The 57,671-nt window shown below is 31.5% G+C and carries 58 protein-coding genes (2 of these 58 only partly in view); 28 read left to right on the top strand and 30 right to left on the bottom strand.

Features of this window, described 5'->3' with window-relative positions; all coding sequences use genetic code 11:
• Both B5L73_RS02425 and B5L73_RS02420 read left to right on the top strand, forming a co-directional pair.
• Positions 1-544 carry the end of a glycine cleavage system protein T gene (locus B5L73_RS02425; RefSeq protein WP_085149580.1) on the top strand. It extends 815 nt beyond the left edge of the window, so only the last 544 of its 1,359 coding nucleotides appear in the window; its start codon lies beyond the left edge, outside the window; it ends in the stop codon at positions 542-544.
• 144 nt (positions 545-688) lie between these two features.
• Positions 689-1,231, top strand: coding sequence for a hypothetical protein (locus tag B5L73_RS02420; protein WP_085147451.1), 543 nt, complete (start codon positions 689-691; stop codon positions 1,229-1,231).
• Here the strand turns inward: B5L73_RS02420 and B5L73_RS06465 are convergent.
• The 4 genes from B5L73_RS06465 to B5L73_RS02405 are packed head-to-tail and all read right to left on the bottom strand — an operon-like array spanning position 1,228 to position 4,633.
• On the bottom strand, positions 1,228-1,398 hold the full coding sequence (locus B5L73_RS06465) for a hypothetical protein (protein WP_198150125.1): 171 nt from the start codon (positions 1,396-1,398) through the stop codon (positions 1,228-1,230). The two genes, B5L73_RS02420 and B5L73_RS06465, sit on opposite strands and share 4 nt — an antisense overlap.
• Entirely contained in the window at positions 1,391-2,002 is a 612-nt protein-coding gene (locus tag B5L73_RS02415; protein ID WP_085147448.1) for a DUF3726 domain-containing protein, read from the bottom strand. The genes B5L73_RS06465 and B5L73_RS02415 overlap by 8 nt, the downstream gene beginning before the upstream one ends.
• A 9-nt stretch (positions 2,003-2,011) precedes the next feature.
• Positions 2,012-3,664 carry a hypothetical protein gene (locus tag B5L73_RS02410; RefSeq protein ID WP_085147446.1) on the bottom strand — a complete coding sequence of 551 codons (1,653 nt, stop codon included), beginning with the start codon at positions 3,662-3,664 and terminating at the stop codon, positions 2,012-2,014.
• Between the two features lie 3 nt (positions 3,665-3,667).
• Positions 3,668-4,633, bottom strand: coding sequence for a membrane dipeptidase (locus tag B5L73_RS02405; RefSeq protein ID WP_085147444.1), 966 nt, complete (start codon positions 4,631-4,633; stop codon positions 3,668-3,670).
• Between the two features lie 99 nt (positions 4,634-4,732).
• Between B5L73_RS02405 and purE the strand changes: the two genes are divergently transcribed.
• The 6 genes from purE (at position 4,733) to B5L73_RS02375 (ending at position 8,326) form a co-directional block, all read left to right on the top strand.
• Positions 4,733-5,221, top strand: a complete 489-nt coding sequence (purE, locus tag B5L73_RS02400; protein WP_085147442.1) for a 5-(carboxyamino)imidazole ribonucleotide mutase — start codon at positions 4,733-4,735, stop codon at positions 5,219-5,221.
• Positions 5,222-5,225: 4 nt separating this feature from the next.
• Complete coding sequence (locus tag B5L73_RS02395; RefSeq protein ID WP_085147440.1) at positions 5,226-6,272, top strand: 5-(carboxyamino)imidazole ribonucleotide synthase; 1,047 nt, start codon at positions 5,226-5,228, stop codon at positions 6,270-6,272.
• Positions 6,272-6,739 (top strand): GNAT family N-acetyltransferase, encoded by a 468-nt coding sequence (locus tag B5L73_RS02390; RefSeq protein WP_085147438.1) that lies wholly within the window; start codon positions 6,272-6,274, stop codon positions 6,737-6,739. The genes B5L73_RS02395 and B5L73_RS02390 overlap by 1 nt, the downstream gene beginning before the upstream one ends.
• 117 nt (positions 6,740-6,856) lie before the next feature.
• Positions 6,857-7,063, top strand: coding sequence for a cold-shock protein (locus B5L73_RS02385; protein ID WP_008545539.1), 207 nt, complete (start codon positions 6,857-6,859; stop codon positions 7,061-7,063).
• A 100-nt stretch (positions 7,064-7,163) separates the two neighbouring features.
• Positions 7,164-7,910 carry an aspartate/glutamate racemase family protein gene (locus B5L73_RS02380; protein WP_085147436.1) on the top strand — a complete coding sequence of 249 codons (747 nt, stop codon included), beginning with the start codon at positions 7,164-7,166 and terminating at the stop codon, positions 7,908-7,910.
• Complete coding sequence (locus tag B5L73_RS02375; protein WP_085147434.1) at positions 7,910-8,326, top strand: hypothetical protein; 417 nt, start codon at positions 7,910-7,912, stop codon at positions 8,324-8,326. Before B5L73_RS02380 ends, B5L73_RS02375 begins: the two co-directional genes overlap by 1 nt.
• On the opposite strand, the gene B5L73_RS02370 is transcribed toward B5L73_RS02375, so the two are convergent.
• Positions 8,316-8,714, bottom strand: a complete 399-nt coding sequence (locus B5L73_RS02370) for a hypothetical protein (RefSeq protein WP_085147432.1) — start codon at positions 8,712-8,714, stop codon at positions 8,316-8,318. The genes B5L73_RS02375 and B5L73_RS02370 overlap by 11 nt on opposite strands.
• 113 nt (positions 8,715-8,827) lie before the next feature.
• Between B5L73_RS02370 and B5L73_RS02365 the strand changes: the two genes are divergently transcribed.
• Complete coding sequence (locus tag B5L73_RS02365; protein ID WP_085147430.1) at positions 8,828-9,676, top strand: DMT family transporter; 849 nt, start codon at positions 8,828-8,830, stop codon at positions 9,674-9,676.
• Positions 9,677-9,682: 6 nt separating this feature from the next.
• On the opposite strand, the gene B5L73_RS02360 is transcribed toward B5L73_RS02365, so the two are convergent.
• From B5L73_RS02360 to B5L73_RS02345, 4 genes are read right to left on the bottom strand one after another with little or no spacing between them, the layout of a single operon-like run.
• Entirely contained in the window at positions 9,683-10,270 is a 588-nt protein-coding gene (locus B5L73_RS02360; protein WP_085147428.1) for a sarcosine oxidase, read from the bottom strand.
• Entirely contained in the window at positions 10,267-13,263 is a 2,997-nt protein-coding gene (locus B5L73_RS02355) for a sarcosine oxidase subunit alpha family protein (RefSeq protein ID WP_085147426.1), read from the bottom strand. The genes B5L73_RS02360 and B5L73_RS02355 overlap by 4 nt, the downstream gene beginning before the upstream one ends.
• On the bottom strand, positions 13,263-13,532 hold the full coding sequence (locus B5L73_RS02350; protein ID WP_085147424.1) for a sarcosine oxidase subunit delta: 270 nt from the start codon (positions 13,530-13,532) through the stop codon (positions 13,263-13,265). Before B5L73_RS02350 ends, B5L73_RS02355 begins: the two co-directional genes overlap by 1 nt.
• Positions 13,533-14,789, bottom strand: coding sequence for a sarcosine oxidase subunit beta family protein (locus B5L73_RS02345; RefSeq protein ID WP_085147418.1), 1,257 nt, complete (start codon positions 14,787-14,789; stop codon positions 13,533-13,535). It lies immediately after the preceding gene.
• 125 nt (positions 14,790-14,914) lie between these two features.
• Between B5L73_RS02345 and B5L73_RS02340 the strand changes: the two genes are divergently transcribed.
• On the top strand, positions 14,915-16,600 hold the full coding sequence (locus tag B5L73_RS02340; RefSeq protein ID WP_085147415.1) for a formate--tetrahydrofolate ligase: 1,686 nt from the start codon (positions 14,915-14,917) through the stop codon (positions 16,598-16,600).
• On the opposite strand, the gene B5L73_RS02335 is transcribed toward B5L73_RS02340, so the two are convergent.
• Positions 16,597-17,559 carry a hypothetical protein gene (locus B5L73_RS02335; protein ID WP_085147414.1) on the bottom strand — a complete coding sequence of 321 codons (963 nt, stop codon included), beginning with the start codon at positions 17,557-17,559 and terminating at the stop codon, positions 16,597-16,599. The genes B5L73_RS02340 and B5L73_RS02335 overlap by 4 nt on opposite strands.
• A 77-nt stretch (positions 17,560-17,636) precedes the next feature.
• On the opposite strand from B5L73_RS02335, the gene B5L73_RS02330 reads away from it, so the two are divergent.
• Positions 17,637-18,968, top strand: a complete 1,332-nt coding sequence (locus tag B5L73_RS02330; protein ID WP_085147412.1) for an NAD(P)-binding domain-containing protein — start codon at positions 17,637-17,639, stop codon at positions 18,966-18,968.
• Between the two features lie 7 nt (positions 18,969-18,975).
• On the opposite strand, the gene B5L73_RS02325 is transcribed toward B5L73_RS02330, so the two are convergent.
• From B5L73_RS02325 to B5L73_RS02300, 6 genes are all read right to left on the bottom strand, one after another.
• Entirely contained in the window at positions 18,976-21,129 is a 2,154-nt protein-coding gene (locus B5L73_RS02325; protein WP_085147410.1) for an ABC transporter permease, read from the bottom strand.
• 2 nt (positions 21,130-21,131) lie between these two features.
• Entirely contained in the window at positions 21,132-22,160 is a 1,029-nt protein-coding gene (locus B5L73_RS02320; protein ID WP_085147408.1) for a quaternary amine ABC transporter ATP-binding protein, read from the bottom strand.
• A gap of 63 nt (positions 22,161-22,223) precedes the next feature.
• A complete protein-coding gene (locus tag B5L73_RS02315) occupies positions 22,224-22,775 on the bottom strand; it encodes a hypothetical protein (RefSeq protein WP_085147406.1) in 552 nt (183 codons plus the stop codon).
• Positions 22,776-23,153 (bottom strand): hypothetical protein, encoded by a 378-nt coding sequence (locus B5L73_RS02310; protein ID WP_085147404.1) that lies wholly within the window; start codon positions 23,151-23,153, stop codon positions 22,776-22,778. It lies immediately after the preceding gene.
• A gap of 34 nt (positions 23,154-23,187) precedes the next feature.
• Entirely contained in the window at positions 23,188-23,649 is a 462-nt protein-coding gene (locus B5L73_RS02305) for a hypothetical protein (protein ID WP_085147402.1), read from the bottom strand.
• A gap of 68 nt (positions 23,650-23,717) precedes the next feature.
• The gene (locus tag B5L73_RS02300) at positions 23,718-24,662 is read right to left on the bottom strand and encodes an ABC transporter substrate-binding protein (RefSeq protein ID WP_085147400.1); all 945 of its coding nucleotides are present in this window, start codon (positions 24,660-24,662) and stop codon (positions 23,718-23,720) included.
• 100 nt (positions 24,663-24,762) lie between these two features.
• On the opposite strand from B5L73_RS02300, the gene B5L73_RS02295 reads away from it, so the two are divergent.
• From B5L73_RS02295 to B5L73_RS02235, 14 genes are all read left to right on the top strand, one after another.
• Positions 24,763-27,102, top strand: coding sequence for a DUF1989 domain-containing protein (locus B5L73_RS02295; protein WP_085147398.1), 2,340 nt, complete (start codon positions 24,763-24,765; stop codon positions 27,100-27,102).
• On the top strand, positions 27,102-27,452 hold the full coding sequence (locus B5L73_RS02290; protein ID WP_085147396.1) for a hypothetical protein: 351 nt from the start codon (positions 27,102-27,104) through the stop codon (positions 27,450-27,452). The genes B5L73_RS02295 and B5L73_RS02290 overlap by 1 nt, the downstream gene beginning before the upstream one ends.
• Positions 27,453-27,532: 80 nt before the next feature.
• On the top strand, positions 27,533-28,858 hold the full coding sequence (locus tag B5L73_RS02285; RefSeq protein WP_085147394.1) for an NAD(P)/FAD-dependent oxidoreductase: 1,326 nt from the start codon (positions 27,533-27,535) through the stop codon (positions 28,856-28,858).
• A gap of 68 nt (positions 28,859-28,926) precedes the next feature.
• Positions 28,927-30,396, top strand: coding sequence for a glutamine synthetase family protein (locus B5L73_RS02280; RefSeq protein ID WP_085147392.1), 1,470 nt, complete (start codon positions 28,927-28,929; stop codon positions 30,394-30,396).
• A 24-nt stretch (positions 30,397-30,420) separates the two neighbouring features.
• Complete coding sequence (locus tag B5L73_RS02275) at positions 30,421-31,365, top strand: glutamine amidotransferase (protein ID WP_085147391.1); 945 nt, start codon at positions 30,421-30,423, stop codon at positions 31,363-31,365.
• The gene (locus B5L73_RS02270) at positions 31,353-32,207 is read left to right on the top strand and encodes a GXGXG motif-containing protein (protein ID WP_085147390.1); all 855 of its coding nucleotides are present in this window, start codon (positions 31,353-31,355) and stop codon (positions 32,205-32,207) included. Before B5L73_RS02275 ends, B5L73_RS02270 begins: the two co-directional genes overlap by 13 nt.
• Positions 32,207-33,625: an FMN-binding glutamate synthase family protein gene (locus B5L73_RS02265; protein ID WP_075535842.1), complete on the top strand. Its 1,419-nt coding sequence runs from the start codon at positions 32,207-32,209 to the stop codon at positions 33,623-33,625. Before B5L73_RS02270 ends, B5L73_RS02265 begins: the two co-directional genes overlap by 1 nt.
• A gap of 8 nt (positions 33,626-33,633) precedes the next feature.
• Entirely contained in the window at positions 33,634-34,050 is a 417-nt protein-coding gene (locus tag B5L73_RS02260; RefSeq protein WP_085147389.1) for a hypothetical protein, read from the top strand.
• A 124-nt stretch (positions 34,051-34,174) separates the two neighbouring features.
• Entirely contained in the window at positions 34,175-35,575 is a 1,401-nt protein-coding gene (locus B5L73_RS02255; RefSeq protein ID WP_085147388.1) for an ammonium transporter, read from the top strand.
• 11 nt (positions 35,576-35,586) lie between these two features.
• Positions 35,587-35,817 carry a hypothetical protein gene (locus tag B5L73_RS02250; protein ID WP_085147387.1) on the top strand — a complete coding sequence of 77 codons (231 nt, stop codon included), beginning with the start codon at positions 35,587-35,589 and terminating at the stop codon, positions 35,815-35,817.
• Positions 35,818-35,877: 60 nt separating this feature from the next.
• Positions 35,878-36,036, top strand: coding sequence for a hypothetical protein (locus B5L73_RS06460; protein ID WP_198150124.1), 159 nt, complete (start codon positions 35,878-35,880; stop codon positions 36,034-36,036).
• Between the two features lie 17 nt (positions 36,037-36,053).
• On the top strand, positions 36,054-37,379 hold the full coding sequence (gene glnT / locus B5L73_RS02245; RefSeq protein ID WP_085147386.1) for a type III glutamate--ammonia ligase: 1,326 nt from the start codon (positions 36,054-36,056) through the stop codon (positions 37,377-37,379).
• Position 37,380: 1 nt separating this feature from the next.
• A complete protein-coding gene (locus tag B5L73_RS02240; RefSeq protein ID WP_085147384.1) occupies positions 37,381-38,514 on the top strand; it encodes a diaminopropionate ammonia-lyase in 1,134 nt (377 codons plus the stop codon).
• A gap of 7 nt (positions 38,515-38,521) precedes the next feature.
• Positions 38,522-39,943, top strand: coding sequence for a cryptochrome/photolyase family protein (locus B5L73_RS02235; RefSeq protein WP_085149579.1), 1,422 nt, complete (start codon positions 38,522-38,524; stop codon positions 39,941-39,943).
• Here B5L73_RS02235 and B5L73_RS02230 read toward each other — a convergent pair.
• The 8 genes from B5L73_RS02230 to B5L73_RS02195 are packed head-to-tail and all read right to left on the bottom strand — an operon-like array spanning position 39,940 to position 47,396.
• Positions 39,940-40,362, bottom strand: coding sequence for a secondary thiamine-phosphate synthase enzyme YjbQ (locus tag B5L73_RS02230; protein ID WP_085147382.1), 423 nt, complete (start codon positions 40,360-40,362; stop codon positions 39,940-39,942). The genes B5L73_RS02235 and B5L73_RS02230 overlap by 4 nt on opposite strands.
• The gene (gene zapE, locus B5L73_RS02225; RefSeq protein WP_085147379.1) at positions 40,359-41,417 is read right to left on the bottom strand and encodes a cell division protein ZapE; all 1,059 of its coding nucleotides are present in this window, start codon (positions 41,415-41,417) and stop codon (positions 40,359-40,361) included. The genes B5L73_RS02230 and zapE overlap by 4 nt, the downstream gene beginning before the upstream one ends.
• Entirely contained in the window at positions 41,417-41,848 is a 432-nt protein-coding gene (locus tag B5L73_RS02220) for a hypothetical protein (RefSeq protein ID WP_085147377.1), read from the bottom strand. Before B5L73_RS02220 ends, zapE begins: the two co-directional genes overlap by 1 nt.
• Positions 41,848-43,149 carry a PQQ-binding-like beta-propeller repeat protein gene (locus B5L73_RS02215; RefSeq protein WP_085147375.1) on the bottom strand — a complete coding sequence of 434 codons (1,302 nt, stop codon included), beginning with the start codon at positions 43,147-43,149 and terminating at the stop codon, positions 41,848-41,850. Before B5L73_RS02215 ends, B5L73_RS02220 begins: the two co-directional genes overlap by 1 nt.
• Entirely contained in the window at positions 43,142-43,786 is a 645-nt protein-coding gene (locus B5L73_RS02210) for a hypothetical protein (protein WP_085147373.1), read from the bottom strand. The genes B5L73_RS02215 and B5L73_RS02210 overlap by 8 nt, the downstream gene beginning before the upstream one ends.
• Before the next feature lie 2 nt (positions 43,787-43,788).
• Positions 43,789-46,458: an aconitate hydratase AcnA gene (gene acnA / locus B5L73_RS02205; RefSeq protein WP_085147371.1), complete on the bottom strand. Its 2,670-nt coding sequence runs from the start codon at positions 46,456-46,458 to the stop codon at positions 43,789-43,791.
• A gap of 3 nt (positions 46,459-46,461) precedes the next feature.
• On the bottom strand, positions 46,462-47,052 hold the full coding sequence (locus B5L73_RS02200) for a LysE family translocator (protein WP_085147370.1): 591 nt from the start codon (positions 47,050-47,052) through the stop codon (positions 46,462-46,464).
• Between the two features lie 2 nt (positions 47,053-47,054).
• Positions 47,055-47,396: a tRNA-binding protein gene (locus tag B5L73_RS02195; RefSeq protein WP_085147368.1), complete on the bottom strand. Its 342-nt coding sequence runs from the start codon at positions 47,394-47,396 to the stop codon at positions 47,055-47,057.
• Positions 47,397-47,425: 29 nt separating this feature from the next.
• Here B5L73_RS02195 and argE point away from each other — a divergent pair, with 29 nt between their 5' ends.
• Positions 47,426-48,616, top strand: a complete 1,191-nt coding sequence (argE, locus tag B5L73_RS02190; protein WP_085147367.1) for an acetylornithine deacetylase — start codon at positions 47,426-47,428, stop codon at positions 48,614-48,616.
• On the opposite strand, the gene B5L73_RS02185 is transcribed toward argE, so the two are convergent.
• Positions 48,613-50,046 (bottom strand): aldehyde dehydrogenase family protein, encoded by a 1,434-nt coding sequence (locus tag B5L73_RS02185; RefSeq protein ID WP_085147365.1) that lies wholly within the window; start codon positions 50,044-50,046, stop codon positions 48,613-48,615. The genes argE and B5L73_RS02185 overlap by 4 nt on opposite strands.
• Before the next feature lie 20 nt (positions 50,047-50,066).
• Positions 50,067-51,026, bottom strand: a complete 960-nt coding sequence (gene speB / locus B5L73_RS02180) for an agmatinase (protein WP_085147363.1) — start codon at positions 51,024-51,026, stop codon at positions 50,067-50,069.
• 54 nt (positions 51,027-51,080) lie between these two features.
• Here speB and B5L73_RS02175 point away from each other — a divergent pair, with 54 nt between their 5' ends.
• Positions 51,081-51,803, top strand: a complete 723-nt coding sequence (locus tag B5L73_RS02175) for a putative zinc-binding metallopeptidase (protein ID WP_085147361.1) — start codon at positions 51,081-51,083, stop codon at positions 51,801-51,803.
• Entirely contained in the window at positions 51,800-52,444 is a 645-nt protein-coding gene (locus B5L73_RS02170; RefSeq protein ID WP_085147359.1) for a peptidylprolyl isomerase, read from the top strand. Before B5L73_RS02175 ends, B5L73_RS02170 begins: the two co-directional genes overlap by 4 nt.
• Here the strand turns inward: B5L73_RS02170 and B5L73_RS02165 are convergent.
• From B5L73_RS02165 to B5L73_RS02150, 4 genes are all read right to left on the bottom strand, one after another.
• Positions 52,437-54,659 (bottom strand): 3-hydroxyacyl-CoA dehydrogenase/enoyl-CoA hydratase family protein, encoded by a 2,223-nt coding sequence (locus B5L73_RS02165; protein WP_085147356.1) that lies wholly within the window; start codon positions 54,657-54,659, stop codon positions 52,437-52,439. The genes B5L73_RS02170 and B5L73_RS02165 overlap by 8 nt on opposite strands.
• A 12-nt stretch (positions 54,660-54,671) precedes the next feature.
• Positions 54,672-55,526: an ABC transporter permease gene (locus tag B5L73_RS02160; RefSeq protein ID WP_085147355.1), complete on the bottom strand. Its 855-nt coding sequence runs from the start codon at positions 55,524-55,526 to the stop codon at positions 54,672-54,674.
• Positions 55,527-55,531: 5 nt separating this feature from the next.
• Positions 55,532-56,785 (bottom strand): ABC transporter permease, encoded by a 1,254-nt coding sequence (locus tag B5L73_RS02155; RefSeq protein WP_085147353.1) that lies wholly within the window; start codon positions 56,783-56,785, stop codon positions 55,532-55,534.
• Positions 56,786-56,856: 71 nt separating this feature from the next.
• On the bottom strand, positions 56,857-57,671 hold the 3' portion of the coding sequence (locus B5L73_RS02150; RefSeq protein WP_085147351.1) for an extracellular solute-binding protein. The gene runs 313 nt beyond the window's last position; only the last 815 of its 1,128 coding nucleotides appear in the window; its start codon lies beyond the right edge, outside the window — the gene reads right to left on this strand; its stop codon occupies positions 56,857-56,859.

Below are 57,671 nucleotides of genomic sequence, written 5' to 3'. Positions count from 1 at the left end.
TCCCGCTCATCACAGAAGAATTCAAGCTGGAATTCTTTCCTGGGGACAAGATATGGATATGCAACATAATCCTTTTCAGTGTAATTTAGGTTACCAAGTTTCATTATCTGGAAAAGGAGAATGGAAAAAGACTGCAGATTATGTTGGAAAAGCTGCATTAGAAAAAATGGGTAAAGAACTTAAAGATGGCAAAAAACCATATAAACTTCAGTTAGTTGGATTGGAGTTAGGTGGAAAACCCATCGATGATTATGCGCCCGATTTTTGGTTAATATCAAATGAAAGTGGTGGAGATCCTGTCGGGTTTGTAACGTCACCATGGTGGCATCCTGAAAAGAAAACTAATATTGCTATGGGATATGTTCCATTTGATGGAACTTTAAATGCGAATGGCTTTCCTAAAGGTAAAGTTGGAACTAAATTTAAAGTTCATTTACCTGAAAAATATTCTGATACGCCAGGTACTCCAGTTAATGCTGTGGTAGTCGATATTCCTTTCAAGGAATCCTACAATGCAAATACTAGAGAGGTAGTAAAAGGTTAACAAATTTTTAGGGGAGCTAATGCTCCCCTTTTAATCTTAATGACAATAGGCTTCATTATTGTAATTTGCATTATTATATCTATTGCATTATTACTATTCCCATTGATTGTGTCGTATAAAGATCAAAAAAATAAAAAAAAATGAATGTTTGCTGAATTTCTAAATATAATTTTCAAATCTATAAGATTAGATAAAACTCTTTATAGTGATAACAGAAATTTTGGTGAAGCTGCAATATATTTTGCAGGTTTGATAATGATATTAGATGGTGTTGCAGGAGCAGTGGCTGCAAATACAGTAGTTAAAACAGCCATAGGGATGTCTGGACTCACAGCAATTTTGACATGGTTCATTTGGGCAATTTTTATATATGTAATTGGAGTTAAATTATTTCCAGATAAACAAACAAAAGTATCTTTTAAAAAAGTTTTAATAGCAGTCGGTTTTGCTCATGCCCCAGGTTTAATAAGATTTTTTGCATTAACACCTGAATTGATGATACCAATCATTTTTCTTACTCAATTTTGGATTTTTGCAGGTTTAATTATTTCAACAAAACAAATTTTAAATTTAAAATCCAATTTTAAATCATTTGGAATAATATTTTTATCTTTTTTGATTATTGCTTTTTTATCAATATCTTTTGTTATGAGTAGAATGAATGCTTTACCAATAAATAGTATCTAAATTGGAAAGATTGTTTTTGAAACTCTACATGATTTACAAATTTTAAAACCAGTCAAAATTAAATTTTGGGTAACACTTTCGTCGGTATTTTTACATTCATCACAAATATCATTTAACTCTTCAGTATTTGTGTTGTCTTGGTGTTTGGTGTTATTATCTTCAGTCATTGTCAGTTAAACCTGCTCCTGCCGCACCTTTTTTTAAACTTTCTGTTTCTTCTACAAATGTTTTTTCTGATAACTGATATAAATTTTTCCAATCTTGCTCCATAAAATTGTCATTATTTTCTAAAATTTTTACTTCTGCGTTGGTTGCCAAATTCGGACAATTTTCATTTAATAAGTTTGTAGCAATATTGACATTAATATTTAGGAGAAATTCATTTTTTTCAAATTTAAAAGATATTTTTTTTCCAATAACTTCTGAACTTTTACTAAGAAAAGGTAAAAATAATAATGGGAATGCGATTTTAGAAAAATTAATTTTTTTTATTTTTTCAAGATTTTCAATTTGATCTAAAAAACTTACTCCTAAAATAATTGGGCAATAAGAAAATTTTAAACATTTATTATTTTCAGTAATTAAATTTAGATTTTCAAACTTTTTATCTTTTTTTTCCTTCAAATATTCATTTAAATTTTTAACTCCTTTGAAGCTAAACATTTCTAATAATCTTATACTTTTGCCAACTTCCTCACTTATTCCCCAAGAGTAACCTGATGCTCTACTTGCACGTTTTGAGATTGTTTCAATTTCACTCAAAGATTTCATAAAATTTAATTAGCAATAAACCCAATGCTGATTATAATCTTTTAATTCATTTGGAAGTGGTGCTCCCTGAAACATACAAATTCTTAACCATTTATCTGATCTAGGATCAAATTTTAACGCACCAAAAAAAGATAATTTTAATCTTAACATGTCAATTGGGACAACATTTTCACTAATTGTATTATCTTGTATCTCAGCATATGGGAATTTTTCAATGATAAATGCTCGTCTTACAACGTGTCTTAAGTCAGAATTATTCATTAAAAATCTATCAATAGTTAAATCATCTTTACATGATTTTAATTGATCGTTAAGTCTTTTAATGTCTCTTGCTATCGCAAGAGGTTGTTCTAATTCTGCACCTTCCTCTTCAAAACGATCTGCATACCTCGGCTCTTCCTTGTTTTTAGATATAAACCAAAAATTCCTTAAATTTGATTTATCTTTGAAATCAATTTTAAGAATATCAGGATACCTTTGCTTTAGAATATTTTTAAGTTCTAAAATTGTTCTCTCCGTGGGAATTCTAAAATATCTTTCCTCATCTGAGCTCATGTTCTTAATCAATGGTTGAACAATTTCATCAAAAGGTTCCATCATCATAGACACAATATACTCTATAGTTTCTTCGCAAGTTTCTTTCTCTAACCACAAATATATTTGGTTGAAAGGATATGGACTTTTAAAATCTAATTGATTTTCTAAAAATTCTAAAAATTTTTTTACATTAATAAGTAACGAATTTATTTTTTTTATTTGAAATTCACTCTCAGAATTCCAACTTGTAATATTTTTTAAAGAATCTTTGACACATTTTTTGAATAAGTCTCTATCTTTTGAGTTCACATTTTTAATTTCTCTAATTTTTTTTAGAGCAATCTCTCTGGATAAAATCCAATTATTTAATAACGTGGGATGATTTACAATAAATGGTGCCATACCAAGTCCAGTTGAGTTTCCTATTCCAAGGTTTCTACAAATTGTTGGGTCTAAATTTACTGCATTCTTTGGGTCTTTATGCTTTGCTACATGATTCACTTGATCAAAAGTGAATTGCCTTACTAAATAGACCAACATCATCTCTAATCTAAAAGGTCCGTTAATTTCTGCCCTATTTTTAATTCTAAATCGATCTGCTAAACCAAATTTTCCAGAACCGTAAACGGCAGTAGTTCTATATAAATAGCCAACTTTTTCTAATAAATTTAAATCTGGCTGAATACCTTTACTTAAGTTTTCAACTACATGATTAAAGACTCTAACTGATTTATTTGCTCTAGATAAAGTTAATTCTTTGTATGAAAGTCTACCAACTTCTTGTCTTGGGACTTCATTCTTCAATCTTTCAATATCTTTTTTTGAGGGAACTCCATCATGCAAAGTAAAGGCAGCATCCCATTTTGTTGCAATAACTCTATCTGATCTATCATTGTCATCTATTTTGTTTGCAAAACAGACTAATGAGTAAACTCTTTTATTTTTTTTAAAAGAATATATCGCTACTCCATATCCACCAGAATCTAAGTTGAATAAATCTCTGCTGTATTCCCAATCTTTAAATTCATCTAAAAAACTTCTTAAAAATGATAATTTAGATTGATGAAAAGACCCTAGTCTAGACAATTTCATTATTACGTTTGGATCTCTTAATTCAACTTTCATGTTTTAAATATTTCTATAAAAATTATACCAATTGTTACCTAATATCCCGTTAGTTTCTTCCTCTGAAAATCCAACTTTCCTTAATCCCTTTTCTATATTAAAAAAACCTCTAGCATCCTCAAACCAATCTGGTTGTTTAGGGAAGCCTGGTTTATTTTTAGATCCTTCTCCATAATTTTTACTTTTAGACCAAGTGCCATTTCTCATCCATTCCACAATCTCATCAGGCTGATTCAAACATAAATCAGATCCAATACCAATATTTTTGATGTTCATTATATCTGATGTTCTGGCAATCATCTCACAGAAGCTATCTAAGGAACAATTATTATTATCTTTTAAATGATGAGGATATAATGAAAAACCTAACATTCCTCCGCTATCACTTAAAACTTTTAATAAATCATTAGATTTATTTCTTTTAGCAGCATGCCAAAAGCTGGGGTTAGCATGTGTGATCGCAATTGGTTTTTCACTAATTTCAATTGCATCTAATGTACTTTTTTCAGCAGAGTGAGACATGTCTATAACTATTCCAACTCTGTTCATTTCTTTTATCACCTCACGTCCAAAATTAGTTACTCCACTATCAATTTTTTCATAACAGCCAGTTGCGAGAAGAGATTGGTTATTATAAGTTAATTGCATAAAGCGACATCCAAGTTGATGTACTTTTTCAACTAAATATATGTCATCCTCAATTGGTGAACAGTTTTGAAAACCAAAAAAAATTGAGGTTTTTTTTTCTAATTTAGCTTTCTCAATATCCTTAAAGCTAGTACCATGGAAAATTAAATCAGAGTTTTCATCAAAAAGTTTTTGCCATTTCTTAATTTCATTAAGAAGTTCATTATAGTCTTCATGATAAACAATTGTTACGTGGACAGCATCCAGTTCTGCTTGTCTATTAATCTCAAATACTTCTCGAGTCCAATTACAATATTGTAAATTATCAATCTTAAATTTCATGAGTTTGATTTTATCAAACCATATCAATATGTATTTGAAATTCTATTAATTTATTGAAATTTTAACAATTTTTTGAAATAAAGTTTGAATAAATAACTCATGAATAAAAAAAATCTGAAAGTTTCAATTGTTATGGGTAGTCAATCTGACTTTAAAACAATGAAATTAGCAAAACAAATTTTAAAAAAGCTAAAAGTTCCCATGGAAACAAAGATTATTTCTGCTCATAGAACGCCAATGAGAATGTACAAATACGCATCTGATGCAGAAAAAAATAATATCGGTGTGATCATTGCAGGTGCTGGAGGATCGGCACATTTACCCGGGATGATAGCTGCACTTACTCAAATACCAGTATTAGGTGTCCCCATTGAAAGTAAAAAACTTAAAGGTTTAGACAGCTTATTATCTATTGCTCAAATGCCAAAAGGTATCCCTGTGGGGACTTTAGCAATAGGAGAGGATGGAGCAATAAATGCAGCGATACTTGCTGCATCAATTATCTCCAACAACAATCCTCTGGTAAGATCTAAACTTAAAAGTTGGAGAATATCTCAAACAAAATCAGTTAGAAAAAATCCAAAATAATTTAATGTCTGAAATTAGATTAGGAATACTTGGTGGCGGTCAATTAGGAAGCATGTTGTCTGTTGCTGCAAAAAAATTAAATATTAAAACTATAATTTACTCTAATGATCAAGATGCTCCTGCACAAAATTTTTGTGATGAATTTATATTTGGTGATTACAAAGACAAAAATAAGATTAACGATTTTGCGAGAAAAGTAAGTATAGTTACATATGAATTTGAAAATATTCCCTATGAGACTTTAAATGAAATAAATAAATTTAAAAATGTTAATCCAAAACCATCTATTAACCGATTAATTCAACACCGTTTAGCTGAAAAAGATTTTGTTAATAAATTAAATATCAGAACAACAAGGTATGTTAGTATAGAAAAAAAATCTGATTTAGAGTCACTTGGTGATTTTTTACCAGGAATTTTAAAAACAACAACCATGGGTTATGATGGAAAAGGCCAATACCCCATCAAATCACTAAATGATTTGAATGGATTAAATATTGATTTTTCAAAAGAATATATTCTTGAAAAATTGGTTAAATTAAAAAAAGAAATTTCAGTAATAATTACAAGATTTGGTAATAACAGATATGAAATTTATGAGGCAATAGAAAATATACACGAAAATCAAATTTTAAAAAAATCTAAAATCCCTGCTGACATAACTCAAAAACTTATAGAACAATCTAGAGAATGGAGTAAACAAATTTCTGAAGAATTAAAATATATTGGTACACTTTGTGTCGAATTTTTTGTTGATCGAAATGATAATCTTTATGTAAATGAAATAGCACCAAGAGTTCATAATTCTGGACATTTAACTATTAATGCTTTTAATGTAAGTCAATTTGAAAATCATATAAGAGCAGTTTGTTCTTTAGATCAGATTCCTTTAAAGAAATTACATAATGCAGAGATGATTAACCTTATAGGTAACCAAATTACACCATATAGACAAAATATAAATTTAAAGGAAAATGAATTTTTTTTTGATTATCTTAAAAAAGAAATTAAAGATAAAAGAAAAATGGGTCATTTAACAAAAATTTTCTGATGTTTAAAACTATTGAGGGTAACTTTGAAAATTTAGAAGTTAATGAACTTTTAAAAAAACATTTTGTAGAACTAAGAGAAGCTTCGCCCGAGGGAAGTGCTCATGTTTTGGATATTGAGGGTTTAAAAGTGCCATCTATCAAGTTTTGGAGCTTATGGGATGATGATAAATTGATGGGTTGTGGTGCTCTTAAAATTTTGGATAAAGACCACGGTGAATTTAAATCAATAAGATTACATGATGACTTCAGAAACAAAGGCAATGGCATTAAACTTATTAATCATTTATTTGATGAAGCCAAAAAATTAAATATTAAACGAATAAGTATAGAAACTGGAGCTGGAATATTCTTTAAACCAGCCAGAAAATTATTTGATATATGTGGATTTAAGCCCTGTGAACCATTTGCTCATTATATAAAGGATAAAAATTCAATTTATTTATCAAAATTAATAAACAACAATTGAGATTAAATTTTCAATCAACCATCTATTTTGTTGACAAAACTGATTAAATTATAAAGAAAGACATTATTACTTAATTATAAGTAATAAATTAATAAACAATAAAGTAAGAAGAAAAATATGAGTCTACAAGGAAAAGTAAAATGGTTCAATCCAACCAAAGGTTTTGGTTTTATTGAAAGAGAAGATAAAGAAAAAGATGTGTTTGTACATGTTTCAGCTGTAAGAGATGCTGGTATGAACGGTTTAGATGAGGGTCAAGCTTTGACTTTCGATGTTGAAGATGGTCCCAAAGGTCCTTCAGCAGTTAACTTAAAAACTGCATAATTTTCATTATATAAATTATTGGCTATAAGATTTACAACTAGATTATAATTGTATATTTGTAGCCAATAAAAAAATTTAAAATCAGATAAATAAAACTAAAATGATCGGGATTTTAGGTGGTATGGGCACACAAGCAGGCCTGGACTTTTGCAACAAACTTGCAATTCTTTATCGAGGAAAAATTGATCAAGAATATCCATTATTTCTCCTTTTCAACAAATCAAATATTCCTGGAAGACCCGAGTCGATAGGTGTTCAAACTAAAAATTTATCTAATCGAAAAAAAAATAAAAAAATTGAAAAAAAATACTCACTTGTATTAAAAAGTTTATTACATGGATGTAGTATACTCAAAAAAAGTAAATGTAAGTTTATTGTTATTCCATGTAATACTGCTCACTATTGGTATGATGACTTAAGAAAGAAAATAAAACTGCCAATCATCAACATGCCGAAAGAAGTATTTACTCATACAAAAAAAACATGCAAAAAAAATTCATCAATAGGACTATTAGCAACTGAAGGTACTTTAAATACAGGAGTTTATAATAAATTTTTTGATAAGAGCTATAATCTTATTTTTCCAAACACTTCTCTACAAAAAAATTCTGTTAATAAAGCAATAAAATTTGTCAAAATGGGAAATGTTAAAGCTGCAAGTAAGATTATCAAACCAGCCATAAATTATTTAATTAAAAAAAAATGTAAAAAAATAATTTTAGGCTGTACTGAATTGCCAATTGCTATCTTCGCATTTAAATCTATTAAAAAAGTAAAGACTTCAAAAATTTTTTTAGATCCAAATTTGATACTGGCCAATGCGGCTATGAAAAAATACCGTAAGTAATGAAATCTAAAGATAAACCATACATATTATATGTAGCAGAAAAGATTTATCTAGAAGTTTCAAAAATTAAAAAAAAAAATAACGGTTTTTCTAATATAGATGCCATAGATGGTTTTATTGGATCAGAAACCTACAAAGAAGTAAGTAGTGGTAAATTTCATGATAATTGGTTTGAAGAATTAGAGAAAAAAAATGAAAAAATTCCTGAAGAGACAATGAGATTACTAAAAATACAAAGAGAAATGATGATTAAACAATTAATTCAATACCCAGAGCTTTATTACACTAAAAGTCATTTTCCTTTAGAAATTTCTCAACGTGCGTTTGATCATTTATGGAGAATGTGTGAAAGTTATGAGTTATGGTGTAAAGAAACTAACCAAAAAAAATTAATACTTTTAAATCTTACTGATTAATTTTTTTTTGTATTAGCTTTTTATGAGTTAATTCGACTCTTTTTTCAACTAACAGTTTAAAATCTTTTATTATTTTTTTTTCATTATTTTGATTCATAAGTTTTTGATGAGCTATTTGAACCCTTTTTTCGATTAGATTTTTGAAATCTTTATTAATACGGTTTTGTTGATTATTTTTGGATACTTCTTCTGTGATGTAACCAAGAGAGCTTTTGCCTGTTTTTTTTTTAAATTCATTATCGAAGACTAATTGAGCAGTTGCTTTAGCTAGATTTCCTGATGTGGCTGCAGTAATTGCAGGACCCAACACAGCTGGTAAAGGAACAAAACCCGTCAAAAATAAAAATGACGAGAGAAATAAACTAATTTTTAAAAATCTTAAAGTCACAAGTTAAAATTATTTGATTTGTTCTGAAGCTACAATCAATAAATTGTCCAAAATAAGCTTTAATATTAATTAAATAGTGTGATAATTCATCTAATTTTACGTCATTTTTTAACATGATCAAAATTTTTCCTTTTATTTTTATTATCCTTTGGTCATCTGCGTTTATAACTACTAAACCTATCATTGATCATAGTGATCCATTTGCTGCACTGGCTTTTCGTTTTTTTTTCGTAGCAGTTGGATTTTTATTGTTCTCAATTTATTCTAATTATTCAATTATAATAAAAAGAAAAAACTTAATTGAATCAGTCCTAAGTGGTGTTCTTTTCCATGGTTTATATTTAGGAGGGGTTTTTTACTCAATTTCTATTGGTATGCCTACGAGTATTGCTGCATTAATTGTAACTCTGCAACCAATCTTAACAAATATCCTTAGTGGACCAATCTTAAATGAAAAGGTAACTTTTAAACAATGGATTGGTGTTTTACTTGGATTTTTTGGTGCAACACTAGTTTTAGGATTAGATCTAGGATCGAAGATCCCATTGCTTGGGCTAGTTGCTACAATAATAGCGTTAATTTCAATAACAGCATCAACAATTTGGCAAAAAAAATTAAGTTATAATTTACCTTTGTCCGTAAGTAATTTTTATCAAGCTATAGGAGGCTGTTTTTTTCATATCCTCGTAGTCATATTTTTTGCAAAACCATATATAGCCTTCACAAAAACATTTTTTCTAGCAATGGGTCACCAAATACTTCTTGTGTCTTTTGGTGCTTTTACAATTTTAATGTTTTTAATCAAAAAAAATTCCGCAAGTAAGACAGTCTCAATTTTTTTTCTAATCCCTGCAACATCTGCTTTGATGGCTTGGTTTTTTTTAGGGGAAACCTTAACAGTAATTGATCTCTTAGGTTTTTTGATAACTTCAATAGGAGTTTATATAGCTACTAGAGATTAGTCTAAGTTACTTGTTTTCGTATCCAAACTCTAGTGATGCATCAGTAATAGAATGGTACAAAGACTCCCCAAAACTTCTTAACGCAAATAACCTTACCTTGAATGGTTTGTCATTAAGCAAGTCTACTGTAAAAGCAATATTATTATAAATAGAATTTATTGAATTATCTTTTTTTAAAATATCAAAATTAAATGGTGATCCTTTTTTTAAAACTTCTAATACATAATTACCCTCTATTTCAATTACAGCTCTTGAATGAGACAAATCAGTTACTGCAAAATCGGTTTCTTTACATGTTAAAGAAATACTTTTGATTAAATCTTTATTTGAGGATACTAACAGCCAATTTTTTGGGCCATTCCATAAGATTCTTGTATTTTCATTAAAAGCCACATTCAATGAAGAGTCTTTTAGTTTTAAACCGTTAATATCAATATTTTCAATTTGAATATTAGAATTTTTGAATTGTACTATTTGAACAATTAATAAATTTTTTTTTTCTGAAATTTTTAGTAAGTCATCGCCTTTTTTGTCCTCAAAGTCCCCAAATTGTCCTTGATGATGAACATTAGCTAGCGCAGAAATTAAACTCATGATCTAACCCTCTCGCCTTTCGGATCCACATAATGTGAAGACACTATCTCAACTGGAATTACTTTATTTTTTAGAGGTGACATTACGAATAACTTTTCTCCTATCATATTCTTACCATCTTTTAAAATTGCTAAAGAAAATGGATTATCGTGTTCAACACTCCAACATGAGGCTGAAATATAACCTAATTTTGGATTTGGAAGTGGTGCATTTGAATCTTTAACCAAATGAGATCCTTCCGGAATACTTGTTTTTTTATCTAATGGGACAACACCAACAATTTTTTGTCTATCTTCAGCTGCAAAAGCTTTTCTTGATAAAGATCTTTTTCCAATAAAATCTTTCTTTTTGCTAAGAAGTCCCTCAAGAGAATTGTCATAAGGAATAGTTCTTCCATCAAGCTCTGAACCTGCAACATGTCCCATCTCAATTCTTAATGTTGAAAGTGCTTCTGTTCCATACGGTTGAATTCCAAACTCTTCACCAACTTCTATTATTTTTTCCCACATAAAATATCCATAATCTGACTCAACATTTACTTCGTATGCAAGTTCACCAGAGAATGAAATTCTAAAAATTTTAGCTTTTACTCCAAACAAATCACCTTCCATATAACCCATAAAAGGAAGTCCTTCATTCGTTACATCAGAATTTGGAAAAAGTTTTTTTAATACTTCTCTTGATTTTGGTCCAGCAATTGCAGCTCCTGCCCATTGTTCAGTCGTTGAAACTACATTAACATTTAGCTCTGGCCAAACTAGTTGTAGATAATATTCTAGATGTGATAAAACATTGGCAGCTTGTGCTGTTGTAGTGGTCATATGGTAATGATTTTCTGATATTCTTGTTGTTGTTCCATCATCCATAACAATTCCGTCTTCTCTCAACATCACACCATATCGTGCTTTGCCAACCGGTAGTTTTAACCAGGCATTTGTATAAACTCTATTTAAAAGCTCCGCTGCATCCGGTCCTTTAATATCAATTTTACCTAAAGTGGTGACGTCACAAACACCAACATTTGTTCTTACATTTTTAGCTTCTCTTTTTGACGCCTCAAATAGATTTTCATCACCACGTTTATAATATCTTGGTCTTAACCATACGCCTGCATCAACAAAGACCGCATTATTTTTTTCATGCCATGAATGCATTGGGGATTTTCTAGTTGGTTTTGAATGTTTTCCTACTTCCCTTCCAACGATTGCTCCAATAGAAACTGGTGAATAAGGCGGTCTAAAAGTTGTATGCCCAACTGCAGGAACAACTTTATTCTCAATTTTAGATACTAATTGTAAACCGTTAAGATTACTTGTCTTACCTTGGTCAGTAGCCATGCCAAGTGTAGTATATCTTTTTACATGTTCAATAGATCTATACCCTTCTTTAAGGGCTATCTCTATGTCAGAAACTGCAACATCATTTTGGAAATCTAAAAATCTTTTGTAGTTTTTTCCTTTTGGTAGGGGCACACACCAAAACTTATCATGTACTGTAGATTTCTTTTCAACAACATTAGGAAAAGAAACCTTGTTATCATTATTAGTAATTTTTTTTGAAATTTGATTTCCTTTTTCAAAGGAGTCTTTTAAAGTCTCTTCCAAAGTGTAAATCCCATTTGCAGCTCCTAAAGTTTTTTCATTTTGTTTAGACACACCAGGAACAAATGCATCAATTTCCTCGTTAAATTTTGTTTTATTTCCTGATTGTGATGCCAAATGAATTGTAGGTGTCCAAAAACCAGAAACACAAATGCAATCACATTTTATATTTTCAACTGATCCAAGTTCTTCTTTGTCATCTGAAATTTTAGCTATGTCAGCTGATTTTACTTTTTTATATCCTTGAGCAGCTACGACCACATATGAGTTTTTAATATTAATATTCATATTTTTTGCTTCTTCAATAATTTCTGATTGAGGTTCTTTTCTTGTATCTAAAATTATTGGATCAACACCATTCTTTTTGAATTCAATGGCTGTTTCATAACCACTATCATTGTTTGTAAAGACAAGCGGTTTTTTTCCAACTAATACACCATACACTTTCATGTATTCTTTAGCGGCTGAAGACAACATTACACCTGGGGTATCATTATTGCCAAATACAATTGGTCTTTCAATTGATCCGGATGAAATCAATACTTCTTTTGCTCTAATATACCATAGTCTTTGTTTTGGATGATATTTTTTCGTTTTTGGCAAATGGTCACTTATTCTTTCAGACATAACTAACATGTTATGATCATAGTAACCAAAAACTTGAGATCTGTTTTTTATAGTAACATTAGACATTTCTTTGAGTTCTGAAACAATACTATCTGCCCACTCTTTACCTGATTGATTCCCTATATTGACATCACTTGTTAATAGAGTTCCTCCAAATCGTGATTTGTCCTCTGCGAGAATTACTTTAGCTCCATTTTTTGCAGCTGAATAAGCGCTCGCTAATCCTGATGGGCCTGAGCCCGTGATTAATAGATCACAATATTCATATTTGTGTTCATATCTTTCTTTATCATGTTTTATAGATGCTGTTCCTAAACCAGCAGCTTTTCTGATAAATGGTTCATAAATTTTATACCAAAAACTTTTTGGCCACATAAAGGTCTTGTAATAAAAACCAGCAGGAAGGAATATCTTTAAAAAATTATTTATAGCTCCGACATCAAAATTTACACTCGGCCAACAATTAACACTTTTTGCTTCCAGACCTTCAAAAAGTTCTTGTTCAGTAGCTTTTATATTCGGTTCTGTTTCACCGTTTCTATATAATTGAACTATTGCATATGGCTCATCAACACCAGCTCCAAAAAAACCTCTCGGTCTATGATATTTAAAACTTCTCCCAATTAAATGAACTCCATTGGCAATTAATGCAGAAGCAAGAGTGTCTCCTTCATAACCAAAATAATTTTTACCATTAAATTTAAAAGAAATTTTTTTATCTCTATTTATTAATCCACCACTTTTTAATCTAAAACTTTGTGTCATTATGAAATTTCTTCGTTAGCTTTGAGTGTTTTAAAAATTTCATGAGTAGCTGTATCTCTTTGAACTTTAATCCATTGTCTACAACCTGATAAATGTTGCCATAACTCCCAATGCTTTCCTCTTAAGCTTTTTCTATTGTAAACAAAATTATCCCAATCTTGATCAGATATTTCTTTTCCTAATTCTGGTCGTTTGATAGTTGCATCACCACCATATGAAAATTCATTCTGTGATCTCATTCCACAGTGTGGACATTTGATATGGAGCATTTATGAAATCCAAGTTTTTGTACCAAGTCCCTTTTCGTCTAGTAAGTGACCAGTATTAAATCTATTTAAACTATAGCCTGCATTTAATTCATGAACTCTATCTTGTGCAATGGTGTGTGCAAATGTCCAGCCAGATGCAGGTGTTGCTTTAAATCCACCATAGCACCAACCACAATTTAAATACAAACCTTCAATGTGAGTTTTATCTATTATGGGAGAACCATCCATAGACATATCCATTATTCCACCCCAGGTTCTAAGCATTTTCAATTTACTTAGGAAAGGCATCATTGCTATTCCTTCCGTAAGAACATGTTGAAGTGTTGGAAGATTGCCTCTTTGTGCATAACTATTATAGCCATCAAGATCACCACCCATTACCATTTCTCCTTTGTCAGACTGGCTGATATAAAAATGCCCAGCACCAAAGGTAACTACTTTATCTAAAACTGGTTTCACTGGCTCAGATACACATGCTTGTAATAGATGAGTCTCAATTGGCAGTGTCATATTTAGTTTTTCTGCTAAAATATTTGTACTACCCGCAACACATAATCCAATTTTTTTTGCTTTAATGTCTCCTCGAGAAGTTCTCACTCCATTAATTTTCCCTGCGGACACATCAAACCCAATCACTTCACAGTTTTGAATTATGTCTACGCCCATGTCATCTGCTTGACGTGCATAACCCCAAGCAACAGCATCGTGTCTAGCTGTTCCTGCACTAGGCTGCATTAATCCTCCAAAAATTGGAAATCGTACATTCTCAGAAAAATCAGCCATAGGAATAATTTCTTTAACCTCTTCTCTGTTTAATAGCACTGCATCGATTCCATTTAATCTCATTGAATTCCCTCTTCGAGCATATGTATTCATTTGAGCATCTGAGTGAGCGAGATTTATTATTCCTCTTGGAGAAAACATTACGTTGTAGTTTAAATCTTGACTCATTCTTCTCCAAAGATCCATTCCAAACTCGCTGAATAATGCATTATCATCATGCATATAATTTGATCTAATTATTGTGGTATTTCGACCAACATTACCTCCCCCAATCCAACCTTTTTCAATTATAGCAACATTGGTAATGTTATGTTCTTTTGCTAAATAATATGCAGTTGCTAAACCGTGACCACCGCCACCGATAATTACAACATCATATTCTTTCTTAGGTGTTGGGTCTTTCCAAGCTAAGTCCCAATTTTGATGATTTGAAAGCGCATTTTTAACAAGACTAAAAACTGAATATTTTTGCATGAATAAATTTTATAATAATGAGTATAAATAGTTCATATTTTTTTTATATATAATTTTTAGATATTTCCAAAAGCTCTAAAAAGAGATACTAATCGACCAGTTTTTTTATATTTTAATAATATTCGATGAGCGACATAAAATCAGACATTCAAATTGCTCGTGAAGCTAAAATGCTTCCAATTAAAGATATTTTAGCGAAGGTAAATGTTCCAGATGAAAGTTCGGCTTTTAGTCCAATGGGGAGGCATATTGCAAAAATAAACTTAGAATATTTGGATACATTAAAAAATAAACCAGATGGTAAATTAATTTTAGTTACGGCAATAACTCCAACTCCTGCTGGAGAAGGTAAAACAACTACTTCTGTTGGATTAAATGATGGATTAAACAAAATTGGAAAAAAATCTATTGTATGTTTAAGGGAACCAAGTCTGGGTCCGTCTTTTGGAATGAAAGGTGGCGCTGCAGGAGGTGGATATGCACAAGTAGTTCCTATGGAACAAATTAATCTTCACTTCACTGGAGATTTTCATGCAATAACATCTGCTCATAATCTTTTGTCAGCATTAATTGATAATCATATCTACTGGGGAAATAAATTAAATATAGATGTTAGAAGAGTCGTTTGGAAAAGAGTTATGGATATGAACGACAGAGCATTAAGATCAATAAATATTAATCTTGGTGGTGTTGCTAATGGTTTTCCAAGAGAAGATGGTTTTGATATTACGGTTGCTTCTGAGATAATGGCTATCTTTTGTCTTGCTAATAATCTTGAGGATTTAGAAAATAGGATTGGAAATATTACAGTAGCATACACTCGAGAGAAAAAACCGATTTATGCTAAAGATTTAAATGCTCATGGACCAATGACTGTTTTGCTCAAAGAAGCAATCAGACCCAATATTACACAAACATTGGAAAATAATCCTGCAATAATTCACGGTGGACCGTTCGCAAATATTGCACATGGATGTAATTCAGTAATTGCAACTAAAGCTGGATTAAAACTTGCTGACTATGTTGTAACTGAAGCAGGTTTCGGTGCAGATTTAGGAGCTGAAAAATTTTTAGATATTAAATGTAGAAAATCAAATTTAAAACCAAGTTGCGTTGTTATAGTTGCAACTATAAGAGCTTTAAAGATGCATGGTGGTGTTGCAAAAGATGATTTAAAAAATGAAAATGTTGATGCACTTAAGAAAGGATTGATAAACCTTGAAAGACATATTGAAAATGTAAAAAAATTTGGTTTACCAGTGGCCGTAGCCATAAATCACTTTATAAAAGACACAGATAAAGAAGTAAATGCTTTAGTTGATTTCTGTAAAAAGCTAGGAGTAAATGCTAGTATTTGTAAACATTGGGCTGATGGTGGTGAAGGAACAAAAGATTTAGCTAAACATGTAACAGATTTATGTGAGAAGAATGAAGCTAAATTTAAATTTTTATATGAAAGTAAAACTCCCCTTTTCAAAAAGATAGAAACTATAGCAAAAGAGATCTATAGAGCTGATGAAGTTATCGCAGACACAAAAATAAGAGATCAATTAAAAAACTTTGAAGAAGCTGGGTATGGTGAATTACCTATATGTGTTGCGAAGACTCAATATAGTTTTTCTACAGATCCAAGTCTAAAAGGTGCTCCGACAGGTCATTCTTTGCCAATTAGAGAGATTAGGCTTTCATCAGGTGCAGAATTTATTGTAGTTGTTTGTGGAGCAATCATGACAATGCCGGGGCTTCCAAGAGTACCCGCAGCGGACTCTATTAAGCTTAATAAAGACGGTGATATAGAAGGTCTATTTTAAACTTTTATTTTAAATTTTTTATTCTCTTTAATTGTTTTAAGTAAATTAATCATCAATGGAATTTTCTTCTTATCAATTTTTTTTAAAATAAATGGTGCAATTTCTTTTGCAAGTTCTTCACCTTCAACAGTTTCTTTGGGCATAAATCTTTTTTTTGCAGTTTTAAATGTAAATCCTTTTCCCAAAAAGCCACCCATCTTACTATTTCTTCCACCTGCAGCACTTACATATAAGTCACCTACCCCAGCAAGCCCAAAAATAGTTTCATCTTTACCTTTGAAATATTTATTTAAGTATCTCATTTCAAGGATTGCCTTTTGAAATAAATTTGATGAAGAGTTAAGGCTTTGACCAGCTCCAATTATCATTGAATATATATTCTTTATTGCTGAACACACTTCTACTCCAACCACATCTTTTGAGTATTCTGTTAAATAATATTTTGTAGAGATTTTTCTTCCAATAGATTTTGCAATTTTAATATTCTTGTTTGCTATAATTACACTAGTTTGATTTTTTCTGGCTAATTCCTTTGCTAAACAAGGCCCTTTTAGGACTGAAATATTTTTTAAATTATAGTTTTTTTGAAGCTGATCTGAAATTGTTAATATCTTATTCTTTTTTTTCTCAAATTTTAATCCTTTAGTCAAAACCAAAATTGGAGTTTTAACCTTTAAATCTTTTAATTCTTTGCCAATAAAGTCAATACCTGGAAGACTTAAGGCTATTACTATCAAGTCAAAATTTTCTTTTAATAAATTTCTGGAAAATTTTCTAAATCGTAATTGTTTTGGTAATTTTATCTTAAGAGCAGAATGAAATTTTTTTTTAGAGGATAAGTCTTTAATAAACCTTTTGCTATAAGGTTCACTAATTGTCACATTATTTTTATTTTCTAAACTTGGGATTGTAAATGCAGAGCCCATTGCGCCTCCGCCGATAACTAAAATATTTTTCATAACAAATAATTATTTTATTGTAATTGTCATCATTTTGTTAGTAAAATACATAAATAATTATTTAATTTGGTAGATAAATGACAAAAGTAGCAATTATTGGTGCAGGGCCTTGTGGACTATCAATGTTACGGTCTTTTGAATTAGCAGAAAAAAATGGTGAAAAAATCCCTGAAGTTGTTTGTTTTGAAAAACAAGATAATTGGGGAGGTTTGTGGAATTACAGTTGGCGAACAGGATCTGATCAATACGGAGACCCTGTACCTAACAGCATGTATAGATATCTTTGGTCAAATGGACCAAAAGAGTGTTTAGAGTTTGCGGATTATTCCTTTGATGAGCACTTTGGAAAGCCAATACCATCTTTCCCACCTAGAGAAGTTTTGTATGATTATATTATTGGAAGAGTAAGCAAGGGGAATTTAAAAAAAAAGATAAAATTTAATACTAGAGTTATTAATACTATTTTTAAAAATGACAAATTTGAGCTTAGTTATCAAGATAAAGTTAACAATAAAGTATTAAAAGATAATTTTGATTTTGTTGTTGTATCAACAGGTCACTTTTCAGTTCCATTTATTCCAGAATACAAAGGAATGGATACATTTCCTGGAAGAATAATGCATTCTCATGATTTTAGAGATGCAGAAGAGTTTAGAAATAAAAATGTAATAGTGCTAGGTAGTAGTTATTCTGCAGAAGACATCGCACTTCAGTGCAATAAATACGGAGCTAAAAGTGTTACTATTGGTTATCGACATAACCCGATGGGATTTAAATGGCCTAATGGAATGAAAGAGGTTCATTATCTTGACAAATTGGTAGGAAAAAAAGCAATCTTTAAAGATGGCACTGAACAAGAGGCTGACGTTGTAATTTTATGCACTGGTTACCTTCATCATTTTCCATTTTTAGAAGAAAATTTACAATTAAAAACTAGAAACAGACTTTACCCACCAAAATTATATAAAGGAGTAGTTTGGCAGGATAATCACAAACTTTTATATCTTGGTATGCAAGATCAATTCCATACGTTTAATATGTTTGATTGCCAGGCTTGGTACGCAAGAGATGTTATTATGAATAAGATCAAAATCCCTAGTAATAGTGATGTTGAAAAAGATATTAATAAATGGGTTGCAATGGAAGAAAAGCTAGAAAACCCAGATCAAATGATTGATTTTCAAACTGAATATACAAAAGAACTTCATGAAATGTCTGATTATCCAAAAATTGATTTTGAGTTAATAAGAAAACATTTTAAAGAATGGGAACATCATAAAGTTGAAGATATTTCAACTTACAGAAATAAATCTTTTTCATCTCCAGTGACTGGTTCCGTTGCTCCTATTCATCATACACCATGGGCAACTGCTATGGATGATTCATCAAAAACTTTTTTAGACAAATAATTTTAGATTAATCAATACCTAGGTGTTTTTTTCTTTTTTGGACATAGGCTCTAATTAAATTATCAAATATTAAAGCTATAAAAGCCACACAAATACCAAGTGTTAATCCAATTCCAGCACCTTTTTTATCCGACAATGCTTTTAAAATATATTGACCTAAATCTTCTGTTCCAATAAATGCCCCAATAATTACCATGAATAGAGCAAATACAATCGTTTGATTTATACCAAGCATCATGTGCGGGAATGCCAAAGGAAATTCAATTTTAGTCAATCTTTGAAATTTATTTACACCCGACATAGTCGCTGCATCGTGTAGACCAGCTGGAACACTTCTAAGCCCTTCAATCGTATATCTTGTAGCGGGTATTGTTGCATAAACTATAACCGCAATAAGTACAGATGTGTCAGTTATACCAAATAGCATCATCACTGGAATTAAATAAACAAAAGATGGGAATGTTTGAAAAATATCACAAACACCCAGCATAAAGTTTGCTGAATGTTTATTTTGGAAACATAAAGTTCCTACTGTAAATCCAATTATACAAGAAACTATAACTCCAAAAGTTGCCATATATGCTGTGACTAAAGCTCTATCCCACCAAGGGCTGAATGCGATAAATAGTGTTAACGCACAAACTACCAATGCTGAACGTAAACCACCTATTAAATATCCTGCTCCAACAACTAAAACTATCGTAGCAATTGCGGGCATTCTTAAATATAGTGCTCTCATTGGCTGAAGCACATCTTTAATTAACCATGTGTTGAACGCTTTAATATATACAAAGAAAGTCTCAAATATCCAATCTACTCCTTTATTCCAAAAATCTGCGGTTGATATTCCTTTGTTATGTGGAATTTCAAATAAATAATTAAAAGTATCTTTAAATAAGAAAGTTCCAACGTATGCGAGTACTATTCCAATAACAAAAATAACGCCAAAAAATAAAATATTTTTATTTCTCTGATAAAAAGTAAGATTACCAAAATAATCTGTTTGTTTATTGGCCCATGCTAAAGACATCTTATCTAAAAGAATTGCAATTAAACTAATGCATAAGCCTGCTTCTAAAGCTAAACCAATATTCAATTGGTTTAGTGCTAATAATAAATTAAATCCTAAACCTTTTGCTCCAATAAAAGCTGAAATTACTGCCATCGAAAAACAGACCATGATGACTTGATTAACACCAATTAAAATATCTCTTCTAGCAGTAGGAATTAATACCTTAAACATTAGTTGAAAATTATTACATCCACTCATCCGTCCTGCTTCAATAACCTCTGGGGGCACTGCTCTTAGACCTAATAGAGTTAATAATATCATCGGTGGTATTGCTACGACCATAGTAATAATTACTGCAGCATGGTCGCCTACTCCAAAAAGAACTAATGCTGGAACTAATACGGCATATTGTGGCATTGTCTGCATTACAAGTAATATTGGATATAAAGCTTTTTCTACACGTTTACTTTTAAAAGCTGCTATCCCTAATCCTAAACCAAAAATAAATGATAATGGAGCAGCAACTAATATAAATGAAAGAGTTTGCATTGAGGGCTTCCATTGACCAAATACTGAAATGTAAACCATAGTTAAACCTGCAAACAAAGCTAGACCTTTGCCGCTTAGTTTGTACGAAAGTAAAGCTGCACCTGCTGCAACAATAGTCCATGGTAATCCTGGTAATTCAGCCCATGGGTTTTTATCTATCCAATCCCAACTGGTAAAGGCAACAATCGTTTCTAAACCTCCCAGTAAGATTTCTCTAATTAATTCAATTAGAAAAGTCATGAAGGCAGTCAGATTTCTACTAATTTGTAAAACTATAGGACGACTTTTGAATTCTTGAGTATCTTCATTCCAAACTTCTATTGGCATCCACTCGTTCATTAAAAAAAATAATGAATCATTAATCCAAATAGGTAACCATCCAAGTAACGGAGGTAATCTCCAGAAAACATCGAAAGCGTAATATCTTACTTCTTTACCTAAAAATACATAACTACTTTGATTTGGATCTTTAACAAATTCAGCTTGACCTCTTATGAACTTATATGTCTCAGGAACATCAATAGCAAAACATAAAGCAAAGAATACAATTAATAGGAATAACCACTGAAAAGTTTTTGGGTATTTTTTTAATAATTCCATAATCAATTATTACTTTTTCTTCCTCCAAAGACTGTATTGATTATTTTTACTGGATTAATAGAGCCTATAATTTCATTATTGTTATCAACTACAGCAACTATTTTTTCTTGAGTAAGAATTTTTTCAGCAACATTCTCTATGATTTCATTTTGGGAGACTTTTAAATCACCTAAATTATCTTTTGATGTATCCATTACATCTTTGATCAGTAAAACTTTTTCTCTTGGTACTTCTTCTGTAAATTTTCTGACATATTCTGTAGCTGGATTTAAAACAATATTGGCAGGAGTATCTAGTTGTTCAATTATTCCATCTTTCATAATTGCAATTCTATCAGCAAGTTTTAAAGCCTCATCAAAATCATGTGTGATAAACATGATAGTTTTTTGTAACTTGTCTTGAAGTCTTAAAAACTCATCTTGCATCTCTTTTCTAATTAACGGATCCAAAGCTGAAAAAGGCTCATCTAGGAACCAAATATCTGGCTCAACTGCTAAAGATCTTGCTATACCTACTCTTTGTTGTTGTCCTCCTGAAAGTTCTCTAGGAAAATAATTTTCTCTGCCTTCAAGACCAACTAGTTTAACCATATCCATTGCTTTATTTATACTGTCCTCAGTTTTGACACCTTTAATCTGAAGTGGGAAAGCAATGTTTTCCACAACTGTTTTGTGTGGAAGTAAAGCAAAGCTTTGGAAAACCATTCCCATTTTATTTCTTCTAAGATCTATAAGATCTTTATTATTTAATTGTAATAAATCCTGACCCTCTATAAAAATTTTACCACCCGTTGCATCAGTCAATCTTGAGATACATCTTAATAAAGTTGATTTACCTGAACCAGATAAACCCATAACAACTAACATCTCTCCTTTTGAAACTTCAAAAGAGGCGTTGTTTACTCCAACAATACAACCATTTTCTTGAAAAGTTTTAGCATCAACATTCCCATTCGAGTCTTGAAGCATCTTTTGAGCATTTGCTCCAAATATTTTATATACATTCTCACATTTGATAACTGGCTCAGACATAAATTTTAATTAAGTTATATGAAATTAGGACAAAATTAAATCCATAATATTGTTACTTTCCCCCTAAAAATTTTTAATATAATAAACTCTAGTATCAATTCCGGTACTTAAAAAACTTAATGCTTCACCACTTACAGTTATTGACTCGTCTACCCCAACATTATTTCCACTCACTGTGAACCCTGCAAAACACTTGTTTTTCTCCTCATCCCACTTAACAAATGTTTCATCAATCTTATTACCATTTATTGTGTAAATTTCATGTGCTCTAAAATTAAGAAAATTTGCTCCCATAATTGCACGTTGAGGAATTAATTTTGTAGCTTTACAAACTTGCTCATAAACTTCATCCGTTAACTTAAAATGATCTGTGCCATCAAAGGTTACTAATATCCCTGAGGGCAATTTAGAAATTAATTCACTTAATTTCTTTTCTTGAGCAATCCTTTCCTCTTCTAATTTCATCTTTCTAACAAGTTCATCACCACCACCAAACATTATGTTAAGAACAAAAAAAGATAGGGATATTGTGAGAATTATAAGTACCAAGCCACCAAACTGTTTTGTGGTCTCGGGTAAATATTTTACTTTATTTAAAAAATTTTCTTTTGACATTTACTCTTGTAACTTTCCATTTTTCCATAAGCCAGATTTTTGAGTTCCATCCGATGAAGTAAAAGTGCCTTTGCCATTCATAAATCCTTTTGACCATTCACCTTCATAAGTTGAGCCATCTGGAAATGTTAAGACACCTACCCCGCTCCATTCACTATTTTTAAATTCTCCTTTATAGATATATCCATTAGGCCAAGTTTCAGTCCCTTGACCGTTTTTTTTTGTGCCTACCCATTCACCTTCATAAGTAGTTTTGTCTGTGTAAACCCACTTACCAAAACCATTTTCACAGTTTCCTTCTTTGCATCCTGTGCTTCGAGCTATTGCAACTGAACTGATAAGTAAACTTAAAATTATCGCTAAGAGATACTTTTTCATAATAATATTTTACACAAAATTTACCAAAAAAAAATCAGACTTTTTGGTCATGTTTAATACATGAATATATTGAAATATATTTTTCTGCATTTTCACTTTTTATATTTCTTGTAATTTCATGAATTAACTCTCCTGTTTTTCTAGTAATAATACCTGACTCTGAATAATTTTTTTCTTGATCAATCGATTTAAATAAAACTACGTCTTTATTAACAACCTTAACATTCAATTTTTCTGTATCTGAGAGAAATAAAGATAATCCTTTAATTAAAAGGGTTTCTGGTTGTTTTGATTGAATTTCAAATTTATCCAATCCTTTTTCATTCAAATCTTTGGCTAAAAAAGTTTGATAATTGTGCTCTGAATTTTTAATTATTTTTTTTTCTAAATCACATACAAACTCAAGATCAATGTTCTCATTAATACTTACATCTTTTGCAAAAGTTTGGCCAAAAAATAATAAACTAATGACTATGCTCAAAAAATATTTGTTCATCTTTTTTTTTAAAAAAAAATCTCCCCCAACATTGTTGGGAGAGATTCAAAGATTTAGTTACTTTAACCTTATTTAATAAAAGCTTTCCAAACTTTCTTGTTATCTTTAAGCCATTTTTTAGCTGCATCTTCGTGAGTCATTTTGTCAACGTCAACTAAAGCTGCCATTGCACCAATTTGACTTGTTGTGAAAGAAAGTTTTTTAAACATAGCTGCTGCATCTGGATGAGTTTTTGGAAAGTCAGCATTAACTGCTTTCTTCAAATAACCATCTGGCGAACCACATTTACCATCTCCACCATCCTCAGGTCTGCAACCTGCAGTGTACGGAGGAAAGTCGATAAATGTAAAACCAGCACCATCAGTAAAGTTTGGTGTCCAGTTAAAGATAATTGTTCCTCTTCCTTCTTTTTCAGCTGCTGCTAACTCTGCCCAAAGTGCGTCCGCACTTCCAGCAAATTTAACCCACCAAAGATCTCCTAAACCTAAAGCGTCAACTCTTTGAGGGATTAAGTCACCGTGCCAAGTTTGTGGACCTTCCAACATTCTTCCTTTTCCATTCGGAGAGTCAGGTGTTGTAAAGTTTTTAGCACAGTCTGGGTTTTTCAAAGCAGTCCAGTCTGGTAATCCTGGGCATAAACCTTTTTCAGCAACCCAGTTAGGATACCCCATATCCTCTAGAGTTCTAGCTTCATGATCACCCCAGTCAAGTAAGCCACCTTTATCTAGAGCTGTTGTAAATGATTTACCAAAAGCTGATTCCCATACTTCATGAGATAGAGTTACGTCACCAATTCTAATTGACTCGTATACTGCTTGTGAGTCAGCATTCACATATTTAACATTGTTTCCCATGCTTTCCATTATTCCACCAATAACGTAAGCCATTACAATTTGACTTGACCAGTTATGAGTTGGGATAACGATGGGCTTTTTGCTATCTGCATTCGATAAACTAGCAAAACTTACTGCTGAGATTATAACTGCAGAAATTAACGATATTATTTTTCGCATTTATTCCCCTTTCTTAATATTAAGTGCCATTAGTATGTGCCTAAGTAAAATGATAGTCAACTAGAAGATTTAATTATAATATGTAAAAAGAATTATAAAAATGTCGCAAACTACTTTAGATATTAAAGAGCCTGGTCTCAATGTTTTACCACCTGGAGTTGAAAGACATGTTGTCAACGCTGGAGGTCTTACTGGCTTACAGATTTTTCCTGATGATGAAATAGAAATTATAAATGAAGAAGGAAATCAAATTTGTGAAATTATTTGTTTTGATAAAGATGGGAAATCTGAACTTGGAATTTTAAATCAAAAAGAAAATTGTAAAAAAAGTTTTATAAAAGAGTTGCTTAAAGGCAAAGACGAAGCTTCTTTGATAACAAACCTTCAGTTAAAAAAAAGAAGCTTAGATATTAACAAATCTAAATCGTCAATTTTGTTTGATGAACAAACTCCAAGTGGTGAAAAAATAAAAATAAAATCTAAAGATAAATGCTATGTTATTTTCGCAGCTCCACAAAATGATATGCTGGTATCTGAACAAAATCCATCAAGCGACTTAACGTTATTTATTAAAAGAGATAAAATAGTTAATGACAAAGAATTATCAATAATTCCTGATCCTATTTATGAGCCTAGACATGAGGAAAATATAGAAAGGCAAACCGCCATTTCATTTGAGGTTAAGGAGGGAGATTTTATTCAAGTGATAAGTCCGGCTGGAAGACAGTGTTCTGATTTTGTGGCATTCGATACAAAAAAACTTGATAAGAAAATTGAAAAAGGTCTTGATTGGCAAACCACTCGAACTTTTATGGGAAATACTTTTCCAGGTCCTGGTTTATTTTCAAAGTTTTATGACACTGATCATGAGCCCTTGGTTGAAGTTATAAGAGATACTGTAGGTAAACATGATACATTTAATCTTGCTTGTACTTCAAAATACTATGAGGATGCTGGTTATTTCGGTCATGCTAATTGTTCTGATAACTTAAACAATGCTATGGCTAAGTATGGAGTCCAAAAACAAAAGGGTTGGCAAGCTATCAATTTGTTTTTTAATACTTCGGCTACAGGGTTAAATTCAGTCATTTCAGATGAATCGTATGCAAGACCTGGAGATTATGTAATGTTCAGGGCTTTAAAAGATTTAACTATTGGAACAACAGCTTGTCCTAGTGATATAGATGCATGCAACTCGTGGAATCCAACTGATATTTTTGTTAGAACTTACGATAAAAAAAAAGAATTTTCAAAATCATTTGCTTTTAGAATGAAAACAGACTCTGAAAAAAAACTTACTAGAAACTCTGGCTTTTACGAAAAGACATCAAAGCTTACAAGAAATTTTATCGATGCCAGAGGTTTTTGGCTACCTAATGATTATACTAAGCACGGAGTTGTTGAAGAGTACAACGCTTGTAGAGAAAAAGCAGTTTTAATTGACTTATCTTCTTTAAGAAAATTTGAAATTATAGGTCCTGATGCTGAAGAATTAATGAACTATACACTTACAAGAAATATAAAAAAACTTGCTGTTGGTCAGGTTGTTTATTCTGCAATGTGTTATGAAAATGGAATGATGTTTGATGATGGAACATTATTAAGACTTAGTGAAACTGGTTTTAGATGGATTTGTGGGGATGAATATGGTGGTGAGTGGCTTAAAGAAATAGCTAAAAAGAAAAACTTTAAGGTCAACGTAAAAAATTCAACAGATCAAATAAGTAACGTATCAATACAAGGTCCAAAAAGTAGAGAGATATTAAAAAAAATGATTTTTACTCCACCAACACAACCAACTATTGAAGAGTTAGAATGGTTTAGATTTACCATTTGTAGAGTTGAAAACCTTCAGGGTATTCCATTGATTGTTTCAAGAACTGGATATACTGGTGAACTTGGTTTTGAAGTATGGTGTCATCCAAAACATGCATCTGATGTTTGGGATAAACTTATGGAAGCTGGAAAAGATGAGGGTTTAATACCTGCTGGATTTGCAGCCTTAGATAAACTTAGAATTGAAGCTGGTCTAATTTTATTTGGAAATGAATTTGATGGTCAACAAGATCCTTTTGAGGCTGGAATAGGTTTTGCTGTTCCATTGAAAACTAAAGAGGAGGATTTTATTGGTAAAGAAGTTTTAAAGGAAAGAAAAGCAAATCCTCAAAAAAAACTTGTGGGTCTAGAACTTATTGGTAAAGAAGCAGCTGGACATGGTGATTGTGTACACGTGGGAAGATCTCAGGTAGGTGTAATAACAAGTGGTTGTTTATCCACAACTTTAAATAAAAATATAGCTTTATGTAGAATTGATACACAATATTCAATTGAGGGAACTGAAGTTGAGGTTGGTAAAATAGATGGTCATCAAAAAAGAATTGCTGCAAAAGTAGTTGGGTTTCCACATTTCGATCCGAAGAAAACAAGAGTCAGATCCTAATGCCAAAATCAGCAAAGGATTTATTGGAATTTTGGGAAGATCAGATGAAACTTTCTCATACTTCTAGTAATTACTTTTTTAGAAAATCGCCTTCACATTATCATATGATGCTTTTAGTGATGCATGCATATAAATATAAAGAAAATCTTACTGTTGAGGAACTTAAGACTAAACTATTTAAAACTTCGCGTCCAAAGTCAGCTTTGATGATAAATGAGGCTTGTGAAAAAGGTTTTTTCTTTTTAGAAAAAACCTCAAATGATCAAAGAAAAAAGCACATTAAACCAAGTGAAAGTTTTATTAACGAGTTCAATAATTATCTAGAAACACTAAAACATCTGAGTTTTTAATATTTGTACAAGTTTTACTTATATTTTTTATATATATAAAAAACTATATATTTAAGTCGCACGAAAAATAAAGTTTGCATATGTCATTACCGACAAAAGCAAAAGTAGTAATAATCGGTGGAGGTATCCACGGTTTAAGTACTGCTTGGAAATTATCTGAAACTTATAAAAATCCTGGTGACATTGTAGTCCTTGAAAAAAAAGACACTGCTGCTGGAGCAAGTGGAATTGCATGTGGAGTAGTTAGAAATAATTATTTTCAACCAGCAATGAGAGAACTGATGGCCCACTCAGTCTCTGTTTGGGAAAGTGATCCAAAAGCATTTAAATATAATCCAGTTGGTTATTTACAAATATCACCTGAGGTTATGCATGAAGATGTTGCGAGCATTTATGAGCAACAAAAAGCAATAGGATATGAATCTGATTTTATAGAGGGTGAAAAGGATTGCATGAAATACATGAAGGGCATGTTTGATGACTGGCAAGCCCAAGGTATAACTTCAATTCTTCATGAAAAAAAGGGTGGATACGCATTTAATAAAGACTCTATTAAAGCTTTAGAAAATAAATCTACTTCTAACGGTGTTCAAGTGATGAAAGGTGTCAAAGTTACAGGATTTAGAAGAGGAAGTAATAGTAAAGCGGTTACAGGGGTTGAAACAGATAAAGGCACAATTGATTGTGAACAAGTAGTAATTGGAGCAGGACCGTGGGCTAGAGATTTTTGGAACATGTTGGAATTACCTAAAACAGCAAACATAAAAGGTAAAGATGGTAAAATGCATGTAACTGATATGTGGACTTATTGGATGCTTCAAGAGGGTGTTATTGGTGTTGAGCCAGATTTCTTAAAGACAAATGATGGAAAACAGCCACCAGTAGTTCATGTAGACTCGACAGCACCATTATATTCAGACAAAACAAAAAAATTAATTACAGATAAAATTTGGGGAATTTATTATAAACCTGATATTGATGGTTTAGGAGTTCAGGGTGGAACATCACCTTACATTGTTAAAAAACATTTTGATCAGGTAAATGTTGATCCTTATGGAATTGAGTCTCCAGAGTATCAAACCACTGATGCGTTTAGTGATATGTGGTGCTCTGCTTTAGCACATTGCCAAAAAAGATTTGAGGGAAAATCTGATTTATATAGAAAAGGTCCATCAGGTGGTCTTGGATGCATGACACCAGACTCATTTCCAATCTTTGATAGATTTTTTGAAAACGTATATATGATTGCCGATGCTAACCATGGTTATAAAATGATTGGTGTTGGAGAGCTTGTTGCAAAAGAAATTCTTGGTACTGAAAGTGATTTATTGAAACCGTTTAGATTCAACCGTTACGAGAAGGGAGAACTTCACCCTACTTCGAACAGTCCGTTCCCTTGGAGTTAAACTCTAAGCCTAGACACTAATAAATTTTTCAGCTACGCTTGAAAAAATATAATTCATTGAGGGGAAAAATGACGGATCTAGAAAAGCACGTAAACCGACCAGGTAGAGACAAACAAGTTAAAAAAGTAAGAGAAAAAATTAACGAATTAGGAATTACTTATATCTATTATCAATTTATTTCTGTAACAGGGAGAGTTGTAGGTAAAGGAATACCTGCAGATCATTGGGAAAGAACAGCAGAAAAAGGTTTTCAATTAGTATACGGAGCTACAGCAAACTTATTTTTAGATCGTCATAATAATTATATAGGTTATGGACCTGAAGCAATGGAATTAGTTGGTATCCCTGATCCAGAAACTTTTTGTCAATTACCATGGGACAAAAGAGTAGGAAGAGTTTTTGTAACATGTTTCAGAAACAGAGAAGAGAGAAATAATCCTGGTGGACATTTAACTTCTGACTGTAGAGGAAATTTAAGAATTTTCATGGAAGAATTTGAGAAGAAACATGGACTTGAGTTAAGAGTTGGAACAGAGCCTGAAATGATGTGGCTTACAAAAAACGAGGATGGAACGCCTACTGGAAAAGGTTTTTCTAAACCATTCTGTTATCATATTGATCAATTTGAATCTTTAAGACCTGTTTTTATGAAGGTTATTGAGTATTCAAAAGCTATGGGTTTAGATATGATTCAAGGTGACCATGAAGATGCTCCAGGTCAATTAGAATTAAATTGGACTTACGACAATGTACTTCGAAATGCAGACAGACTTTCAACTTATAGACAAATATGTGCTCAAGTTGCAAGAGAACATAACTTAATTGCATGTTTCATGACTAAGCCTTTTATGGGTGTGTCAGCTAGTGGTTGTCATACTAATATGTCTTTATGGAAGGGTGGAAAAGTAAAAACTAACAAACTTGGACATAAAACTTTACCGGCTGTTGAAGAGGTATTTGGTTATGTTGAAGGTGGAACTAATACTTTTATGCCTGATACAAAAGATATGCAGTTACCAGGTAAAATTGGTTTACAATCAATTGCTGGTATAATGGAACACTTGCCAGCTTTAACTGCGTTAGGATCTTCAACGGTAAATTCTTATAGAAGATTATGGGATCAAGGTTTTTGGGCACCTGTTTATGCTGACTGGGGATACCAGAACAGAACTTGTGGATTAAGAGTTTCTGCTCCTGGAAGATTTGAATATAGATCAGTAGACTCTATGCATAATCCTTACTTATTAGGTGCTGCATTATTAAAAGCTTGTGATCATGGAATAAGTAATAAAATGAAACCAGCTGATCCTGAATCTAGAAATATTTATGAAGCTCAAAAAGCTGGTAAGGATGTAAAAAAACTTCCTTTAAGTTTAGGAGAAGCTTTGGAAAGATTATCAGAAGATGAGGTAATTAAATCAGCTATGCCTGATGAAATGTATAAAGTTTTTCATTGGTATAAAAATGATGAATGGGAAAGATTTTTAGGAGCAACAACTCAATGGGATCTAGATACTTATCTAGATTGTTTACCATAAAAAATACGGAAAGAGGAAAAGTATATGTGCGGAATTGCGGGATTAATTCATAGAGGAAAATCTTCAAAAGTTGGTCATGAGCTTCAAGGTATGTTGCAAGCGCTGAAACATAGAGGAGAAGACTCTACGGGTTATGCTTTATATGGAGACACTGATGGAAAAAATTTTATCATGCGTTTCAAAGTTGGAGAAAACGTTGGTGAGGGTAGTACATCAGTTGCTGAGGATGTGTCCGTTTATGATGAAAGAAAAAAGATTGTTGATAGTTATCTTAATGAAATGGGTGCAAAAATTATCAAAGAAGAAAGGATACTTCCTTACTCTTTAAGATACGAAATAGAATATAATAAAAAAGATTTATTAGAATTTTCACAAAAAATAGAAAGTATTCCAGGAGTAGAGATACTTTCAATGGGTAAATCTTTAGAAGTTATTAAGGATCTTGGGAATGCCAAAATGGTTTGTGACAGATATAATCTAGACAAACTTGTTGGTACTCATGCGATTGGTCACGCTAGAATGGCTACTGAGTCAGGGGTAGATATTAAATCTGCTCACCCATTTTGGGGTTATCCGTTTAGCGATGTATCAGTTGTTCATAATGGTCAGCTTACAAATTACTGGAATAATAGAAGAGCTTTAGAAAATAAAGGAATGAGATTTATGTCTGAGTGTGACTCAGAACTTATCGCAGTTTATTTAGCTGAAAAAATGAGAGAAGGAGCATCTCTTGAAGAGGGTATGAAAGAGTCTCTTACTGGATTAGATGGTGTTTTTACTTATTTTGTAGCTACAAAAGATTCTTTAGGAATGGCAAAAGATACTATGGCGGCAAAGCCTTTAGTTTTATATGAGTCAGACGATTTAGTAGCGATGGGTTCAGAAGAAATAGCAATAAGATCAATTTTACCACAAGAAATTGATACTTATGATCCATTCGATGGAGAGGTAAAAGTATGGCAAATATAAAAAGTGTTTCAAAGAAAACTAAAGCCCAAGCAATGGGTATGCACACTGAGGTTTTAACAGGAAGAACTCAACAAAAATTTTTCAATCCCGATGAGGCAGAAAACTTTTATTATTTTGGAACTCATGATGTTGATTTTAATAAAAGAACTGATCTTGATGTAAAAGACATGAGTGCAGCGGAAGCAAATAAAGAAATAGATAATTTAATGAGCCAAGGATATGGAACAATCGTTATTAAAAACCCACAAGGTAAACATAGTTTAGGAGTTGGGATATTAAATAAATTAAATTTAATTTTTGAGGGAAGTTTAGGATATTTTGGAATGGGTTCATGTGATGGTCCAATCGTTCGTATCAATGGAAGAGTTGGATGGTCTTGTGCAGAAAACTTAATGGCAGGTAAAGTTGTAATTGAGAAAAATGCTGGATCTTGTTTTGGAGCTGCCATTAGAGGTGGAGATTTAATCTGTAAAGGCAGTGTTGGTGCAAGAACAGGTATTGATATGAAAGGTGGTACAATAATTATTGGTGGTGATGCTGGTGCATTTACTGGCTTTATGATGCAAAGAGGTAGAATCATCATATTAGGTGATGTCGGAATAAATCTAGGAGATTCGATGTATGATGGGACAATTTTCGTAGGTGGAGAAATTGGTTCTTATGGTAGTGATGCAGTAGATGCTGATTTAACTAAAAGTGATCAAGATTGGCTTAAGAGAAAGCTTAAGGTTGCTGAGATTGGCGAAAATTTTGATGTAAGTAAAATGAAAAAAATTGTAGCAGGTAAAAAACTCTGGAATTACGACAACTTAGAACCTACTGAGAAAAAAGGAGCAATTTAATGGCTAAGAAGAAAAAGAAAAAAAATGGTAAATTAAAAACTAATGGTAACGTTGGAGGAAAAGCAGACGTTCACTTAAGTTCAAACGGTGGAAGAAATAAAAGCTTATTAGGTCATAACGCAATTTTCACTCCTGAAGTAATTGATGATATTCATATAAAATCTCAGTTGGGTAGATACAGAATGCGTGGAATGGCATTAATGAAAAAAATTCCAACATTTGATGATTTAGTTTTCTTGCCAGGAACTCTTACTAGATTTGTTATTGAAGGTTACAGAGAAAAGTGTGAAACAAAAACTGTTATTGGACCAAGATGTGAAAATCCAATTGAATTAGATATTCCAGTTTATATTACAGGTATGAGTTTCGGTGCTTTATCTTATGAAGCAAAAACTGCATTAGCTAGAGGAGCTACAATGGCAGGTAGCGCAACATGTTCTGGTGAAGGTGGAATGATACCAGATGAAAGAAGATATTCTGAAAAATGGTTTTATCAATGTATTCAATCCAGATATGGATTTAACCCACATCACGCACAATTAGCTGACGGTATAGAAGTTTTTATTGGACAAGGACAAAAAGTTGGTATGGGTGGTCACTTGATGGGTCAAAAAGTAACCGACCAAGTTGCTGAAATGAGATCACTTCCATCAGGTATTGATCAGAGATCTCCTGCAAGACATCCTGACTGGTTAGGTCCAGACGATTTAGCATTAAAAGTAGAGGAACTTAGACAGCTAACAAAAAATAAAGTTCCAATTCAATTAAAATTAGGTGCATCAAAAGTTTATGATGATGTTCGTATGGCTGCAAAATGTGATCCAGATTCTATTTATCTAGATGGTATGGAAGGATCTACAGGAGCAGGTCCACACATCGCTGCAGCAAACACTGGAATTCCTGGTATCGCAGCTATTAGAGAAGCAAGAAGAGCTTTGGATGATGTAGGAAAAACTGGAAAAGTAACTTTGATTTATGCTGGTGGAGTTAGAGACGGTGCTGATATGGCAAAAGCATTAGCTTTAGGTGCAGATGCAATAGCTATTGGTACTGGGTCTATGATTGCACTAAACTGTAACAAAGATATTCCAGAAGCAAATTTTGAAAAAGAAATGGGAGTAAAAGCAGGTGAATGTTATCACTGTCATACTGGAAGATGTCCTGTAGGAGTTGCTACTCAAGATCCAAAATTAAGAGCAAGATTAAATCCTGATGATGCAGCATTGAGAGTTTATAATTATTTACATTCTATGACTCTTGAAGCTCAGTTGTTAGCTAGAGCTTGTGGTAAAACAAATATACATTCTTTAGAACCTGAGGATTTAGCAGCACTTACTTCTGAAGCATCAGCTTTAGCAAAAGTTCCGCTAGCAGGTACTAATTATACTGTTGGAGTAGATAACTTTCATAAAATTTAGAGGTAAAAATGGCTAAGAAAAAAAATAAAAAAAAAGTTTCTAAATCAGTAGTTATTAAAGACCAACAGCTAGGAAAGAAAAAAGAAACAGCTAGAGAAAAGATGATTGGTCAATCTATTGGCTATAGATATGACGTTAATCTACTGCCAGATTATAAAAAAATGACACCATTCCTTAAAAAGTATGTAGAGGCAATGGGCTGGGATGATTTGAATTGGTTAGAAGATGTTCATATGGGTTATGAAGAAGGAAGACCTGCTGTATTTTGTAGAAATGCTAATGGTTGGGTTACAATCCCATCATCAATCAAATTACCAGATAACCAACAAGACAGAGACATGATCGCAAGAGAACTTTTAGTAAAATTTCAAATGTCTCCAAAACATCCTCTTGTTGATTTGAAAAAAGCTTACCTAAAATTTTAATTACACAATCTTAAGTTGATTCTTTTTTAAAACCTATTGTAAATATTAGGTTTTATTGAACTGTTTCATTTGTAACAACTTTCCAAATTTTATAGGCTTTCAAAAACTAATATGGAGAGAGAATATGACTGATCAGTTAGGTGCTCTTACTACTATATTTACAGAATTTTACTACTGGGTAACAGTGGTACTGATGTTCTTAATTCACGTCGGGTTCTGTATGTATGAAGTTGGAGCTTCTCGTTATAAACACCATCAACATACTCTTATGAAAAACACGATGCTGATACCTTTGGTAACAGTAACTTGGTTTTTATTTGGTTGGTGGATTTACTGGGCTTTCCCAACAGGACCAGGGTTAGCACCTTCAATTATGAATGAAAGTACCGCTCTAATTACAGATGACTCTGCATTTAGTGCTACGTGGTACACTGCTACAAGTGAGTTGATGGCAATCAATTTAGGAGATCACATTTCTGGTGTCTTCTGGGCTGCTTTCCTGCTCTTCTCATGGACAGCTGCTTCCATTGTCTCAGGAGCAATAATTGAAAGAATTACAACCTTTGCATTTGGTATTTTAGCAATTGCAATTGGTTCTGTATTCTGGACAATTGATGCTGCTTGGGGATGGCACTTTGATGGTTGGATGTTAAAACTTTTAGGATATCATGATGCTTATGCGTCAGGAGTAATTCACGCAATTGCTGGTGGATTTGCTTTAGGAGTTCTAATGGTTTTAGGACCAAGAATTGGAAAATTCTCATCAAGTGGTGAGCCAAGAAATATTGGACCAAGAAATCCTTGGCTAGTAACGATTGGATTATTTCTAATTTATACTGGTTTCTGGGGATTCTATGCGGCATGTAATATACCAATATTTGATCTTGGGCCTGAATACGGTATGGAAGGCATAAGCTATTGGACGGCAACAAACATATATGTAACCCCTACTACACTTAGTGGTATTACTTTTAACTTCTTGATGTCATTATCAGGAGGATTATTAGCCGGTTATTGGATTGCAAAAGGTGATCCTTTCTGGACATACTCTAGTGGACTAGCAGGTATCATATGTGCTTCAGCTGGAAATGATTTATATCATCCAATTCAAGCAATGATCATTGGTATGATCGGTGTTGTGATATCGTACAAACTACATTATTGGGTTGAGCGTAAGTTCAAAATTGATGATGCGGTTGGTGCAGTTGCGGTTCACGGTTATGCTGGATTTATTGGTCTAGTAATATGCGGTTTCGTTCTAAATGGTTATCCTTCATCTGGTTATAGTGTTGGAGCTATGTGGGATGGGACTACTTATGCAACAATCAATCCATTAGGACAGTTCATAGGAGCACTAATAATGTTCGTAGTTCTTGGACTAATACCAGGCTATGTTATTGCAAAAGTTCTCGCGGGTATGGGTAAATTAAGAATCCCACGAGAGGTAGAAATAGCAGGTCTAGATTATGAAATGATGGAGGCTGCTAAATCAGATGAAAAAGCAGTTTCATCTGCAACCAGGTAAAGGAGAAATATATGGCGACTGTTACAAACTGGATAGATCACCTAAATAAACCAGCAGAAGAAGTTGTTGGTGCTGTTTATCCTGGTGCAGGATCTAGTGAAGGTATACTTGTTATACTAGCTATAATTTTATGGGTTGGTTGGACTGTTTTGACTGCCAAATCTGAAAGCGATGAGCTTGAAAGATTGGGTAGAAAAAGACATGGTCCAAATGACCATAAAAGCAATATTACCGATTGGTAATTTAAACTAAAAATTTGGGCACTGTTAATCACAGTGCCCATTTTTATTTCTTAACTAATAATGCCTGAAGAAGATAATAATAACGAAGAATTAAGACCAACTAAAATGCGTGGTGTTGTTTTTCCTAAAGCAAAGTATGGTGTAATTATAGCAGTTATAATAATTATCTGTGTAAATTTAATTCTATATAAGGAAACAATTTTTTCCTTTTTCAAATAACTATGTTAACCTAATTTGTGTCAAAAAATTTATTTAAAATCGCTAAAGAAAAAAAAATCAAATATTTTTTAATAAGTTTTGTTGATCTATTTGGAGTTCTCAGATCAAAATTAGTGCCAGCACATGCAATTAAAGAAATGCAAGAAATTGGCGCGGGATTCGCAGGATTTGCTGCATGGTTGGATATGACACCTGCGGACTCTGATATGTTTGGAATTCCTGATCCTGATAGTTTAATTCAATTACCTTGGAACAAGGAAGTAGGATGGCTTGCCTCGGATCTTTGGATGAATGGCAAACCAGTAGATGCCTCACCAAGAGTGATGTTAAAGAAACAAATCAAAAAACTCTCAAAACAAGGATTGACTATGAAATCTGGTGTGGAGTGTGAATATTTTTTGATATCTCCAGATGGAAGCTCAATTGCTGATCCAAGAGATACTCAATCAAAACCATGTTATGACCAATCAGCATTAATGAGAAGATATGATTTAATTAAAGAAATTTGTGATTGTATGATTGAAATGGGATGGGGTCCTTATCAAAATGATCATGAAGATGCTAATGGCCAATTTGAGATGAATTGGGATTATTCAGATTGTTTAAAGACTGCAGATAGACATACATTTTTTAAATACATGGTAAAAACTATTGCTGAAAAGCATGGTCTGAGAGCAACGTTTATGCCTAAACCATTTGAAAATTTAACTGGAAACGGTTGTCATGCTCATATTTCTGTTTGGGATGGAAAGAAAAATAAATTTCTGGATAAATCTAATGAATTAGGTCTAACTAAAATGGCATATAATTTTTTAGGTGGTGTCATAAAACATGCTTCATCTCTATCTGCATTTTTCAATCCAACAATCAATAGTTACAGAAGAATTAATGCACCTCCAACAAAATCAGGGGCATCATGGTCACCAAGTAGTATATCTTATACCGGTAATAATAGAACACATATGATAAGAATCCCTGATCCGGGAAGATTTGAATTAAGATTAATGGATGGATCTGCTAATCCTTATCTGCTTCAAGCAAGTGTTATCGCAGCTGGAATAAACGGTATTAAAAACAAAATTGACCCTGGTAAACCTCTTCATTGTAATATGTATGAGGACTTTGCAAAATATCCAGATCTTCCAAAACTTCCTGATGAATTAGATCAATCATTAAAAAAATTAAAACAAAATAAAGAGATGAATGAGGCTTTTGGTACTGATGTAATTGATAGTTATATAAAGCTAAGGAGCACAGAAATTAAAGAATTTAATAATGTAGAGAAATTTGATAAGTCGAAACCTATAACCAAATGGGAAAGACAAAATACTCTAGATTGCTAAAGTGAAAAGCTTAAAAAATCTTAAAAGCTGGAAATATAAAAAATTATTAAAAAATAATCATTTTAGTTTTAAAAGAAACTATGTTTTAAAACAACTTCCCGCTTCACTAATCACCAATGCTTTTAAAGCTATATCAGGTTGGAAAAATTATAAACCAACTCCTCTTTTATCACTCGATAAATTAAGGAAAAATTTAAGCTTTAATAATATATTTTATAAAGATGAGTCTAGGAGATTTCACTTAAAGTCCTTTAAGGCTTTAGGAGGGGCCTACGCAGTAGAAAAAATATCTAAAGGGAAAAAGAATATGGTAATTTCGTCTGCAACAGCTGGTAATCATGGTAGATCTGTCGCCTGGGGTGCAAAAAGATTAAATTTGAAGTGTAAAATTTTTGTAAGTCAATATGTAAGCCAAACAAGAGTTCGTGAAATAGAGAAGTTTGGAGCTGAGGTAATAAGGGTTAAAGGAAATTATGAGAATTCGTTAGAGGAATGCAAAAAACTCTCGAAAAAAAATAATTGGCAAATTGTTCAAGACGTCTCTACTAAAAACTATAAGTACATTCCCCAGCTTACAATGGCTGGATATTCTATTATGATAAAAGAAATCTCTAAACAAACAAATCATTACATAACACATATATTTGTTCAAGCTGGTGTTGGAGGATTAGCAGCAGGTGTAGTTGCAGGTGTAGCAAAATATTTTAAAAGAATTCCAAAAATAATTGTTGTTGAACCTGACAGAGCAGATTGTGTTCTTCAAAGTGTAAAAGCAAAAAAACTAAAAAAAATAAGAATAAAAAAAGAAAGTATTATGGGTGGGATGTCATGTAATGAAATGTCACTTGTTCCATGGCAAATATTAAAAAAAACTTCTAACTATTGCGTATCTGTTGCTGACAAAAATGTTGCCAAAACAACAGCGATGCTAAAGGATAGAAAATTAAGTAAAGGTTCAATTGTAGGAGGTGAATGTGCAACTCCTGGGATTATTGCACTGATAGGTTTAGCTAACAATCCTAAAGCGAAAAAATTATTAAATTTGAACAAAGATTCCAACATTCTTGTCATTGGATGCGAAGGAAATGCAGATGTTAAACTTTACAAACAACTGCTATCTAAAGGTAGAAAATAACATTTATATGACAAAAAATGCAATAGCTTGGATAAGGGAAGACTTTAGAGTTGATCACAACCCTGCCCTTTCATATGCCACACAAAACCATGAAAATGTAATTGCATTATATATTTATAATAAAACTGATTTTGATAATAAAAGAGAAGCACAAAAATGGTGGCTATTTAAATCTTTGGAAACATTTAAATCAGAATTATCTAAATACAAAATTAATCTTCAAATATTAGCAGGTGATGAATTAGATATATTTTCAAAAATAAAAAAAAAGGATGAAGTTACAATATATTGGAACAAGATCTATGAACCAGACGTAATTGCCAAAGGAAAAAAAATTCGAGATGTTTTTTTAAAAAATGAAATTCAATTTAAATATTTTAAAGGAAATATACTTAATGAATTTCAAGAAGTTACTAAGAATGATGGAACCCCATTTAAAGTATTTACCCCTTTCTGGAGAAATGCTGAGCAAAAATATTTGGGTTTACCACCAAGTAAAAATTATATTGTTAAAAAAAAAACGAAAATGATATCTTTTTTTAAAAATTGTGTTGAACCTAAAAGTATTTTACCAAAAAAAAATTGGTATAAAAAATTTGAGAATTATTGGAAAGTCTCAGAGAATGATTCAAAAAAAGTTCTTAACAATTTAATTAATGATAAAATTAAAGAATATGGCACAGCAAGAGATTATCCTTCTGTAGAAGGTACATCCAAACTATCTCCATACATAAAACATGGACAAATACATGTGAGCACAATTTGGAAAAAATGTAACGAAATTAAATCTAAAGGCATTGGTTACAGAAAATATATTAATGAACTAGGTTGGCGTGAGTTTTCTCATAGTTTGATTAATTATTTTCCTGAGTTCTTAAAAGGAAATTACAGAAAAGAATTTGATAAATTTCCTTGGGTAAAAAACGAAAAATTTTTAAAAGCATGGAAATCAGGAATGACTGGTTATCCGATTGTTGATGCTGGTATGAGAGAATTATATGAAACTGGTTGGATGCATAACAGAATAAGAATGGTTGTTGGTTCTTTTCTAGTCAAACATCTAAGAATTAATTGGACCGAGGGTGAAAAACATTTTAGAAATTGTTTACTTGATTTTAATAAAGCCAATAATGTGGCCCAGTGGCAATGGGTTGCAGGATGTGGAGCAGATGCAGCTCCTTATTTTAGAATTTTTAATCCAATTCTTCAGGGTGAAAAGTTTGATAAAGAGGGAAAATATGTAAAAAAATGGATTCCAGAACTAAGCAAAGTCCCACAAAAATTTATCCACAAACCTTGGGAAATGGAAATGAAATATCAACAAGCAATTAATACAATTGTTGGAAAAGATTATCCAAGCCCAATAGTGATACATGAAGAAGCAAGAGCTTCTGCATTAAAGGCTTTTCAAAGTTTAAAAAAAAATTAATCTTCTCCTAAAAAATGATGAATTATAGTTCTTGTCTGTGGGTTTAACCTGTGCTCAAATAAATAGATACCTTGCCAGGTTCCGAGTAATAATTTGCCATTTTCAACACTTAGAGAAATTTGATTATTGGTTAAACTGGATTTTATATGTGCAGGCATATCGTCTTTACCTTCAGTAGTATGAATATATAACTTGTTATCCATTGGAGCTAATTTATTAAAATAATTAATCAAATCAGTTTGAACATCTGGATCTGCATTTTCTTGAATGATTAAAGAAGCACTGGTGTGTTGAATGCTAAGATTAAGAATACCATTTTTAAATTTATTTTTTTTAATCCAATCAATAGTTTGATCAGTAAATTCGTATAATTTTTGTCCATTAGTGCTGATTTTAAAGTTATTAAATTTTTGTATCATAAATTAAAGTTTGAAGATGTTAATTCATATAAACGACTAATTGTACGTTTAAATGGCTCTTTTAATGATTTAGATGATGTCAATTCATCTAGACTCTTTTCTATTGTGACAGCAAGTGGTACTTTTTTATCATAAACTATATCAATTAAGGTTATGAAACGGTGTTGTTGATTAGAATTAATGTCATCAAACTTGGGTATTTGATCAATTACTATAAATTTAGAAACTTTAACTATTTCAAGATAATCTTCAGCGCCTAGATTTTTGTCACATAACTCATTAAATGTAAACCTAACAACCCCCTCATAGAATTCTTTAATTAGAAATTCTCTTCCTTTAATATCAAGACTTTGTGTAGTTTTTTTTTTATCCTTTGAAATAATCCTAAAAAATTTATTCATTTTAAAATTACTTTCTTTGTTTAGTGGAAAGAAGTATCTATCATTTTGATTTTCTTTTGATTTTCTGTAATCATCTTCAATAACTAGCTCATGCTCGACTGTCTTTTTTTTCATAATCTCAATAAAAGGTTTGAATTGATCCCGTTGTAGACCATCCTTATATAAATCAGAAATTTGAATATTAGAGGTGACAATTATTTTTATATTCTCACTAAATATTTTATCAAATAATTTACCTAGTATCATGGCATCTACTATGTTGGTAACTTGAAACTCATCAAAATAAATTAACAAAGCTTTTGATTTTAAATCTTTAACAAATAAATTAATAATATTTTCATCTCCCTTATTCTTATTTGCATGAACAAAATCATGAAAATTTAACATAAACTCATTAAAGTGAAGTCTTAATTTTTTTTTAGAAATAAGATCATAAAAAAAATCTAATATCATCGTTTTTCCAACACCAACACCCCCGTGAAGATAAAAACCTTTTTTATAATTTTCTTTTTTAAAAAAATTAAAGATCGAAGAATGAAAATTTTTATTATAAAAATCTTGTAGTAATTTTATTGTAGTTATTTGATTTTGATTAATCTCTAAATTTTTTGAGCTACAAAATGATCTAAATTTTTCCTCAAGAGTTTTTGACATCAATTTTTTTTTGATTTAAAATCAATGCCATATTCTGATCTTGGACCCTTTCTCAAACCAAATGGACCAGAAATAAAAATAGTCATTGGTCTAGTTCCAGGCTCTAAATCAACTCTGTGATACGTATTGGCAGATCTAAATCCAATATAACCCGGTCTTCTCCAAAATTTTCCTTCCTTAGTTGTTTCCCAATAACCATCCCTAATCACAATTGTAATATATGGAAAAAGATGATTGTGTATTCCGTCACCATGATCGTCAGCTAACATTTCATGAATAAGTATATTAAATGGAAACCATTTTGGTCTATGTCTGAAAATTAGATAATATCTATTCATCCAAGGTTTTGCTAAATCAAATCTTGGGTGTGAAGGTCCCCTATCTAAAACAACTTTTTTTCTACCTAACTTATCTAATAATTTTAAAAACATTAATTTAATTTGATTATAGCATTATCTTTTGCCAAATATAGATTTTGGTTTGAAACAAAAGGACGTGAAATATTATCCTTATCAATTTTTAATGTTGAAATAGTTTTTCCAGATTTTATATCAATCACTAATAATCTTCCTATATTTGTAGACAAATATATATTTTTTAAACCAACAATAAATCCTGTGGGTAAAATTTCTTTTCTTTTTTTGGGTTTAAAATTATTAAATATATCAGTAACTTTTATAATATTTCCCGTAATTTTATCGATCACAATTAAATACCCCTCTAAAGAAACTGTAATTATAAAATTATCAATTACGGTTGGTCTTAAATTTGAATTTACATTATTCTCCCAATTAAAACTGCCTGATTTGATATCAATAGAAAAAAATTGATTTTTATTGTTTGAGAAAAATAAGTCTTTTTTATCAGTGATTATATCTGATGTTTCTAATGAAAAAGCTGATTCATATATTGCATCACTTTGGGTGGGTAATTGCCAGAGTAACTCACCATCATCTATTTTTACTGCACTTATGTCTCCAAGAGAATTATTAAAGTAAATCACATCTTCCACAATCACCATTGATAATTTTTTTTGAGATCGTATTAGTGCTGACTTTGTTTGAAAATTCCAAAGTTCCTCTCCATTTTTTAACGAATAACATCTAAGTGTATTGGTAAAATCAATTAGAAAAAAGCGATTTTTATAAATTTTTATTTGGGAATTAAATGGTGCTGAATTGTTTTTAGACCATATTAGATCCCCAGTCTCTAGATTTAACATATAATATTTTGATAAATTATCTGCTACTATTAAAAATTTGTTATTGTTTGCAAACTGTAAAATTGGATTAGATTTTTTCTCTGGTTTTGTATAATAATTTTTTTTCCATATAAGTTTCGATCGATTATTGAATTGTAAAATTGTCCCTTTGTCGTCAAAAAAAATTACATTGTCTTTATTAAATACAATTATTGGTTCAAATTGATAAAATTTCTCAATTTTAGAAAATTTATATTTTGAAGATTTTTTTAGAGATCCGTCAAAATTAACTCTTCCATCATTATTTGTAAATTTTACAGATAATCTATTTTTATTGAAATTTTTGCTAAGATTTAAATTTATATTCGTATTTAACTCTTGGCTTAAAGCTTTTGGATCATCAAAAATTTTTTCAAACTTTTGTTCCTCTATCTCTTTAATATTTTCTGAAGTCCAAAACTTTGAATTTTTATTAAAAGAACAACCAGAAAAAAAAATAATTATTAATAATAATTGAAAAATCTTATTCACTTAAATCTCTACTAAGTCTTTTTTGAGCCTCTAATAGAATTTCTTGATTAGCATTTTCTAAATTTAAGATTTGATTAAAAAATTCTTTTGATTTTTGCATTTCATTTTTTGAATAAAAGAATTCTGCCATAAGGTGTAAAGCATGAGATTTCCAAACACTTTCTGATTTAATTAAAGGATTTAAAATATTCAAAAGGTCATTTTCATTACTGTCATCTGCATTATAAAGCGCTTTTTTATAAATATTTAAATTCTTTATTTCTTTATCTAATGAAGTTTCGTCAATAATAATATCAAATAATTCATTGATTGTTTTTTTTTCTTTAATCAATTCATTGTCAATTATGAAATATAAAGATAAAGGTGAATAAGTTGAATTTTTTTCATTAACTAATTGTATTAAATCTTTAGCTGTTTTTTCCTTATTACTCTCAGAATAATTAAGAGTTATTAAATTAAAAGTGTTTGAGATCTTTATTTTTTTTCTGTCCTGATATTCACCAAATGCAAAATAGCTGATTAAAAGTATCGTGATAACAACTAATCCTGCAATTAATTTTTTTTTATTTTGAATGAAAAAATTTTTTATTTTTTCATTTCTTGTGTTTGTATTTATTATTGATATATCCTCATCCATATTTAAATCATATTTCTTAAAACATACTGAAGTATCCCACCATTTTTATAATACTCCAATTCATTTTTTGTATCAATTCTACATAGTGTATCTATTATTTTAACATCACCTGATGCATATTTGATTTCAACTTTTACTTTATCAGATGGATTAATACCTTTTTCAATATCTATTACACTTATTAACTCAGAACCTAATAAGTTCAGATTTTTTCTATTCATATTTTCTGTAAATTGTAACGGTAATATCCCCATCCCTATTAAATTAGATCTATGTATTCTCTCAAAACTCTCTGCGATAACTACCTTAACTCCAAGCAATTTAGTTCCTTTTGCAGCCCAATCACGAGAGGAGCCTGTTCCATATTCTTTTCCACCAACTACAACTAAATCAGTTCCTCTTTTTTTATATTCCACTACTGCATCATAAACTGACATAACTTTGTTTTCAGGATATAATGTTGTGAAACCACCTTCAGTTCCTGGAGCCATTTCATTTTTAATCCTTATATTCGCAAAAGTACCTCTCATCATTACCTCATGATTTCCACGTCTAGAGCCATATGAGTTATAGTCCTTTGGAAGAATTTGGTAATTCATAAAATACTCTCCTGTTGGACTATCTTTTTGAATATTACCAGCTGGAGAAATATGATCGGTTGTAACCATGTCTCCCAATATCAATAAAGGTCTTGCATTTTTAATCTCTTTAAAACCCTCTGGTTCATCACTAAGATTTTCAAAAAATGGTGGTTTTTTTACATAAGTAGAATTTTCATCCCAATTATAGATACTACTCTTTTCTGTTTTGATTTCTTGCCATTGTTTTGTTCCTTCTGAAACATTTGAATATCGTTTAACAAACATATCTGCATTCAAAGAATTCTTTAAAGTATTCTCTATTTCTTTATTTGAAGGCCAGATATCTTTTAAAAATACATCTTTGCCATTTTTATCTTTTCCAAATGAATCTTTAATCAAGTCAAATTCCATGTGGCCTGCAAGAGCATAAGCTACAACAAGTGGAGGAGAGGCTAGATAATTTGCCTTAATATGTGGTGAAATTCTTCCTTCAAAGTTTCTGTTGCCTGACAAAACAGAGACAGCATATAAATTTTCTTTTTGAATAGCGTCAACTATATTTTCTGATAATGGACCTGAATTACCAATACAAGTTGTACAACCATAACCGACCAAATTAAATCCTAATTGATCTAAGTAAGTATTTAAACCTGCTTTCTCTAAATAATCAGTTACTACTTGAGAGCCAGGAGCTAAAGATGTTTTAACCCATGGTTTAACATTCAATCCTAACTCAACAGCTTTTTTTGCAAGTAGTCCAGCTCCAATTAGAACATTTGGATTGGAAGTATTAGTGCATGATGTAATTGCAGCAATTAATATTGAGCCGTCCTTAATTTCATAATCAGTATCTTTTACCTTGGAAATTTTATAATCCTTTTTATCTGTGGCTTCTTTAAATACTTTTTTAAAATTACTTGATGCATCAGTTAAAAGGACTTTATCTTGTGGTCTTTTAGGACCTGAAATAGTAGGAACTACAGTGGACATATCTAAAGAGATTTTATCAGTAAATTCAATTTCATCACTTGACCACAAACCTTGTTCCTTCGCATACTTTTCAACAATTGCCACTGTTTCTTTATCTCTTCCAGAGAATTCTAAATATTTTAAAGTTTCTTCGTCTATTGGAAAGAAGCCACATGTAGCTCCATACTCTGGAGCCATGTTGGCAATTGTTGCTCTATCTGCTAAAGTTAAATTTTTTAATCCCTCACCATAAAATTCAACAAATTTTCCGACTACACCTTTGTCTCTAAGCATTTTAACAACTGTTAAAACTAAGTCTGTAGCAGTTGTGCCCTCTGGCATTTTTTTTGTAACTTCAAATCCAATAACTTCAGGAATCAACATTGAAATAGGTTGTCCAAGCATACCTGCTTCTGCTTCGATACCACCAACACCCCATCCTAAAACTGATAAACCATTTACCATTGTAGTATGACTATCAGTTCCAACAAGTGTATCAGGGAATAAATATTTTTCTCCTTTGTATTCCTCCGACCAAACTACTTTTGATAAATATTCTAAATTCACCTGGTGGCAAATACCAGTTCCAGGAGGAACAATCCTAAAGTTATTAAAAGCACTTTGACCCCATTTTAAAAAAGAATATCTTTCACCATTTCTCTTAAATTCAATATCTACATTTTTTTCAAATGAATCTTTTTTAGCTGATTGATCAACTTGAACTGAGTGATCAATAACCAAATCAACTGCAGATAAAGGATTAATTGTATTTGGATCTTTATTTTTTTCTTTCACAGCTTCTCTCATAGCAGCTAAATCAGCTACTGCTGGTATTCCAGTGTAATCTTGGAGTAAAACTCTAGCTGGCCTATAAGCTATTTCAGTTTTTGATTTCTTTGTATCCAGCCAATTTTTGACTGCCTCTATTTGGTTTTTATTAACAGATACATCATCCTCATATCTAAGAAGATTTTCCAATAAAACTTTTAATGACTTAGGTAATTTTGAAACACCTTGTAAGCCATTTAACTCAGCTTTTTTTAATGAGAAATATTTAAAGTTTTTACCATTAACCTCTAGGTCGGATAATGATTTGTAAGAATTTTTATTTCCTGGTTTCATATTTTATATATAAAATGTAATTATGCTCAAAAGAAGAAGCACTGACATAACATAATTAAAGTATTTAATATATTTCTCATTTGTCGCAAATTTCCTTAGATATTTGCCAACAAAAGTCCAAAAGGTGATGCTTGATAAAGAAACTACAAAGGCAAATAAAACAACTTGAGTCGCATAATTAAGATAATTTTCTCCGTATTCAACATATGTTGAAACAATAATAATTCCTATCAAAACTCCTTTCGGATTTAAAAATTGGAAAATGAAAGTATCTAAAAAAGAAATTGGATTCTCATTTTTTTTTTCGTTAGATGCTTTTGAAAAACTTATCTTATAGGCTAAATATATTAAGAATAAACTTCCTAAATATTTTAAAATAGTTTGTATAATTGGAAATAATTTAAAAACATTAACTAATCCGATTGTTAAAGCAAATACAACTGCAGTAAATCCAAAAGTAACTCCAAAAATGTGTGGGATTGTTTTTTTTATTCCAAAATTAAAACCAGAATAAGAAGCAACTACGTTATTAGGTCCAGGTGTATAGGCGGCTACAATCCAAAAAAGTGCCATCGATAAAAATTCTGGATGCATATTTATGCTATAGGTAAACCATTTTCTGCTTTTTGTGAGGGATGTACCAATGTAACTTTTCCCTCAGAGTCTATTGAACCTAAGAGTAAAAATTGAGATTTTACACCTGCAATATTTTTTTCTGGAAAATTACAAACACCAATCACTTGTTTACCAACTAAATTTTCCTCATTATAAAAATGAGTAATTTGTGCCGATGATGTTTTAACACCTATCTCGTTTCCAAAATCCACTTCAACAACTAAAGATGGTTTTCTAGCTTTTTCATTTTTTTTGACCGAAAGTACTGTTCCAAGTCTAATGTCTATTTTTTCAAATATGTCGTAAGTAATTTGTTCTTTCATAAATGTGATATTTATATTAATTATTAGTAATGAGTACAGAAGTAAATTTAGAAAAATTATACGAGAATTCTATCAAAATTTTATCCGATTTAATTGGATTTAAAACTATTTCAGGAGAAGATAACAATGATTTAATTAATTATTGTGAAAAATATCTCAGTGATTTAGGTGCTACCTCATTTAAAACTTATGATGATGAGAAAAAAAGAGTAAACCTTTTTGCAACAATCAAAGCAAAAAAATCAAATGGTGTTAAACCAATAATTTTATCTGGTCATACTGACACTGTCCCTGTTTCGAAAAGTTGGAGTACTGATCCTTTTAAAGCAACAATTAAAGAAGACAAACTCTATGGAAGAGGTTCCTGTGATATGAAAGGATTTATTGCATGTACATTAGCGTTTGCTCCAATTTTTTCTAAAGTTGATCTTAATAGAGATATTCATTTTTCTTTCACTTTTGATGAGGAGACTGCATGCTTGGGTGCACCAATATTAATAAAAGAACTTAAAAAAAGAAAAATTCAAGATGGAATTTGTATTGTGGGAGAACCAACAAAAATGAAAATCATAGATGCACACAAAGGATGTTACGAATATACTACTTATTTTGAAGGATTAGCTGGACACAGCTCGATGCCACACAAAGGTGTGAGTGCTGTTGAATTTGCATCAAAATATGCAAATAAATTAGTAGAGCTAAGAGAAGAATTAAAAAAAAGAGCTCCCAAAGACTCAATATTTGATCCTCCTTTTTCAACATTACAAGTTGGAGGTATATTTGGTGGTATTGCTCATAATGTAATAGCTGACAAATGTCGTGTTGAGTGGGAGACAAGACCAGTTGTTAAAGAAGATGGTATTTTTCTAAATCAACAAATAGATAAATATGCCAATGAGGTTTTATTACCAGAGATGAAGAAAGTTTTTCCTAATTCAAAGATAACAAAAGAAATAATAGGTGAAGTTACGGGTTTTGATCGTGTAGATAATTCAGAAGCATGTGAATTAGTTTCAAGTTTAACCGGTGATAATTCCAGAGAAGTTGTATCTTTTGGAACTGAAGCAGGATTATTTCAAGAAATTGGTATTAGCACAGTTGTTTGTGGCCCAGGTTCTATTGAACAAGCTCACAAAGTTGATGAGTTCATCGAACTCAATGAGCTTAAAAAATGTTTAAAATTTCTTGAGGGGATTAAGAAAAATTCTACTTTAAATTAGCTCCATCCACCAACAGATTTCACCTCTAGAAACTCCTCAAGACCATGTTCCCCGGCTTCTCTACCAATACCAGAATGTTTGAAACCACCGAACGGTGCATCAACTGCAATACCAGCTCCATTGACATCCACCATTCCTGATCTAAGTTTTCTAGCAACTCTTTTTACTTTTTCTTTATCTGTAGTTTGAATATAATTTGTTAATCCATAAGGAGTATCATTTGCAATCTCAATAGCTTCTTCCTCTGTTTCAAAAGGCATTACTGATAAGACTGGTCCAAATATTTCTGTTCTAGCTATTTCCATATTGTTATTAACATCTGCAAATACTGTAGGTTTTACAAAATAACCCTTTTCTAATCCCTCTGGTTTACCTGGACCACCTGCTACTAGTTTAGCTCCTTCATCAATACCTTTCTTAATTAAAGTTTGTATTTTGTTGTACTGAGTTTCAGAAATAACCGGACCTATATGTTCTCCCTCTTTTTTTGGATCACCAACCTCAAATTTTTCTGTATACTTTTTCAATCTTTCAACAGCATCATTATACATTGATTTTTCTACTAGCATTCTTGTAGGTGCATTACATGATTGACCTGAATTTCTAAAACATCTGAGCGCTCCTCTTTCAATAGCTTCTGGGTCAGCATCTTTAAAGATAATGTTTGCTCCCTTACCACCTAATTCTAAACTAACTCTTTTAAAATCTTTAGCAGCATTTTGTGAAATTAGTGCTCCTGCTCTAGTCGATCCGGTAAATGAAATCATATTTATGTCAGGGTGACTTGTTAAAGAATCACCTGTCGTTGCTCCATCACCGTTTACTAAATTAAATACGCCTGGAGGAAATTTTGTTTCATCAATCAACTCAGCTAAAATCATTGATGATAATGGAGCTAATTCTGATGGTTTTAAAACCATGGTGCAACCAGATGCTATTGCAGGCATAACTTTTAAACAAACCTGGTTCATTGGCCAATTCCATGGTGTGATTAACGCACATACACCTTTAGGTTCGTAAATTAATCTTTGATTAGGTGCATGTTCTCCTAATGGTTTTTCAAATTCAAAATTTTTTAAATATCTTATAAATGATTTTAAATGAGCCGCACCTGTACCAGCTTGGAGTTTGGTTGCAAAATCTTTTGGTGCTCCCATTTCAGTTGTAATTGCACTTGCAATGTCAGCCCATCTTTTTTTATAATTTTCGTAAAGCTTTTCTAATAATCTTATTCTCTCATCTTTTGATGAAAATGCCCAAGAGCTGTAAGCTTTTTTTGCAGCATTCACAGCGTCGTTAACATCATCTTTGTTGCCCAATGTTATAACAGCGCAATTTTCTTCAGTTGCAGGATCAATTACTTTGATTTCTTCTTTACTTTTTGGTGTTACCCATTTGCCATTGATATAAAAATTTTTTTTATTTTCCATCAGAGATTCCTAACCTTTCTTTATTTTTTTGCAAATAAATTTGTTAACTCATAAACTATAGTAGCAGCCGCGAGTGATGTAACCTCAGCATGATCATACGCAGGTGATACCTCAACTACATCTGCAGAGATTAAATTCATACCAGACAAGCCTCTAATTACATTAACCATTTCTCTAGTTGTCATTCCAGCTATTTCAGGTGTACCAGTACCAGGTGCAAAAGCAGGATCTAGAACATCAATATCAATTGATAGGTACAATGGATTATCTCCTACTCTTTTTTTTATTCTTTCAGCAATTTTATCAGTGCCTTCAGTTTGAAACTCATCACAATGAATTATCTTAAATCCAAAGCTTTCATCATTTTTTAGATCCTCCCGACTATATAGGGGACCTCTAATACCAACATGCATTGAAACATCATCCATAAATAAATTTTCCTCTCGGGCTCTTCTAAAAGGAGTCCCATGTGTGTAAGGTGCACCAAAATAAGTGTCCCAAGTATCCAAATGTGCATCGAAATGAACTAGAGCCACTGGACCATTGTTAATTTTATTTACTGCTTTTAGTAAAGGAAAAGCAATCGTATGATCTCCTCCTAAACTAATTATACCTCCAGTTTTTTTAAGTAGATCCAAAGCTCCTTCCTCGATTTGCTTAATTGCCTCATCTATATTGAATGGATTGCAAGTAATATCTCCTGCATCAGCAACCTGTTGAACTTTAAAGGGCTCAACATCATAACTTGGATGATAATTTGTTCTTAAATGTCTCGAAGCTTGCCTAATACTTTGTGGACCAAATCTTGCCCCAGGTCTATAACTTGTGCCTGCATCGAATGGTATTCCAACTATTGCAACATCACAGTACTCAACATCTCTTAATTCTGGTAATCTTGCAAAAGTTGATGGACCCGCAAATCTTGGAACCTTTGTGCCGCTTACTGGTTGAATGGGTTCTTTGCTTCTTTTTTTTTTCATCACAAAAACTCTATCACATTCTAACAAATTGGAATATCTTCAATAATACTAATTATGAAATTATTTAAGTTCGTTTTATTGTGTTTATTTTTAATTTCTCCCGCAAAAGCGGATACGATTTATGAATTAATAAAGATTCCAAATTTGGAGATCTATAATATTAAAACTGAAAATAAATTAAGATATCTGAATGCTAAACAGGCATTTACAATAGGTATCGATAATAATATCAACTGCTTTAAATCCTCAAAACAAAACCTAGATAAGAAATATAAGATTATTGAAAAAAATCTTAATAAATATTCTCAAAACTTTTTAAAAAAAATAAATTTAAAATACATTGTTATGTGTGAGGACTTATCAATCTCAGGTATCAACACTGCAGGAATACCTGACAATGTAATGAAAACTTTGATTGTAGATATAAAATTTAATGACAAATATTTTGAAAGAGTATTACATCACGAAGTGTTCCACATAATAAATGATAGTTACAAAGATATATTTAATGAAAAAATTTGGTCCAGTTTTAATCCTAAAGAGTTTGATTACGCAGAATGCTCAACCTGCACAAAAAAAATTGGTTTAGATACATATTCTAAACCAGAGGGGTTTATTACTGAATACTCGCGATCAACAGCATCTGAAGATATGGCTGAAGTATTTTCTCATTTAATGTATGGAAATTTACCTGAAAAGATTGATCCTATTCTTAAAAAAAAGATAGAATTCATCAAAAAAGGGCTCCTAAAAATTGATGAAAATTTTATTTTATGATTGAAAAGATAAAGGCATCAAAATCTGAAAAAATAATATTTATATTTGTTGTAATTTTAGGTTTATTTTCAATTACTTCTTTTTTTTTACTAAAAGATAAATGTTTATTTGTTAAGAATTATAACCCAAATAAAATTAATTTTGAAAATCCAAATAACATAGCAATTCTAAACGTTGAGTGTGGAAATGTAATTATAGAATTATATCCAGACATATCTCCTAATGGAGTAGAAAGATTTAAAACGTTAGTCAAATCGAATGCCTATGATGATGTGGCATTTCATAGAGTCATTAAAGATAAACTCGTACAAGCCGGAGATTTAGAATTTGGAAAGAAAGGAAACATTGATTATGGAAAAATTGGAACTGGAAAATCTGGTTTAGGTACAATCAAATCTGAAGTTGATAAAGATTTTAACTATACTAAGGGGAGCGTGGGATTAGCTCGATCTTTAGAATATGATACCGAAGACAGTCAATTTTTTATAATTCTTCAGGATGAACCTTTATATGAGGGTGAATACACACCCATTGGCAAAGTAATATTTGGCTTAGAAGCTCTAGAAAAAATTAAATACTTAAATAAATCTGAATATGTTTTAAGGCCTGACTTTATAAATACTCTTAGATTATTTAATTAACTAAAGGTTTTCCAGTAGCAAGAGTATGTTTAATTCTATCTTGAGTTTGTTTAGTTTCGATTAATCTCATAAAAGCATCGAGTTCCAATTTAAACAAATCATCCTCTGTAAGAGTTTTATCTTTGGTAGTATCACCACCACTTAATACATGAGCTAATTCTTTTGCTACAGTCAAACCATGATCCAATATAACTTTATCATTATAAAGTTTTTCTAAAATTTTGTTCATATCATCGATAACTGCTTTGCCGGGTAAATTAAATGTAAGCTCGTTTGGCGATTTAAAGTCCTTGTTTTCATTTAAAATTTCTTTCGATACTTCAAGCAAACTATTTCTATTCATAATTCTTTTATTTTCAGGGAGTAAGTATTTCAAAGGTTCTGCCTCAACTGGAGACGTGGCTGTTCTACCATAGCCAATTATATCAAATACTTTCAAAGGTGCATATTTTGGATCTTTCTTAGCCTCTTTAGTATTTAACCATCTAGCCAGCATTTCTTTACATCCACCACCCGCTGGAATTAATCCAACAATAGTCTCTACTAATCCGATTACAATATTTGTGTGTGAGGCTACAAAATTACTTTGAACTAAAACTTCAAAACCTCCACCCAAGGTTAAACCTGATGGAGCAGATATAACTGGGTATTTAGAGTACTTAAGATGTTTGCAAGTTTCTTGAAAATATTTAATAAATTTTTCTATCGATTTAAAATCATTTTTATTTGCAAATTCCATTGTATAAGTCAGGTTAACACCAGCAGAAAATTGCATACTTTCATTAATTATTATCAAAGGTTTATCAGTTGCTTTCTTAAGTGCATCCATTGAGTCATAGTCAAGTGCATTAGCTTTAGTCGTAAACTCAACAATATTAAAATCATTAAATCTATAAATTGAAGCTGAACTGTTGCCATCAACACTTGAGGCAGTTTTCTTAATCTTACCTAAAGTTTCAATCGATGTGTACTTTTGCCTTTCGCCATAAAAATTTTCATCTTTAGAATTAGATAAATTTTCTAAAAATTTATTACCTTTATATTCATCAACTTTATCAAAGAAATTTTTGACACCAATTTCTTCTAACATCTCAAAAGGTCCTTTCGCCCAGTTAAATCCAAGTCTCATAGCTTCATCTATGTCATTAAATTCTTTGGTAATCCCAGGAACTAGTGATGATGCATATTTTATTATCTTGGATAGCACTGACCAAGCATAGTCTCCATACTTATCTTTTCTATTAATTAGAGCTTTTAAATCTACTTTATCGGACTTAATATCTATTTTTTGACTTGTTGAATACTCTCCAGTTTCAAGATTAATAGCTTCCATAATTTTTCCACTGTCGGTCTTTTTCATTCTGTAGAAACCACCTTTGCCTTTTCTGCCTGTATATCCAGTTTCAATCAATTTTTTTACTAATGGAATTTCTTTAGCAACTTCATGGAACTCATCAGACTCAGGAAGTTCTTTAATAAAACTTTTTAACACATCTGCCATTAAATCTATTCCAATCAAATCATATAATCCAAAAACTCCTGTTTTAGGTATACCCATAGGCCTTCCAAAGATTGCATCTGCTTCCTCTACAGAAAGTTTCATTTTAAATGCTTCGGTCATTGCGATTTGCATCGCGTACACACCTACCCTATTTCCCAGAAAACCTGGGGTATCATTACAAACAATTGCTCCTTTACCTAATTCAACTTCACAAAATTCTTTTAATTGATTTATCTTATTTAAATCATTGTCCTCATTCTTTACTATTTCTAGAAGACCCATGTATCTAACAGGATTAAAAAAATGAGTGATGCAAAAATCTTTTTTTTGATCCTTATTTAAATTTTGAGATAAAACTTTAATTGGGATTGAGGAAGTGTTTGATGAAACTATTGCTCCATCTTTCCTACTATCAAAAATTTTATCATAAATTTGATGCTTTATATCAATTCTCTCAACCACTGCCTCAACAATCCAGTCAGCATCTTTAACTACATCAAAATCATCGGATATATTTCCAACTTTAATATTATCAATTTTTGTTTTATCGATTAATAAAGGTGGTCTTGATTTATGAATTCGTTCTCTAGCATTTTGACTTATTTCAGTTTTTAGATCTAAAAGCGTGACAGGGATATTAGCATTGCAGAGATGAGCGGCTATACCACTGCCCATTGTACCTGATCCAATAACTACTACATTCTTAATTTTCATTTGATTATTTTACTATCGATTAATTCCTCTAAGCCTTTCTGATCGTCTTCTTAAAAGCTCAGCGGTTACTAATATTAGTGTCGATAGTATTATTAAACAAGTCGCAACAGCTAGAATTGTTGGACTCAATTGTTCTCTTAAACCTGTCCACATTTGAATAGGAATAGTTGTATTTTCTAATCCGGCTAAAAATAAAACAACAACAACTTCATCAAATGAAGTCACAAACGCAAATAATCCACCTGAAATAACACCAGGTAAAATTAATGGTAATGTAATTTTCATAAAAGTATTTACTGGATCACTACCCAAACTCGCGGCGGCTCTTGTTACACTATGGTCAAATCCTGAAAGCGTAGCAGTAACTGTAATAACAACAAATGGTGTTCCTAAAATTATATGAGCAAGAACAATACCTGTGTGTGTAGCCGCTAAACCAGCTTTTGCCATAAAGAAAAATATTGCAACTCCAGAAATGATTAAAGGAACAATCATTGGAGAAATTAAAACAGCCATTATTAAACCCTTGTAAGGCATATGTCTGCTGCTCAAACCTAAAGCGGCAACTGTTCCAAGTAATACTGAACCTATTGTTGCAAAAATTGCGATAATAAAACTATTCTTAGCAGCTAATCCCCAAGGATTTTTAGTCCCATAGATCATGTCTTTATACCATCTTAAAGAAAAAGCATCAGGATCTAAGCTTTTCATCCCATCAGAGAAACTTAAAAATTCTTCTGCATTAAATGATAATGGAAAAATTACAAATAAAGGGGCAATAAGAAAAAAGAAAACTGCACCACAAATTGTTAAATAGATATAATGCCAAATTCTATAATGTGGTTCTGTATATTTTGGTAAAGCCATTTTAATTATCCTAATTTGATATTATCTATTCCTACTATTTTGTTATAAAGCCAATAAATCACCAATACTCCACTTAACAACATTAATCCCATTGCAGATGCAAAACTCCAGTCTAGGGTGCTTTTCATGTGAAAGGCAATCTGGTTACTAATTAAAGTTCCAGATGCACCACCAACTAGAGCTGGTGTAATGTAATAACCAATTGCTAAAATGAATACTAGTAAGCAACCTGCACCTATTCCAGGGATAGTCAGTGGGAAATAAACTTTCCAAAATGCTACAAATGGTGTTCCGCCTAATGATTTTCCAGCTCTCATCAAACTTGGTGAAATAGTTTTCATTACACTGTACAGCGGTAGTACCATAAATGGTAGCAAGATTTGAGTCATTGCCACATAACTTCCTGTTTTGTTATACATCATTTCAGGCCTGTTATCGTCTGCTACTAATCCAGTCCAAACAAAGAAATCATTCACCACCCCTTGTTGTTGTAACAAAATCATCCAACTGGCAGTTCTTACAAGTAGTGAGGTCCAAAACGGTAGCAACACACAGATCATTAATAAGTTACTATACTTCATTGGTAAAGTAGCTAACAAATGAGCAATAGGATAAGCCATCAAGAAACAAAAGACTGTTACAAAGAATGCAATCTCAAGAGTTCTTAACCACAACACTCTATGAATTCTTCTATCCTCACTAACACTTACAATTTTTCCCTCTTCGTTAGTGAACATATCCATTGCTTTTAGATATTTTTGATTAGTAACCTCAGGAGCTCTTCTTTTAATTGCTCTCCAGTACTCGACATCAGCCCACCTTTTATGTACTGACATTATTTGTTCTTTGTAATTTCCCTCTTCAAATGATTTTGATTTTCTTCTTAATTTTTTGATAATACTTTTGAAACCATTTTTAGTATAATTAAGTTGAGTTGATAATTTACCCTCACGTTTTTCCTCAACTAATTTTATGAAATCTTCATGAAAAGCCGCAAAAACTTCTTCTTCAGGTAATTCTTGACCATCCCAATTTTCCATTGCTTTAAAAGTTTTTGGAAGCATTTGAGTTACCATTTTATCATCAACACTTCTGAACAACATGTCACCTATTGGAAAAACATAAGTAATAATTAAAAAAAATAATAAAGGAGCAACAAGCAAGAAAGCTTTAATCTTATTTTTTCTTTCTGCTTTTTTAAGACTTACCTCTAAAGGTATTCCATCTGTAGTTAAAATTTGTTTTGTTTCTGAGCTCATAAATAAAAAAGGGCGGTTATAAATAACCGCCCTTAAATTATAATATATAATTAAGTTTAATAAAACTTAAATTATAGACCAGCTTTCATAGCTTCCCATTTTTCACCAAGCTCTGTTCCATTATCAGCCCAGAAAATTGGATCTACTAGGAAGTAGTTTTTAGTGTTAGCTGGTGCAGTTGGCATTTGTGGTACCATGTTAGTCTTACCATCTTTATACCACGGCTCACCTTTTTCCATAATTGCGATTGAAGATTTTCTCCAAGGCGCATATGCGATGTATTTAGCACTTCCTGCTAACATCTCTGTGCTAGTCATCATAGCTAAAGCTTTTTTAGCCATACCATTAGCATCGTTTGGTCCGCCTTTAACTTGTACGAAATATTCATAGTCAAGACCTTGGCCATCCCAAACTTGTTTGATTGGTGCACCTTCTCCAATTTCTGCATTGAAGAATCTACCATTCCAACCAGTAGCCATTACTACTTCACCTGATACTAACAGTTCTGGTGGTTGAGCACCTGCAGACCAAAATACACATCCACCTTTTGGATCTGTACATAATTTTTTGATCTTGTTCATTGCTCTTTCAACACCTTTTTCTGTTTCTAAAGCTTTGTAGATTTTTGCTCCGCCTTTACCTGGTTTGATACCATCTGCAGCTAAAGCGATCTCTAAATTAGTTAGAGCGCTTTTGTAGATAGCTCTTTTTCCAGGGAATTTCTTTGTGTTAAAGAAATCTTTGATAGTCTTTGGAGTACCTTTAACGTTTTCAGTGTTATAAGCGTAGTTCCAAGAATATAAAATATTTCCTACAGCACATTTACTTGGCATTGCAGTAAAGAAATCTTTACTTGCTGGAGTTCCATCTGGAGCTGGCGGGAAAT

Origin of the sequence: Candidatus Pelagibacter sp. RS39 (assembly GCF_002101315.1) — a bacterium.
Lineage (GTDB): Bacteria > Pseudomonadota > Alphaproteobacteria > Pelagibacterales > Pelagibacteraceae > Pelagibacter.
The sequence above is the reverse complement of the archived record's forward strand: the minus strand, read 5'-3'. Positions and strand labels throughout refer to the sequence as shown.

What these genes read in the sequence shown, in the direction of transcription:
- B5L73_RS02320 (WP_085147408.1), bottom strand. Translation starts at nt 22,160, where the DNA reads ATGTCTGAGCCAGTTATCAAATGTGAGAATGTATATAAAATATTTGGA.
- B5L73_RS02170 (WP_085147359.1), top strand. Translation starts at nt 51,800, where the DNA reads ATGATTGAAAAGATAAAGGCATCAAAATCTGAAAAAATAATATTTATA.
- B5L73_RS02395 (WP_085147440.1), top strand. Translation starts at nt 5,226, where the DNA reads ATGTCTGAAATTAGATTAGGAATACTTGGTGGCGGTCAATTAGGAAGC.
- B5L73_RS02260 (WP_085147389.1), top strand. Translation starts at nt 33,634, where the DNA reads ATGGCTAAGAAAAAAAATAAAAAAAAAGTTTCTAAATCAGTAGTTATT.
- B5L73_RS02305 (WP_085147402.1), bottom strand. Translation starts at nt 23,649, where the DNA reads ATGAACAAATATTTTTTGAGCATAGTCATTAGTTTATTATTTTTTGGC.
- B5L73_RS02235 (WP_085149579.1), top strand. Translation starts at nt 38,522, where the DNA reads ATGACAAAAAATGCAATAGCTTGGATAAGGGAAGACTTTAGAGTTGAT.
- B5L73_RS02420 (WP_085147451.1), top strand. Translation starts at nt 689, where the DNA reads ATGTTTGCTGAATTTCTAAATATAATTTTCAAATCTATAAGATTAGAT.
- B5L73_RS02295 (WP_085147398.1), top strand. Translation starts at nt 24,763, where the DNA reads ATGTCGCAAACTACTTTAGATATTAAAGAGCCTGGTCTCAATGTTTTA.
- B5L73_RS02365 (WP_085147430.1), top strand. Translation starts at nt 8,828, where the DNA reads ATGATCAAAATTTTTCCTTTTATTTTTATTATCCTTTGGTCATCTGCG.
- B5L73_RS02340 (WP_085147415.1), top strand. Translation starts at nt 14,915, where the DNA reads ATGAGCGACATAAAATCAGACATTCAAATTGCTCGTGAAGCTAAAATG.
- B5L73_RS02210 (WP_085147373.1), bottom strand. Translation starts at nt 43,786, where the DNA reads ATGGATGAGGATATATCAATAATAAATACAAACACAAGAAATGAAAAA.
- B5L73_RS02410 (WP_085147446.1), bottom strand. Translation starts at nt 3,664, where the DNA reads ATGAAAGTTGAATTAAGAGATCCAAACGTAATAATGAAATTGTCTAGA.
- B5L73_RS02175 (WP_085147361.1), top strand. Translation starts at nt 51,081, where the DNA reads ATGAAATTATTTAAGTTCGTTTTATTGTGTTTATTTTTAATTTCTCCC.
- B5L73_RS02310 (WP_085147404.1), bottom strand. Translation starts at nt 23,153, where the DNA reads ATGAAAAAGTATCTCTTAGCGATAATTTTAAGTTTACTTATCAGTTCA.
- purE (WP_085147442.1), top strand. Translation starts at nt 4,733, where the DNA reads ATGAATAAAAAAAATCTGAAAGTTTCAATTGTTATGGGTAGTCAATCT.
- B5L73_RS02405 (WP_085147444.1), bottom strand. Translation starts at nt 4,633, where the DNA reads ATGAAATTTAAGATTGATAATTTACAATATTGTAATTGGACTCGAGAA.
- argE (WP_085147367.1), top strand. Translation starts at nt 47,426, where the DNA reads ATGAGTACAGAAGTAAATTTAGAAAAATTATACGAGAATTCTATCAAA.
- B5L73_RS02335 (WP_085147414.1), bottom strand. Translation starts at nt 17,559, where the DNA reads ATGAAAAATATTTTAGTTATCGGCGGAGGCGCAATGGGCTCTGCATTT.
- B5L73_RS02195 (WP_085147368.1), bottom strand. Translation starts at nt 47,396, where the DNA reads ATGAAAGAACAAATTACTTACGACATATTTGAAAAAATAGACATTAGA.
- B5L73_RS06465 (WP_198150125.1), bottom strand. Translation starts at nt 1,398, where the DNA reads ATGACTGAAGATAATAACACCAAACACCAAGACAACACAAATACTGAA.
- B5L73_RS02375 (WP_085147434.1), top strand. Translation starts at nt 7,910, where the DNA reads ATGAAATCTAAAGATAAACCATACATATTATATGTAGCAGAAAAGATT.
- acnA (WP_085147371.1), bottom strand. Translation starts at nt 46,458, where the DNA reads ATGAAACCAGGAAATAAAAATTCTTACAAATCATTATCCGACCTAGAG.
- B5L73_RS02155 (WP_085147353.1), bottom strand. Translation starts at nt 56,785, where the DNA reads ATGAGCTCAGAAACAAAACAAATTTTAACTACAGATGGAATACCTTTA.
- B5L73_RS02220 (WP_085147377.1), bottom strand. Translation starts at nt 41,848, where the DNA reads ATGTTTTTAAAATTATTAGATAAGTTAGGTAGAAAAAAAGTTGTTTTA.
- B5L73_RS02360 (WP_085147428.1), bottom strand. Translation starts at nt 10,270, where the DNA reads ATGAGTTTAATTTCTGCGCTAGCTAATGTTCATCATCAAGGACAATTT.
- zapE (WP_085147379.1), bottom strand. Translation starts at nt 41,417, where the DNA reads ATGTCAAAAACTCTTGAGGAAAAATTTAGATCATTTTGTAGCTCAAAA.
- B5L73_RS02160 (WP_085147355.1), bottom strand. Translation starts at nt 55,526, where the DNA reads ATGGCTTTACCAAAATATACAGAACCACATTATAGAATTTGGCATTAT.
- B5L73_RS02200 (WP_085147370.1), bottom strand. Translation starts at nt 47,052, where the DNA reads ATGCATCCAGAATTTTTATCGATGGCACTTTTTTGGATTGTAGCCGCC.
- B5L73_RS02290 (WP_085147396.1), top strand. Translation starts at nt 27,102, where the DNA reads ATGCCAAAATCAGCAAAGGATTTATTGGAATTTTGGGAAGATCAGATG.
- B5L73_RS02265 (WP_075535842.1), top strand. Translation starts at nt 32,207, where the DNA reads ATGGCTAAGAAGAAAAAGAAAAAAAATGGTAAATTAAAAACTAATGGT.
- B5L73_RS02275 (WP_085147391.1), top strand. Translation starts at nt 30,421, where the DNA reads ATGTGCGGAATTGCGGGATTAATTCATAGAGGAAAATCTTCAAAAGTT.
- B5L73_RS02350 (WP_085147424.1), bottom strand. Translation starts at nt 13,532, where the DNA reads ATGCTCCATATCAAATGTCCACACTGTGGAATGAGATCACAGAATGAA.
- B5L73_RS02285 (WP_085147394.1), top strand. Translation starts at nt 27,533, where the DNA reads ATGTCATTACCGACAAAAGCAAAAGTAGTAATAATCGGTGGAGGTATC.
- B5L73_RS02315 (WP_085147406.1), bottom strand. Translation starts at nt 22,775, where the DNA reads ATGTCAAAAGAAAATTTTTTAAATAAAGTAAAATATTTACCCGAGACC.
- B5L73_RS02270 (WP_085147390.1), top strand. Translation starts at nt 31,353, where the DNA reads ATGGCAAATATAAAAAGTGTTTCAAAGAAAACTAAAGCCCAAGCAATG.
- B5L73_RS02330 (WP_085147412.1), top strand. Translation starts at nt 17,637, where the DNA reads ATGACAAAAGTAGCAATTATTGGTGCAGGGCCTTGTGGACTATCAATG.
- B5L73_RS06460 (WP_198150124.1), top strand. Translation starts at nt 35,878, where the DNA reads ATGCCTGAAGAAGATAATAATAACGAAGAATTAAGACCAACTAAAATG.
- B5L73_RS02325 (WP_085147410.1), bottom strand. Translation starts at nt 21,129, where the DNA reads ATGGAATTATTAAAAAAATACCCAAAAACTTTTCAGTGGTTATTCCTA.
- B5L73_RS02230 (WP_085147382.1), bottom strand. Translation starts at nt 40,362, where the DNA reads ATGATACAAAAATTTAATAACTTTAAAATCAGCACTAATGGACAAAAA.
- B5L73_RS02280 (WP_085147392.1), top strand. Translation starts at nt 28,927, where the DNA reads ATGACGGATCTAGAAAAGCACGTAAACCGACCAGGTAGAGACAAACAA.
- speB (WP_085147363.1), bottom strand. Translation starts at nt 51,026, where the DNA reads ATGAAAAAAAAAAGAAGCAAAGAACCCATTCAACCAGTAAGCGGCACA.
- B5L73_RS02255 (WP_085147388.1), top strand. Translation starts at nt 34,175, where the DNA reads ATGACTGATCAGTTAGGTGCTCTTACTACTATATTTACAGAATTTTAC.
- B5L73_RS02380 (WP_085147436.1), top strand. Translation starts at nt 7,164, where the DNA reads ATGATCGGGATTTTAGGTGGTATGGGCACACAAGCAGGCCTGGACTTT.
- B5L73_RS02165 (WP_085147356.1), bottom strand. Translation starts at nt 54,659, where the DNA reads ATGAAAATTAAGAATGTAGTAGTTATTGGATCAGGTACAATGGGCAGT.
- B5L73_RS02415 (WP_085147448.1), bottom strand. Translation starts at nt 2,002, where the DNA reads ATGAAATCTTTGAGTGAAATTGAAACAATCTCAAAACGTGCAAGTAGA.
- B5L73_RS02385 (WP_008545539.1), top strand. Translation starts at nt 6,857, where the DNA reads ATGAGTCTACAAGGAAAAGTAAAATGGTTCAATCCAACCAAAGGTTTT.
- B5L73_RS02345 (WP_085147418.1), bottom strand. Translation starts at nt 14,789, where the DNA reads ATGCAAAAATATTCAGTTTTTAGTCTTGTTAAAAATGCGCTTTCAAAT.
- B5L73_RS02390 (WP_085147438.1), top strand. Translation starts at nt 6,272, where the DNA reads ATGTTTAAAACTATTGAGGGTAACTTTGAAAATTTAGAAGTTAATGAA.
- B5L73_RS02250 (WP_085147387.1), top strand. Translation starts at nt 35,587, where the DNA reads ATGGCGACTGTTACAAACTGGATAGATCACCTAAATAAACCAGCAGAA.
- B5L73_RS02300 (WP_085147400.1), bottom strand. Translation starts at nt 24,662, where the DNA reads ATGCGAAAAATAATATCGTTAATTTCTGCAGTTATAATCTCAGCAGTA.
- B5L73_RS02355 (WP_085147426.1), bottom strand. Translation starts at nt 13,263, where the DNA reads ATGACACAAAGTTTTAGATTAAAAAGTGGTGGATTAATAAATAGAGAT.
- B5L73_RS02185 (WP_085147365.1), bottom strand. Translation starts at nt 50,046, where the DNA reads ATGGAAAATAAAAAAAATTTTTATATCAATGGCAAATGGGTAACACCA.